This is a genomic window from Amycolatopsis sp. NPDC003731, from assembly GCF_053586895.1.
In genome coordinates this window covers 1-55,139 of record NZ_JBSFNC010000006.1, presented here as the reverse complement: position 1 = coordinate 55,139, position 55,139 = coordinate 1, and the positions used below count along the sequence as shown (strand labels likewise).

Below are 55,139 nucleotides of genomic sequence, written 5' to 3'. Positions count from 1 at the left end.
TCCAGGTCCCGTTCCCGCACATCCCGGGCCTCGAGGTCGCCGGCGTCGTCGACGCCGTCGGGGAGGGCGCGGACTTCGCCGTGGGCGACGAGGTGTTCGGCTGGTCGGAGACCGGCGCCTACGCCGAGTACGCCCTCGCGCAGACGATCGCGCCGAAGCCTGCGAGCCTTTCCTGGGCGGACGCCGCCGCGTTGCCCGTCGCCGGTGAGACCGCGCTTCGCGTCCTCGGGCTGCTCGGGGTCCGTGAGGGCGAGACGCTGCTGCTCCACGGCGCCAGCGGCACGGTCGGGCGGTTCGCCGCTCAGGTCGCCGTCGCGCAGGGGGTGATCGTCGTCGGGACCGGGGGAAGCCGAAGCCTCGACGACCTCAAGTCGCTGGGCGTCGTGCCCGTCCTCTACGGCGACGGCTGGGTGGAGCGGGTCCGTGAGGCGGTGTCCGGGCCGATCGACGCCGTTTTCGACGCGGCCGGGCACGGGGTGCTGCCGGGGTCCGTCGAGCTGCGGGGTGGCAAGGACCGGGTCGTCACCATCGCCGATGCCGCCGCGTTCGAGCTGGGGATCCCGTTCTCCAGCGGGGGCGAGCAGACCCGTGAGGTCCTCACCGGGATCGCCGGCTGGGTGACCGATCGCGGGGTCGGCATCGCGCAGGGCAGGAGCTATCCGCTGGCCGAGGCGGCCGCGGCGCAGGTCGAGAGCGAGGGCGGGCACCCTGGCGGAAAATTGACCATCGCCGTCGGCTGACCGGAGGGACCAATCCGGGCCTGTCGCCGGATCGCGGCGACAGGGCCCGGATCACTTCGCGGGAGGCGAAGCCAGTGGGGCCGCCTGGCGGCGCGGCGTCCGGCGGCGCTGCTGGACCGGGATCTGCACCGTGCCCAGCGCGGAATGGACCGCCGACTCGGCGAGGGCGGCCAGTTCGCGGCGGGTTTCCGCGCGGCCCGGGGCGATCTCCGGGCAGACGTGGATCTCGAGCACCAGACCCCGCAGGGCCGCGACCCGGCGCAGGGAAGCGATCAGCGACTCCGGTCCGATGAACGCCGGGCGGCTGGTCTCGCGGCCGTCGGCGAGGCGGTAGCGCAGCGCGATCGGGCGCACCGGGACACCGCCGTCGATGGCCGCCTGGAACGTCGCCGTCGTGAAGCGGCCCGAGGCCAGGCCGCACCACGTCGTGCCTTCCGGGGTGACGCTGACCAGGGAACCCGTCCGGAGGGCGTCGGCCAGTGCTGCCATCGTGGCGGGCAGCGTCGTCAGCCGTTCGCGGTCGAGGAAGATGCTGCCGCCTCGGCGGACGAGGCCGCCGAGCACCGGCCAGCTCGCGATCTCCTTCTTGGCCAGCGCGCGCATCGGCCGCAGGGCGTTGATCGCGACGATGTCCAGCCACGAGATGTGGTTGTTGACCACCAGCGCACCACGGCCGGCAGGCGCGGTCAGGAAGTCGGCGCTCCCTCGGATGTCCAGCCGGACGCCGAACGCTCGCAGCATGCCGCGGAAGATCAGCCGGAGCAGGCGCTGACGGCCCGGGGCGACCAGCAGCAGGGGCGCGGACACCAGCGCCGCGACGACGACCGAGATCGCCGCCGCAAAGCGCAGGATCCGTCGGGGGAGGCCGACCGCCGGGTCGTCGGTGGTCAGGCAGCCGTCGCCGCACGGCGAGGCCGGCATCCAGGCGTGGCTCATCCCTGGGTCCCGAGGAAGAATTTGAGGTACCGCTCGTCGACGTTGTGCAGGTCCAGGAGGACGAAGAAGTCGGCGACGCCGAAGTCGGTGTCGAGCGCGGGCGGGCCGCAGACCTTGGCGCCCAGGCGGACGTAGCCCTTGATCAGCGGCGGCAGCGTCGGACGCGCCGGGCGTTCGATGCCCGAGGCGTCCCACGGGATCAGCGGCGTGACGCGCGTGCCCTCGTCCGAGTAGTGCTTGGCGCGCAGGACGTCCCACACGCCGGCCGCGAAGGAGCCGTCGTCCACCAGCGGGACGGACGCACAGCCGGCGAGGTAGCGGTGGCCGGACAGGAGCATGTAGCGGGCGATCCCGGCCCAGACCAGGCTGACGACGGCGCCGCTGCGGTGGTCCGGGTGCACGCACGACCGGCCGGTTTCGACCAGCGACAGGCGGAGGCCCTCGATCGCCGTCAGGTCGAATTCGCTGTCGGCGTAGAGCTTCCCGGCCTGGGCGGCGCGCTCCGGCGGCAGCATGCGGTAGCAGCCGACGATGTCGCCCGTGTTGTCGTCGCGGACGACGAGGTGGTCGCAGAATTCGTCGAACTCGTCGACGTCGAGACCGGGCCGCGGGGAGTTGAGGCGCGCACCCATTTCCTCGGCGAAAACCCGGTGCCGCAGTTTCTGGGCCGCGACCACTTCGTCGTTCGCGTGCGCGACGAGAAGCGAGTACCGGGGGGCGTCGGCGGGGAGCTCGGCACCCGCCTGATCAGTGCTGACGAGGAGCTGTGACGTCGTCATGGTCAAGGTGTACCTGCGCGTTGGAAGCCGCGGAGAGTGCCATCCGATGACCGATTAGTGCATGTTCGGTGAATGGCGGGTTCTCAGGCTTCTCTCAGGTCCCGAAAACGCGCGAGGGGCCTCCCGGGATGTCCCGGAAGGCCCCTGCGAGCTGGGGAATCAGCCCTTGCGCTTCTCGACCGCCTCGGTCAGCTGCGGCGCGACGTTGAACAGGTCGCCGACGATGCCGAAGTCGGCGATCTCGAAGATCGGCGCCTCCGGGTCCTTGTTGACGGCGATGATCGTCTTCGACGTCTGCATGCCGGCGCGGTGCTGGATCGCGCCGGAGATGCCGAGCGCGATGTACAGCTGCGGCGACACGGTCTTGCCGGTCTGGCCGACCTGGAACTGCGCCGGGTAGTAGCCCGAGTCGACAGCGGCACGCGAAGCGCCGACAGCCGCGCCGAGCGAGTCGGCCAGCTTCTCGACGACGTCGAACTTCTCCGCCGAGCCGACGCCGCGGCCACCGGAGACCACGATCGAGGCCTCGGTCAGCTCCGGGCGGTCGCCGCCGGTGACCGGCTCGACGCCCGTGATGCGAGTCGCCTTGGCCGCGTCGACCGCGGGGAGCTCGACGGTCTCCTCGGCCGCCGCACCCTCGGCCGGCTCGGCTTCGACCGCGCCCGGGCGGATCGACACGACCGGCGCGCCCTTGGCGGACTTGGACTTGACCGAGAACGCACCACCGAAGATGGACTGGTCGATGACGCCGTCGCCGTTGACGCCCACGGCGTCGTAGATCAGGCCGGAGCCCAGGCGCACGGCCAGGCGGGCGGCGACCTCCTTGCCCTCACCGCTGGCGGTGACGAGCACGGCGGCCGGGGACGCCTGCTGCGCGAGCGCGGCGAGCACGTCGACCTTGGGCGTGACCAGGTAGTTCGCGGCGTCGTCGCCTTCCGCGACATAGACCTTGGCGGCGCCGTGCGACGCCAGCGCCTGCTTCGCCTTGGCGGCGGTCCCGGTCGGGCCGACGACGACGGCCGACGGCTCACCGAGCGCGCGGGCGGCGGTCAGCAGCTCGAGCGTGACCTTCTTGACCTCACCGTCGACGTGGTCGACGAGGACGAGTACTTCAGCCATGTTCTTGTTCCTCCTCGAAGAGCCGTTGTCAGATGAGCTTCTGGCCGACCAGGTACTCGGCGACCTTGGTGCCGCCGTCACCCTCGTCCTCGACCTTTTCGCCGGCGGTGCGCGGCGGCTTCGGCGACGACTCGGTCACCGTGGACCACGCGTTGGCGAGACCGACCTCGCCCGCGTCGACGCCCAGGTCGGCGATGGTGAACGTCTCGACCGGCTTCTTCTTCGCGGCCATGATGCCCTTGAAGGACGGGTAGCGCGGCTCGTTGATCTTCTCGCCGACGCTCACGATCGCGGGCAGGCTCGCCTCGAGGTGGGTCAGGCCGTCCTCGGTCTCGCGGGTGGCCTTGAGCGTCGAGCCGTCGACGGTCAGCTCACGCACGTAGGTGACCTGCGGCAGGCCCAGCAGTTCGGCGAGGATCGCCGGGATGGCGCCACCGCGGCCGTCGGACGACTCGTTGCCGGCGATGACCAGGTCGAAGCCCTCGACCTTGCCGATCGCGGCGGCGAGCACCTTGGCGGTGGCGATCGCGTCGGAGCCGTGCAGCGCCGCGTCGGAGACGTGGATGGCCTTGTCGGCGCCCATGGACAGCGCCTTGCGGATGGCGTCGGTCGCGCGGTCGGGGCCCACCGAGATCACGGTGACCTCGCCCTCGCCGACTTCCTTGATCTTCAGCGCCTCTTCGACGGCCTTCTCGTTGATCTCGTCGAGCACGGCGTCGGCGGATTCGCGGTCAAGGGTGTGGTCGGACCCGTTGAGCTTCCGCTCCGAGTAGGTGTCCGGTACCTGCTTGACCAGGACGACGATGTTGGTCATGGGTCTGCTTCGACCTCCCGGTTCGTGGCCCGCGGTCGACCACGGGACAGTGCTCTACTGGCCGGTAGATTAGGGCCAATCGGCGCGCAGGACCCGTCGAGGTGACGCCATTCACCTGGATGCGCAATCTATTGGGACCATCGTCCCGGTAGTCGACCGGTTACCCCACCCGAACTGCCGTTCGTCCGATCGGACCAACCACGGCCTACTGGCGGTGGGTGTCAGGCATTAACCTCCCCCACCATGCCCGCGCGCATCGCCGTCATCACCGACTCGAGCTCCTGCCTGCCCGACCTCGTCGCTTCCCGCTGGGCCATCGGCGTCGTCCAGATCCAGCTGAGCCTGGGTAGTCACTACGACGACGAAAACCGCTTCGACCGCGGCGAAGTGATCGACGCCATGAGAGCCGGGCAGGTGATCACCACGGCGCCCCCGGACCCGGGGGCGTTCTTCTGGACCTACCAGGAAGCGGCCGCCGCCGGCGCGACCGCGATCGTCAGCGTCCACATCTCCGGCAGCATGTCCGACACCGTCCGCGCGGCCCGGGAGGCCGCCCAGCAGGTCCGCATCCCGGTGCACGTCCTGGACAGCCGGACCACCGGCATGAGCCTCGGCTTCGCCGCCGTGTCCGCCGCGCGGGCGGCCGCGGCCGGCGGGGACGCCGGCCGGGTCATCGAGGCCGCCGAACGCCGGTGCGCGACGAGCACCGAGTTCATCTACGTCGACACCCTCGAGTACCTCCGCCGCGGCGGCCGGATCGGCGCCGCGCAGGCCATGCTCGGCAGTGCGTTTTCGATCAAACCGCTGCTCACGGTCAAGGACGGCGAGGTCGCGCCGCTCGCCCGCGTCCCCGGCACTCGGCGCGCTCTGGCCAAGATGGTCGATCTCGCCGTGAAGAAGTCCGGCGGGTTCCGCGCCGACATCGCCGTGACCCGGTTCGGCGCCAGCGACCACGAACTGGAGATCGGCCGGCAGATCGAACGCCGAGTGCCCGCGATGGCCGAGAGCATGGTCGTCGAAGCGAGCACGGTCATCGGCGCGCACCTCGGCCCCGGCGCGCTCGGCATCACGGTGTCGCCGGTGGGCTGACCCGGCGTCCCGGAACCGCCAGCACCGCGAGCGGGACCACGACGCCCAGAGCGGTCGTCGTGATGATCAGCACCTGATCGATTTGCTCGAAATGCGACACGTGGCCGAGGTGGTAGAGGAAGTGCGGCAGGCCGAAAAGCAGCCCCGCCACGCCGACGAGCCGCGCGACCGCTGTGGTGCCGATCACGGCGGCCCCGATCAGCAGGGCCGCGAGGGCCAGGTTGAGGCCGCCGAAGTCGCGCAGGAGGTGCTCGTTGAACGGCCCGTCCATCGCCACCCAGCCAGCTCGGAAGCCGGGAAAGGCCTGGTAGAAGCCGGTGGGCGAGACCAGTGGCCAAATTCCGACCACGGCCTCGACCAGGCCGAAGAACACGAGCAGTACGCGGGTGATGGTCCGTTGCATGGCCACGGAACGAGAGAGCCGAGCCGGATGTGACACCCGCTAGGGTCGCGGAGGTGACCACCCCAGCCACCCGGGCCGAGGCGCTGCACCTGACCGGCGAACGGACCGTCCCCGGCATCGCCGAGGAGAATTACTGGTTCAGGCGCCACGAAGCCGCGTACGCCGCCCTGCTCCCCCACTGCGCGGACTCGACGGTGCTCGAAGCCGGCTGCGGTGAGGGCTACGGTGCGAGCCTCCTCGCGACCACGGCCCGCCGGGTGCTCGCGCTGGACTACGACGTCCCGACCACCGAACACGTCGCCCGCCGCTACCCCGAGGTCGCCGTCGCGCGGGCGAACCTGGCCTTCCTCCCGGTCCGGGACGGCGCGGTCGACGTCGTGGCGAACTTCCAGGTCATCGAGCACCTGTGGGACCAGGCCGGGTTCCTCGCCGAGTGCCGGCGGGTGTTGCCGGAAAGCGGCAAACTGCTGGTCACCACGCCGAACCGGTTGACCTTCACCCCGGACAGCGACACGCCGCTGAACCCGTTCCACACCCGCGAGCTCGCGCCGGCCGAGCTGGCCGGGCTGCTCACCGACGCCGGCTTCGACGTCGAGACCATGCACGGGCTGCACCACGGCGAGGCCGTGCGCGCGCTCGACGAGCGGTACGGCGGCTCGATCATCGACGCCCAGCTCGACGTGGTCATGGGCAAGCTCCCGGGGCAGGCCGAGTGGCCGGACGCGCTGCTCGCCGACGTCGCCGCGATTGAGGCCACCGGCTTCGACATCCACGGCGACGACCTCGACGCGAGCCTCGACCTGATCGCCGTGGCGGTGCGCCGATGAGCGAGGGCACCTTCTGCCTGGTCGTGCACAGCCACCTGCCGTGGCTGCCGCACCACGGGAGCTGGCCGGTCGGCGAGGAGTGGCTCTATCAGGCGTGGGCGCATTCCTACCTGCCGATGGTCGAGCTCCTGGAGCGCTTCGCCGAGGAAGGCCGCCGCGACGTGCTGACGCTCGGCGTGACGCCGGTGCTTGCCGCGCAGCTCGACGACCCCTACAGCATCCGCGCGTTCCACGACTGGCTCGGCCACTGGCAGCTGCGCGCCCAGCACGCGGCGACGCTGTGGCGCGGCGACCCGCTGTTGCGCGAGCTCGCCGCGGCCGAGCACCGGACCGCCGTCCGCGCGGCCGAAGAGCTCGGGACGCGGTGGCGGCACGGTTTCTCCCCGGTCCTGCGGTCCCTGGTCGACAATTCGACCATCGAGCTGCTCGGCGGGCCCCTCGCGCATCCGTTCCAGCCGCTGCTGGACCCGCGGGTGCGGGAGTTCGCGCTGAACGCCGGTCTCGCCGACACGGCCCTGCGACTGGGGACGCGGCCCGAGGGAATCTGGGCGCCCGAGTGTGGCTACGCGCCTGGTATGGAAAACGACTACGCCGCCGCCGGCGTGCGGCGGTTCCTGGTCGACGGCCCGTCGCTGCGCGGTGACACCTGGACCGCGCGGCCGGTCGGCGGCACCGACGTCCTCGCGTTCGGCCGGGACCTCGAGGTCACCTACCGCGTCTGGTCGCCGAAAGCCGGCTACCCCGGCCACGCCGCCTACCGCGACTTCCACACCTGGCAGCACGAGGTCGGCCTCAAGGCGGCGCGGGTCACCGGCAAGACGGTCGAGCCTCAGGACAAGGCGCCGTACGACCCGGCGCTCGCCGCGGACGTGCTGGGGACGCACGTCAAGGACTTCGTCGAGACGGTGGTGACGCGGCTGCGGTCGTTGAAGCGGCAACACGGGCGTGAGGCGCTCGTGGTCGCCGCGTACGACACGGAGCTGTTCGGGCACTGGTGGCACGAAGGCCCGGCCTGGCTGGAGGGCGTACTGCGCGCGCTCCCCGAGGCCGGGGTGCGGGTGACGACGCTGAAGGGCGCGATGGAAGCCGGCCACGTCGGCGAGCCGATCGACCTGCCCGCCTCGTCGTGGGGTTCCGGCAAGGACTGGCGTGTCTGGGACGGCGAGCAGGTCAAGGACATGGTCGCCGCCAACAGCGCGTTGCAGGAACGGCTGCTCGACCTCGTTGCCGGTTTGACGACCACGGCTCGCGACACCGTCGCCGACCAGGCCGTCGCCGAGGCGATGCTGGCGCTGGAAAGCGACTGGGCGTTCATGGTCACCAAGGACTCGGCCGCGGACTACGCCCGTCGCCGCGCGGCGGTCCACACCGAGCGGTTCGACGCACTGGCCGGGCTGCTGCGCCGCGGCGATCGCGCGCGGGCCGAGGAACTCGCCGCGGCCTACCGCGCCGACGACGGACCGTTCGGGCACCTCGACGCCCGGGCGCTGAAGCACGACTGAAAGGGACCTTCATGGGGATCCACGACATTCCGCTCAAGACCCTCGACGGGCGGGACAGCTCGCTGGGCGAGTTTGCCGGCAAGGCGCTGCTCGTGGTCAACGTCGCGTCGAAGTGCGGCCTGACCCCGCAGTACTCCGGTCTCGAGCGGCTGCAGGAACGCTTCGGCGAGCAGGGCTTCTCGGTCGTCGGGTTCCCGTGCAACCAGTTCGCCGGCCAGGAGCCGGGCAGCGCGGACGAGATCCAGACGTTCTGCTCGACGACCTACGGCGTCACGTTCCCGCTGTTCGAGAAGATCGACGTCAACGGCGAGGGCCGGCACCCGCTCTACGCCGAGCTGACCGAGACCGCGGACGCCGAGGGCACCGCGGGCGACGTCCAGTGGAACTTCGAAAAGTTCCTCGTCGGCGCCGACGGCGAAGTCCTGGCGCGGTTCCGGCCGCGCACCGAGCCCGAGGACGAGACGGTCGTCAAGGCCATCGAGGCCGCGCTGCCGGCCTGATACCACGGCGGGGGACGCCGTTCCCCCGCCGTCGCCGGAATTCACCGAATCGGCGGGCGGGCGGCCGCCGCCTCGGCACCGTCACGCATTTGCCGAAATCAGGACGAACCCGTTTCGATCACCGCCCGCACGCACTTCGCGACCACCACCGGATCCACCTTGACCACGCGACGGTCGTAGGTGAGCAGCCCGTTGACCTCGTTTTCGACATCCGTCGTCTGGGTGTAGACAGCGCCGGACAAGCCGCGCTCCGCGACCACCCGCTCGAGGGCGGCGCTCACCTCGGCGTAGCGCTCGGTGAGCCGCTCGCGGGTCGGCGTCATTTCGTACGCGTTCGGCGGGCCGGGCCAGCGGTGGTCGTCCAAAATCAGACCAAGGCCGCCGTACTCGCCGTCGACGATCGCGCGGCCGTCGCGCACCGACGGCGTACCCGGGCCCACGTACGTGTGGTCGTCGTAGACGTCGCCCGCGCCGCTGTCCGGCCGCGAGAAGCAGCAGTTGACGCCGCTGTTCGCGATCACCAGCCGGGTCGGGTCGAGGGTTTTGACCAATTCCGCGACACGCGCGGTGTCGAACTCGCCCCAGCCCTCGTTGAACGGGACCCAGCCCACGATCGACGGGACCGGGCGCAACTGCATCACCATTTCGGCGAGCTCCGCCTCGAATCGCTCGCGCGCCCGCGGGACCGGGTCCGGCGCGATCCCGGGCGGGCCGTCGAACGACACGGTCAGCGCGGGCATGTCCTGCCAGACGACCAAGCCCAGCGTGTCGGCCCAGAAGTACCAGCGGGCCGGCTCGACCTTGACGTGTTTGCGGACGAAGTTGAAGCCCAGCTCCTTCGTCTTCTCGAGGTCGAACCGCAGGGCGTCGTCGGTGGGCGCGGTCGAGATGCCGTCCGGCCAGTAGCCCTGGTCGAGCGGACCGTGCAGGAAAGTGACCCGGCCGTTGAGCGCAATCCGCGGGCGGCCCTGCGCGTCCGGGACCAGGCCGATTGTCCGCAGACCGGCGTAGCTGCCGACTTCGTCCGAAATCGAACCACGATCGTCGAGCAGCCGGACGCGCAGCGAATAAAGGTGCGGGTCGTCGGGGGTCCAGAGGCGTGGCGAAGGAACATCCACGCGCACTGGCGTCCCGGCCGGGCCCGAGGCCCGCGCGACCTCGACGTCGTTTGCCGAAATGACGACAACGACCTCGACACCGCCGGTGACCTGCGGGAACACCGTCACGCCGGTCAGGTCCGGGGTCAGGTCCAGCCGCTCGATCCGAACCTCGGGGACCGGCTCCAGCCACACCGTTTGCCAGATTCCGGACGACGGCGTGTAGCAAATTCCGCCAGGCGCGTTGCGCTGCTTGCCTACCGGGAAGGGCTCGATGTCGGTGCGGTCGTCGGCGCGGACGTTCAGCTCCTGCGGCCCCGAAGCGCGCAAGACGTCGGTGACGTCCGCGCTGAACGCCGTGTAGCCGCCCTCGTGGGTCGCGACGAGCTGGTTGTTGACCCAGACCTTCGCCGTCTGGTCGACCGCGCCGAAGTGCAGGAGGACGCGCGAGCCGTGCCAGCCGGCCGGGACTTCGAAGAGACGGCGGTACCAGAGGACTTCGTCGCGTCGTCGAATTCCGGACAACGCCGATTCCGGTGGGAACGGGACCAGGATCCGCTCGGCGTAACCGGATGGCCGTGGTTCGTCCGGCGACGACGGCCAGCCCGCGTACTCCCAGACGCCGTTCAGGTTGAGCCAGCGAGGCCGCGTCAGCTGGGGCCGCGGGTACTCGGGCAGGGCGTTGTCCGGAGCGACGTCGCCGCTCCACGGAGTCGGCAGGGGCGGGTCGAGCCGGCGCCAGCCAGCGTCCTCGGGAGGAGTCATCCCGGTCGATGATGACAGAGAACCTCACCCCGGCCAGTGATCGAGATCACATGTGAACACTTCGCGAGCACGGGCGCGCCGACGCCTTCTGACTCGCGAGTAACCTCTGCCCATGCGAGTGCTGATGCTGTCCTGGGAGTACCCGCCCGTGGCCATCGGGGGCCTGGCCCGGCACGTCCACGCGCTCGCCACCCACCTCGCCCGCCAGGGCCACGACGTCGTGGTGCTCTGCCGGCACGCCGCGGGCACCGACGCCGGGACGCACCCGCGCACCGACCGCGTCGTCGAGGGCGTGCGGATCATCCGGGTCGCCGAGGACCCGATGCACGTGACCTTCGAACGGGACCTCGTCGCCTGGACGCTGGCCATGGGACACGCCATGATCCGCGCGGCGCAGGACCTGCTGCGCACCTGGCAGCCCGACGTCGTCCACGCGCACGACTGGCTCGTCGCCCATCCGGCCATCGCGATCGCCGAGGCCGCGCGCGTACCGCTCGTCGGCACGATCCACGCGACCGAGGCCGGGCGGCACTCCGGCTGGCTGTCGCACCCGCTGAACCAGCAGGTTCACTCGGTCGAGTGGTGGCTGGCGAACCGGGCCGACGCGCTGATCACCTGCTCCCAGGCGATGCGCCGCGAGGTCGCGCACCTCTTCGAGGTCGAGGCGGACGACGTCACGGTGATCCACAACGGCATCGAGGAGCGCGGCTGGCAGGTGCCCGCGGACGAGATCGCGCGCGCCCGCGAGGTCTACAGCCCGGCCGGTGCGCCGCTGTTGCTCTATTTCGGACGACTCGAGTGGGAGAAGGGTGTGCAGGACCTGCTGGCCGCCCTCCCCCGCATCCGGCGCCGCCACCCGGGCACCCGCGTGGTCGTTGCCGGAAAAGGACGACACTTCGACGAGCTGGTCGAACAGTCGCGGAAGCTGCGGGTGCGGCGCGCGGTCGACTTCGTCGGGCACCTCTCCGACCGCGACCTCCGCGCGGCGCTCGCCGCCGCCGACGCCGTGGTGCTACCGAGCCGGTACGAGCCGTTCGGGATCGTCGCCTTGGAGGCCGCGGCCGCGAAGGCGCCGCTGGTGGCGTCGACGGCCGGCGGGCTCGGCGAGGTCGTCGTGCACGGCGAGACCGGGCTGGCGTTCAGTCCCGGCGATGTCGCGGAATTGGCCAACGCGGTGACGACGGTGCTTTCCGACGCCGAGGCCGCGGCCGAGCGGGCTCGGGCCGCGCAGTCCCGGCTGGCCGCCGACTTCGACTGGGGCCGGATCGCCGAAGCGACCGCCGAGGTCTACCGGCGGACGAAGCCGGGCGAACCGGTCGAGCTGCCCCGGCCCAAGATCGCCACCGGCAACGCCTTCGAGCCGGTTCCGGCCAAGATCCCGGAGGTCTAGGTCTTCACCGGGTTCCGGTCAGGAGCCGGACCCGGACGCGTTCCCGCAGTGGGCCGTGCGAGGCGACCGCCGCCCGGATGCGCTCGGTGAACTCCGGCCTCGCGTCGAGGCCGGGCAGCTGGTCAGGGCTCATTGCCGAAAAAACGCCACCGGCGATTTCCTCGACGCTCAGCGGCGCGGAGTACTCGACGACCGCCGAGCTCACGGCGTACCCGGCGGCCGTGAGGGCGTTCGCGTACCGCTCCTGGCTCGCGTCGTCCGTGCCACAGGTCCGGTGCAGCGAGGTGCGAGGTAGGCGGAGAGGACGTCCCGGAGCGCGGCCGACCACGCCGTGTCCTGCAGCCACAGCGGCTCGCCGTTGGTCACCACCGCGAGCCCGCCGCCGGAACGCAGTAGCGGACAGACCGCCGCGAACAGCCGCTCGTGGTCCATCCAGTGCAACGCCTGCGCCACCGTCACCGCGGCCAGGCGCCCCGGCCCGAGGGCGGGGGGCAGCGCGGCGACGTCGGAGTCCGCGCCGAGCAGCCAGGCGACGTTCGGCTCCGCCGTCGCCCGCCGGGCCTAAGCCAGCATCGCCGGCTCCGGGTCCATGCCCAGCACCGCCCCGACGCGGGGCGCCAGGGCCCGGGTCAGCTGGCCGGTGCCGCAGCCGAGGTCGAGGACGATGTCGTCGCGAGTCAGCGCGAACGCCGTGGCCAGCTCGTCCGCGACCTCGGGCGGGTAGCCGCGGCGGAACCGCTGGTAGAACTCGCTCACTTCGCCGCCGAACGCCGATGTCGTCACTTTTCCGACCATGCCCGTCGACCTGCCCGGCCGCGGCCGCTTCCGCTCAGGGCGGACCTAGAAGACCGGCAGCAGGACGCCGTGCTCCGACTCCGGCCGCGGGCCGAAGATGCGGCGGTCGGCTTCGGCGATCGGGACGTCGTTGATGCTCGCTTCGCGGCGGCGCATCAGGCCTTCGTCGCTGAACTCCCAGAGCTCGTTGCCGTAGCTGCGGAACCACTGCCCCTCGGCGGTCCGGGACTCGTATTGGAACCGGACGCCGATGCGGTTGCCGCGGAAGCCCCACAGCTCCTTGCGCAGGGCGTAGTCCAGCTCGCGTGCCCATTTCGCGGTCAGGAACTCGACGATCCGGGCGCGCCCGACGACGTATTGGTCGCGATTGCGCCAGACCGAATCCTCGGTGTACGCGAGCGAGACGCGCTCCGGGTCGCGGGTGTTCCACGCGTCTTCGGCGGCCTGGACCTTCTGGCGGGCGGTGTCCTCGTCGAACGGCGGGAACGGCGGGCGCGGGGTCATGGGAGCTCCTTCCGGACACGGAGAACGTGCGTTCTCCACTGCTCCCGCTAGACTAGAGAACGATCATTCTCAGCGCCAGGGGCAGGTGACATGGATTCCACGGAGGCGACCGACCGGCTGCTGGAAGCCGCCGAGGACCTCTTCTACGCCCACGGCGTTCAGGCAGTCGGAATGGACGCGGTCCGCGAACGCTCCGGCGTCTCCCTCAAGCGGCTCTACCAGTGCTTCCCGGCGAAGAACGACCTGGTCGAGGCGTACCTGCTGCGCCGCGACGAACGCTGGCGCGGCTCGTTGCGCAATTTCGTCCACGCCCGCGGCGACGACCCCCTGGCCGTGTTCGCCTGGCTGAAGAACTGGTTCGCCGAGCCGGGCTTCCGCGGCTGCGCGTTCATCAACTCGTTCGGCGAGTTCGGCGAGCCGACCCCCGGGATCGCCGCCGCGATCCGCAAGCACAAGGACGAGGTCCGGGCCTACTTGCGCGATCTGGTGCCGGACCGGAGCGTCGCGGACCAGCTGTTCGCACTCATGGAGGGCGCGACCGTGCTCGCCGCGATCACCGGAGACCCGTGCGAGGCGGACACAGCGGGCGAGGCCGCGAAAGTCCTACTGGAAGCACACCTGTGAGTGACGACTCCTGCCGCGAACCGCCTGCGGCCTTCGTGACGCGGCGGATCTTCGTGCTGCGACGGACATGAACCGGTCCGGTGACGGGGAGCCGCCGTCACCGGACCGGTCCGGACCCACACCATCCCAACAGTGTGGAATCCGGCCTCCCCTCGTCAGGTAGGGGAGGCCGGGGCCCCTGCTACCGGGCGTCCGTGAGGTACCGCGCGTAGGCACCCGTGGTGAGGAAGCTCGGCAGCTTCTCCCCCAGCGCGGTTTCGGTGAAGATCTCGCGGGCGTCGTCGAGGCGGTTGCCCGCGCCGAGGTCGGCCCGCACCGAGGCGAGTTCGTCGTCCAGGAATTCGACCGCCAGCTCGCGGGTCAACGCCGTGCCGTCCTCGAGCTTCGTGCCATTGCGGATCCACTGCCACACCTGGCAGCGCGCGATCTCCGCGGTGGCCGCGTCCTCCATGAGGTTGTGGATCGCCGCCGCGCCGGTGCCGCGCAGCCACGCGTCGACGTACCGCAGCGCGACGTTGATGTTCGCGCGCACGCCCGCCTCGGTGACCTCGCCGCCGGCGCTGGCCACGTCCAGCAGGTCCTCGGCGGTGACGTGGACGTCTTCGCGCAGCTTGCCGAGCTGGTTGGGCCAGCCGCCGAGCACGCCGTCGAAGACCTCGCGGCAGACCGGGACCAGGCCGGGGTGCGCGACCCACGAGCCGTCGAAACCGTCGCCGGCCTCGCGTTCCTTGTCCGCGCGGACCTTCTCGATCGCCGTCGCGTTGATCTCGGGATCGCGACTCGGGATGAAGGCCGCCATACCGCCTATGGCGTGGGCCCGGCGCTTGTGGCAGGTGCTCACCAGCAGCTCGGTGTAGGCCCGCATGAACGGCACGGTCATGGTGACCTGCGCGCGGTCCGGCAGCACGAAGTCGGCGCCGTGCGCGGCGAAGTTCTTGATGAGGCTGAAGATGTAGTCCCAGCGGCCGGCGTTGAGGCCCGCCGCGTGCTCGCGCAGCTCGTAGAGGATTTCTTCCATCTCGAACGCGGCGGTGATCGTCTCGATCAGCACGGTCGCGCGGATCGTGCCGCGCGGGATGCCGAGTTCGCGCTGGGCCAGCAGGAAGACGTCGTTCCACAGGCGCGCTTCGAGGTGGTTTTCCAGCTTCGGCAGGTAGAAGTACGGGCCGACGCCGCGGGCGAGCAGCTGGCGCGCGTTGTGGAAGAAGTACAGGCCGAAGTCGACCAGGCTGGCCGACACGGGACGGCCGTCGATGCGGATGTGCTTCTCCACCAGGTGCCAGCCGCGGGGCCGCGCGACGATCGTCGCCGGGTCGTCGCCGATGGTGTAGCGCTTGCCGGCTTCGGTGGTGAAGTCGATGTTGCGGCGGATGGCGTCGAACAGGTTGAGCTGGCCGTCGATGACGTTGTGCCACGTCGGCGACGTCGCGTCCTCGAAGTCCGCCAGCCAGACCTTGGCGCCGGAGTTCAGCGCGTTGACCGTCATCTTGCGGTCGGTCGGGCCGGTGATCTCGACGCGGCGGTCCTCCAGACCCGGCGCGGTCGGGGCGACGTGCCACGACTCGTCGTCGCGGATCCGGCGGGTCTCGGGCAGGAAGCCGAGCGGCTTCTCGCCCGACTGCAGTTCCTCACGCCGCACGCGGCGGGCGTCGAGCAGCTCGCGCCGGCGACCGGCGAACGTGTTGTCCAGCTTGGCCAGGAAGTCGAGTGCCGCCGGGGTCAGGATTTCCGCGAACCGGCCCTCGACCGGGCCGGTGACCTCGATGCGGTAATTCAGCCGATCAACCATGGGGTGCCTCCGCGAGCTGTGGGCAGGGAAGGAAAGAAGGGGGAAGGTCGCGGCCTGACGACGGTGGGGGTTGCCGTCGTCAGGCCGCGGCCGGGATCAGTGGAACTGGGCTTCTTCGGTGGAGCCCTTGAGCGCGGTGGTCGAGCTCTCCGGGTTCAGCGCGGTGGCGACCTGGTCGAAGTAGCCGGTGCCGACCTCGCGCTGGTGCTTGGTCGCGGTGTAGCCGCGGCTCTCCGAAGCGAACTCGCGCTCCTGCAGGTCGACGTAGGCGGTCATGCCTTCGCGGGCGTAGCCGTGCGCCAGGTCGAACATCGAGTAGTTCAGCGCGTGGAAGCCGGCCAGCGTGATGAACTGGAACTTGTAGCCCATGTGGCCGAGCTCGCGCTGGAACTTCGCGATCGTCGCGTCGTCCAGGTGCTTCTTCCAGTTGAACGACGGCGAGCAGTTGTAGGCCAGCATCTGGTCCGGGAACTTCGCCTTGATGGCCTCGGCGTACTTGCGCGCCACCTCGAGGTCCGGCTCGGAGGTCTCCATCCAGAGCAGGTCGGCGTACTGGGCGTAGGCCAGGCCGCGCTCGATGCAGGGCTCGATGCCGTTGCGGACCTCGTAGAAGCCCTCGGCGGTACGGCCGCCGGTGAGGAACTGCTGGTCGCGCTCGTCGACGTCGCTGGTCAGCAGGGTCGCGGCCTGGGCGTCGGTGCGGGCGACGATCAGCGACGGCACGTTGAGCACGTCCGCGGCGAGGCGGGCGGCGTTCAGCGTGCGCTCGTGCTGCTTGGTCGGGATGAGGACCTTGCCGCCGAGGTGACCGCACTTCTTCTCGGACGCGAGCTGGTCCTCCCAGTGCACGCCCGCGGCGCCGGCCGCGATCATGCCCTTCATCAGCTCGAACGCGTTGAGCGGGCCACCGAAGCCGGCCTCGGCGTCGGCGACGATCGGGGCGTACCAGTCGATGTCGGTGTTGCCCTCGGCCCAGCTGATCTGGTCGGCGCGGCCCAGCGCGTTGTTGATCCGGCGGACCACGGCCGGCACCGAGTTGGCCGGGTACAGGCTCTGGTCGGGGTAGGTCTGGCTCGCCAGGTTGGCGTCGGCCGCGACCTGCCAGCCGGACAGGTAGATGGCCTGCAGGCCCGCGCGGACCTGCTGGACGGCCTGGTTGCCGGTGAGCGCGCCCAGTGCGTGGATGTAGTCCTCGGTGTGCAGCAGGTCCCAAAGCTTCTCCGCGCCGCGGCGGGCCAGGGTGTGCTCCTCGACGACGCTGCCACGCAGCTTGACGACGTCCTCAGCCGAGTAGGAGCGCTGCACGCCCGCCCAGCGGGGGTCGTTCGCCCACTGCGCGGCCAGCTCCGCGGCCGCCTGCTTGGCCTGTTCCGTCATCGGACTCTCCCGGTGTTGCGAAGTTTGCGATTGCTCGCCTTGCTTGGCCTGACCCTGACACGCCAGCGAAAACTCGGTCCAGTCGTCCAATTTGCCAATTTGTGCGAAGGGTACGTACGCTCTTTGCAAAGGTTGCGAATCGGCCGGTTCGCAAGTGATCGAAAATCCGCGTTCTTGACCGTTCACGTAACCGTTCAGGGCCGGAAACCTTCCGGAAAGGAGGCCTCGGATGGAGAAGACTTTCGCCGGCGCCCGGTTGCGGCACCTCCGCGAAAGCCGCTCGATGAGCCAGGCCGACCTCGCCCGTGTGCTGGAGATCTCACCCAGCTACCTCAACCAGATCGAGCACAACTCGCGCCCCCTGACCGTGCCGGTGCTGCTGCGGATCACGCAGGCGTTCGGCGTCGACACCGAGTTCTTCGCCAACAACGACACGTCCCGGCTGGTCGCCGACGTCAAGGAAGCCCTGCTCGACGAGGTCCTCGGCATCGACGTCACGACCAGCGAGCTCAACGACCTGGCCACGAACCTCCCGGCGATCGCCCAGGCGCTGGTCAAGCTGCACCGCAGCTACCGCAACGCCGTCGAGAGCACCGCCGCGCTGACCACGGAAAACGGCCTGGGCCTGCACGGCAGCGCGGCCGCGCCGCTGCCGCACGAGGAGGTCCGCGACTTCTTCTACGAGCGCGAGAACTATGTCGCGGAATTGGACGAACGCGCCGAGAAGATGGCCGCGGACATCCCGCTGCTGCGCGGGCAGGTGGTGGGCGCGCTGAAGGAACGGCTTTCCCAGCGCTACGGCGTCGAGGTGACCAGCGAGGGCATCGACGAAGCCGCCGGCCAGCAGCACCGCTACGAGCCGGTGACGCGGGTGCTGCGGCTGGCACCGAGCCTGCGGGTCGGGCAGCAGGCGTTCCGGATGGCTTCGCAGATCGCCCTGCTCGAGTACGACGACCTCATCACCGAGCTGGCCGATTCGTGGGCGTTCTCCGGTCCGGCGGCCCGTTCGCTCGCCCGCGTCGGCCTGGCGAACTACTTCGCCGGGGCGCTGATCCTGCCTTACGGGCCGTTCCTGGCCGCGGCCGAACGGTTCCGCTACGACATCGAGCGGCTCTGCGACCACTACGGCGTCGGCTTCGAGACGGTCTGCCACCGGCTGTCCACGCTGCAACGGCCCAAGCAGCGCGGGGTGCCGTTCTCGTTCGTGCGGGTGGACCGGGCCGGGAACATGTCGAAGCGGCAGTCGGCGGCCGGGTTCCACTTCTCCCGGGTCGGCGGGGCGTGCCCGCTGTGGAACATCTACGAGGCCTTCACCCAGCCGGGCAAGATCCTCACCCAGATCGCCACCCTGCCCGACGGCAAGAGTTACTTCTGGATCGCGCGCACGGTGTCGCGCAACATCGGCGGCTACGGCAGCCCGGGCAAGACGTTCACGGTCGGGCTGGGCTGCGAACTGCGCCACGCCGGGCGGCTGATCTATTCGACCGGTCTCGACCTGGACGAACCCGCCGCCGCGACGCCGATCGGGATGGGGTGCAAAGTCTGCGAACGCCCGGCGTGCTCGCAGCGCGCGTTCCCGACGATCGGCAAGCAGCTCACCGTGGACGAGAACACCAGCACCTTCGTCCCGTACCCGGCGGTGCCCAAGGGTTGAGCACCCGGTAACGAGCCACCGGGCAGCGGCGACGTCCCCGGCAGGGGGTCGCCATGGCCGAACGGGTCCGGACGGGCTGCACCAACTGCAAGCGCTGCACCAACTCGGCCGTCGCCGAATTCGGCCGCCGGCAGGGCAAGCTCTGGGCGAACGTCGCGACGGCGGGCGGGGTCGCGGTCGTGCAGGCCTTCACCCCGAACTGCCGGGCGTGCGGGCACAAGCTGAGCCTCCACGACCGCGGCGGCGAGAGCCGTGGCAACGCCTACCCAGCGCCGGTGACCGCCCAGCCGTCCGCGCGCCAGGGGCCGCCGCCCGGCTGGTACGCCCACCCGGGCGCCCCCGGCGTCCTGCGCTGGTGGGACGGGACCCGCTGGACCGAGCACACGCAGGCGCCGCCGCGCTGATCACCCGATCACGTGCGTGGTCCACTTCGCCTCGTCCGGGCCGAGCACGGTGATCCGGTTCAGGAGTTCCTTCGCGGTGATGCCGCTAATCTTCGGCTGGTCGAACGAAACGCAGGCCTTCAACCCGCTCTTCGTCACGCACTGCGGTTCGCCGAGGCCGTCGGTGGGGCCGCCGGGCGGCGAGACGTTGATGGTGACCAGTGCGCCGTCCGATGTGTACTGCAGCACCAGCCGCCACGGGACGCCGTCCTGGTCGGCGCGGCGCCGCAGGTAACCATCGCTGAGGTGGAACGTGCCCGGCAGGCCGGTGATGTGCAGCGGCAGGGGCACCGCCCGGGTGCCGAACCTGACATCACCGGCGACCCGCGTCAGCACCTGCTGCAGGTCCGGGACCGCGAGGTAGTACGCGTTCAGCCGGGCCCACCGGCCGTCCGGGGCCTGCCACTGCAGGTAGGCGCTCCCGTGGTTCAGCGGGTCGGCCGGGTCGGTGGTGAGCCAGTAGCCGTCGCGGTCGCCGACCCGGACCGGGATCCGGGTCGGCTGCCCGCCGAGGTTGTGCGGGAGGGGTGGGTCCTGGTCGTAAACCGACAACCAGATCATCGGCGCCAGCTCGCCCTGGCCGACAGCCAGCACGGTGTCACCGTGCTCGCCCACGGCGTACTCGATGCCCTTGATCTGCTCGGGCACCCAGCCGAAGCTCGCCTTCGCCACCATCGGGTTGTCGGTGGGCACCGGCGTGACGGACGTGGGCGAGGGTGCGGTGGCCACCGGCGTGGTCGCCGGCGGCGGGACCGGCCGGAACAGCGACACCGCCGTCACGCCGCCGGCCGTCACGACCGCGGCACAGCCGAGGACCAGCGCGGTGGTCCGCAGGCGACGACGGCGTCCGCCGACCCGGCGCGCGCGGTCGAGGTCGATCCGCGGCGGCGGAGCGGGCGTCTCGGCCAGTTCCTTCAGCTTGGTGGCCAGCTCGTGGTCGGTCATGCTCGTCCCTCCCGGATCGGTTCGCCCAGCAGCTCGCGCAGCGCGTTCACGGCCTTCGCGGTCTGGCTCTTGACGGTGCCTTCGGAGCAGCCCAGCGCCCGCGCGGTCTCCGCGACCGGAAGGTCGCAGAAGTAGCGCAGGACGACGGTGGCCCGCTGGCGGGCCGGCAGCCGTTCCAGGGCCGCCCGCAGGTCGAGGGCCAGTTCGACGTCCGCGCCGGGCGCGGGCGGGTCCTGGTCGTTTTCGCGCAAATCCACCCGCCGCCACCACGACGTGCGCTGTTCGGCGAGGAACGTGTTGACCAGCGTGCGGCGCACGTAGCCGTCGACGTTGTCGGCGCGGGCGGCCCGCGGCCAGTTCGCGTAGAGCCGGGTGACCGCCGACTGGACCAGGTCGTCGGCCCGGTGCCAGTCACCGCAGAGCAAGTACGCGACCTTGCGCAGCCATCCCGCCCGCGCGGTCACGTACTCGGTGAATCCGGCGTCCATCGGCGACCCCCATCTCGTTCGACACCCCTTTGATGCGCCCGGAGGCCCGGCCGGTTGCCCGGGACGCCCGAGTCGTAGATTCACCGGGGTGCACGACATCGACACGGTGACCGCGGCGACCATCGAAAAGGCCGCCGAGCGGCTGGCCGGGGTGGTGACCCGGACGCCCCTGGAGCCGAGCGCCCGGCTGTCGTCCCGGGTGAACGCGCAGGTCTGGGTGAAGCGCGAGGACCTGCAGACCGTCCGGTCGTACAAGATCCGCGGCGCGTACAACTTCATCGTCCAGCTCGACGAGGACGTCCGTGCGAGAGGCGTCGTCTGCGCCAGCGCCGGCAACCACGCCCAGGGCGTCGCGTACGCGTGCCGCCGGCTCGGCGCCACCGGCCGCGTGTACGTCCCCGGGACCACGCCGCGGCAGAAGCGAGAGCGCATCGCGACGCTCGGCGGCGCGCACATCGAGGTCATCGTTGTCGGAGAAACGTACGAAGACGCCTTCGCCGCGGCCAACGAGGACGCGCAGCGCACGGGCGCGACCCTGGTGCCCGCGTTCGACGACGTCCGCACGGTCGCCGGTCAGGGCACGGTCGCGCTCGAGGTCGTGGAGCAGCTCGGTTTTGTCCCCGACGTCGTGGTCGTGCCGGTGGGCGGCGGTGGGCTGCTCGCCGGGGTCGGCAGCTGGCTGCGCGAGCGGCACCCCGACGTCCGGATCGTCGGCGTCGAACCCGCGGGCGCGGCCTGCATGGCCGCGGCCCTCGAAGCCGGGCAGCCGGTGCGGCTGCCGGAGCTCGACTCGTTCGTCGACGGCGCCGCCGTCCGCGAGGCCGGCTCGGTCACCTACCCCCTGATCCGCGAGACCGGCGCCGAGCTGGCCGCGGTCGCCGAGGGCGCGGTGTGCACCGAGATGCTCGCGATGTACCAGTCGGACGGGATCATCGCCGAACCCGCGGGCGCACTCGCCGCGGCGTCGCTCGGCACAGTGGTCGAGGTCGAGCCCGGTCAGACCGTCGTCTGCCTGGTCTCCGGCGGCAACAACGACGTCAGCCGCTACAGCGAGATCCTCGAACGCTCGCTGATGCACGAGGGGCTGAAGCACTACTTCCTCGTCGGGTTCCCGCAGGAGCCGGGCGCGCTGCGGCGGTTCCTCGAGCAGGTCCTCGGGCCCGAAGACGACATCACTCGTTTCGAGTACGTCAAGCGGACCAACCGCGAGATGGGTCCGGCGCTGGTCGGCATCGAGATCGCCCGGGCGGCCGACCTGCCCGGGCTGCTGGCCCGGATGGACGCGAGCCCGCTGCAGGTGGAGCGGATCGAGCCGGGCAGCCCCCTGTTCCACTTCCTGCTCTGAGGACGTGGTCCACTAGGCGGATGGTGAAGGTCGACGGTGTCCGCAGTGTCGAGGCGTTGCGCGAAAAAGTCCACGAGGGTGCGGAGCCCGAGTACCTGCTGTTCTACGGGCACACGCCCTCGAAGTCCGGGCGGGTCACGGCGAGCTGCCTGAGCCAGTGGTGGGCCGACCCATTCGAGGCCGACGGCGTCGTCTACCCGACCGCCGAGCACTACATGATGGCGGGCAAGGCGCTGTTGTTCGGCGATGTCGAGAAGGCCGAGCTGATCCGGTCGACGCCCGACCCGAAGACGGCCAAGGTGCTCGGCCGCGAAGTCGCCGGGTTCGACGCCGCCACCTGGGAGCGGCACCGGTTCGACATCGTCGTCGACGGCAACCTGGCCAAATTCCGGCAACACCGCGACCTGCGCCGGTTCCTGCTGGGGACCAGGGACGCGGTGCTCGTCGAGGCGTCCAAGAAGGACCTCGTCTGGGGCACCGGCCTCGCGCGCGAGGAGAAGAACGCGACCAAGCCGGACTACTGGCGCGGGCTGAACCTGCTCGGCTTCGCGCTGATGGAGGTCCGCGACCAGCTGCGGGCCCGCGTCTGACTCACGGCGCCGGGATCGGCGCCCCCGGGCACGACGCCGAGGTCGTCGTGCCCGTGTCGAAGAAAGTGACCACGGCGTCGGCGCACGTCAGCGACGACAGCGAGCCGTGGATGTCGTCCTCGACGGTCATGAGCGCGCCCCCGATCCGCTGCTGCATCGCGAGCGCCCAGCCGATCGGGGTGATCGGCTCGTAGACGTGGCCGGCCAGCTGCAGCGGGCTTGTCCCTTTTTCGAACATCCACGGCCGGGCGGCCAGGGGCCAGCCGATGCAGAACTGTTCGTAGAAGCCGTAGCCACCGGCGACCGGGAAGCGTTTCATCCGGTCGAGGCGGTGCTGCCAGACGGTCTCGAAGTCGCGGGGGCTCGGTGACTCGTTGCAGAGCAGCGCCGTCTGCTGGAAGTGGTTGAACGCGTACGGCTCGCCGTCCCAGGCCAGGCCGCCGGTTGTCGTTTTTTCGACGACGGGCCGGCCGCCGTCGCGGATGGCGGCGAGCTGCTTCGCCGAGCGGGCCCAGTCACGCCGGGGGCCGGCGAGCAGGTCGTTGACGGTCGCGCCGTGCCGGTCCCGCAGGCCGAGCAGCGCTTTCGCGACGGCGGGCTCCGTGGTCCCGAATCGGTAAATGGCGTCGTACCTGGCGATCCACGCCGAGAAGTCGTGGAAGGTGTTCTCGCCCGCGGCCGCCTGGCCGTCGTCCATCGCAGTGACGTCCAGGTCCGGCGGCATGACGGAGTCGAGCAACATCCGGTCGACGTGGTCGTCGAAGAGCGACCGGTACTGCGCGCCGAGCGCGGTCCCCCACGAGACGCCGTAGTAGCCGATCTTGTCCTCGCCGAGTGCGACGCGGATGCGGTCCAGGTCGCGGGCGATCGTCGGCGTGGTCAGATTCCGGACGAAGGCCGGGTGAGCGTCGACGCACTGGCGCTTGACGGCAGCGGCGCGTTCTGCGGCTTCGCGGGCCTTCTCCTTGTCGACGGCGCCCGGGTCCGGCTCGGGGAACTCGACCGGGCAGGGCAGGTCGGCGCTGTAGCCGACGCCGCGCGGGTCGAACCCGACGAGGTCGTGGTGAACGCCGAGACCGCCGGCGCGGCTGTCGGCGATGCTGCGGGGCATGGTGAGGCCGGACTGGCCGGGACCGCCGGGGTTGAGGAGCACCGCGCCGGTCCGGGTCCCGGTCGCCCGGATCCGGCTGACGGCGATGTCGATTTTCTGACCACCGGGGTCGGCGTAGTCCACCGGGACCGGGACCAGCGTGCATTCGGTGCGGTGGTCGTCGGGGTCCCAGCCGTTCGCGACCTCGACGCAGAGCCGCCAGGAGAGCTGGTCCGCGGTGGCGACCGCGGGGACGGCGGGCAGCAGCGCCGCGGCGGCGAGCAACGGGACGGCGAACCGGATGATCGACATGAGCCCAGGCTTCCGGGGTCCGGGGTGGCGGAGATCGGCCGATCAGCCGAGGATGGCCGCCGAACGGCCGGGAACGCGCGTGGCCGATTTTCGAACACTCGGAAAACCGCAGGTCAGCCACGCGGACAGGCGTCGCCGCCCTCGACGCACTGGCACGGCCCGGCGGAAGTGGCGAGGCCGGCGCGAGGCAGCTCCCGAAGAACGAGGTCCACCCGCGGCGCCGCGTTGTCGCCGAAACGACCACGCGGCGCGAGAGGTCCTACTGCTCGCCGAGGGTCTTCTGCAGGGCCTTGTTCGCCTTCCGGGCCATGTCCGCGACGGCCTCGCGACGGGCGGCGTCGGCCGCGTAGTCGTCTTCGCGGTTACGGACCACGCGGGCCGGCGCGCCGACCGCGATCGAGTAGTCCGGAATGTCACCACGGACGACCGCGTGCGCGCCGAGCACGCTGCCGCGGCCGATGCGGGTGCCCTTCAGGACGCTGACCTTGGTGCCGAGCCAGGTGTCCGGGCCGATCCGGACCGGGGACTTCACGATGCCCTGGTCCTTGATCGGCACGTGGATGTCCGAAATGACGTGATCGAAATCACAGATGTACACCCAGTCGGCGACCAGCGTGGCCGCGCCGAGCTCGATGTCGAGGTAGCAGTTGATCACGTTCTGGCGGCCGAACACCGACTTGTCGCCGATCCGCAGCGAGCCCTCGTGGCAGCGGATGGCGTTGCCGTCGCCGATGTGGACCCAGCGGCCGATCTCCAGGCGCCCGTAGCCCGGGCGGCAGTGGATCTCGACGTCCTTCCCGAGGAAGAGCATCCCCCGCAGGATGATGTGCGGGTTGGCGAGCCGGAACTTGAGCAGCCGGTAGTACCGGACCAGGTACCACGGCGTGTAGGCGCGGTTGCGCAGCACCCAGCGCAGCGAGTCGGCGGTCAGGAACTTCGCCTGCCGCGGGTCCTGCCGGGCACGGCGCCAGGCCCGCACCCGCGACAGCGCGGGCGCACCCCACATCGACGTCATGCCCGTGACCGTAACCTGTGTGCGGGACGGGTTCGCAGGCAAGGGGAGCTGGATGGGCACGAAGCTGATCATCGACACCGACCCCGGCGTCGACGACGCGCTGGCGATCGCGCTGGCGGCGCTGTCCCCGGACGTCGACCTCCTCGGTGTGACGTCGGTTTTCGGCAACGTCCCCCTCGACCGCACGACGTCGAACGCGCGCCGGCTGCTGGCGCTGTTCGGCCGCGACGACGTGCCCGTCGCCGCCGGGGCGGCACGGCCGCTCGTCCACTCCAAGCCGCGTGACGCGAAAGAGGTCCACGGCGGCGACGGCCTGTCGGGCCACTCCTACACGCTGCCCGAGGCGAGCCGTCCGCTGGAGGAGCGCGACGCCGTCCGGCTGATGCTCGACCTGCTCGAAGCCGCCGACGGGCCGGTGACCATCGCCCCGATCGGGCCGCTGACGAACATCGCCGCGCTGCTCGCGGCCCACCCGGGCGCGGCGGCGAAGATCGCGCGGCTGGTGATCATGGGTGGTGGCGTGACGTTCGGCAACAGCACGACCGCGGCCGAGTTCAACATCTGGAGCGACCCGGAGGCGGCCCGGCGGGTGCTGGTCGAGGAGGACGTCCCGGTCGTGCTGGTCCCGTTGGACCTCACGCACCGCTGCGCCGTCGACGGCGAATGGCTGGCGAAGCTCGCGTCGTCGGGGTCCGTCGGCGCCACCCTCGAAGGGCTGACGTCGACCTACCGGCAGCACTACACGCGCGTGTTCGGCGAGGACCGGATGGTCATGCACGACGCGGTCGCGGTCGCCGAGGCGATTTCGCCGGGCATCCTGCACACCGAGACCTACCGGGTCGACGTCGACTGCGGCCTCGGGCCGGCACGCGGCCAGACCCTGGTCGATCGGCGACGGCTCGGCGAAGACGATCCGCAGTTCTCCCCCGGCCGCCCGATCGAGGTCGCGATGGACACCGACCTCGACGGCCTGCGCGGGTTCGTCCTCGACCGGCTCACGGGAGCGGCCCGGTGAGCGACGAGGAGCCCGAGGTCGTCCCGGCCGGCACCGAGACCGAGGAAGACGCGCCCCGGCCTCGCCGGCGGAAGCCCGTGGTCGTGATCGCGGCGGTGGTCGTCGTCGCGGGCGCCCTGGTGGCCGGCATCCTGCTCGCGCCCCAGCAGCAGGAGACCACGAACGCCGCCGCGACGGCGTCGACGACGTCCGCCAAGCCGACGACGTCCAAGCCGCCGGCGACCACGCCACCGCAGACCTCGACGCCGCCGAAGGTGCCCGAAGCGAGCGAGTTCGATGCCTGGGCGTCCAAGACCAGCCAGTGGCTCGACGTCCCGCTGCGCGCGATGGTCGGCTACGCGAAGGCGACGACGAAGCTGAGCAAAGACCTCCCCGGGTGTCACCTTTCCTGGGTCACGCTGGCCGCGGTCGGAAAAGTGACCACGGATCACGGCCGGGTCCAAGGTGGGCAGTTCGGCACAACCGGGGTCCTGGACAAGCCGCTGGGCACGATCGAGGTGCGCGACTTCTACAACAAGGTCGTCTCGACGGCGAACGCCGCCGGGCCGATGCAGCTCGCCCCGGCGGTCTGGGGCAAGTACCAGGCGAGCGCGTCCGGCGGGAAACCCGATGTCCAAAATATCGACGACGCGGCGCTGACCACGGGCCGCGCGCTGTGCGCCGACGGCCACGACCTGTCCCAGGGCCAGACGTGGTGGAACTCGGTCAGCACGCTGCAGGCGGCGCCGCTGTTCCTGCACCGGACACTGGCCACGGTCAACGTCTACGGCACGGTCGGCCAGGGCACGACGCCGCCGAACCCGGCGGTGCTGAGCGCGGTCAACTTCGCGATCGACAAGATCGGCCTCCCGTACATCTGGGGCGGCAACGGCACCGGCGGCAGCGACCCCGGCTTCGACTGCTCGGGCCTGACGACCGCGGCGTACGGGAGCGCGGGCATCAAGCTGATGCGCACGGCCGACACGCAGTTCCGCAGCGTGCCGCACGTGACCGACCCGCAGCTGGGCGACCTCATCTTCTACGGCGAGCCGGCGACGAAGATCCACCACGTCGGTCTCTACATCGGCAACCAGCAGATGATCGACGCGCCGCAGACCGGCCAGGCGGTCCAGGTCCACTCCTACCGCCGGGACGGCGACGACTACGCGGGGGCGGGCCGGCCGACGGCCTGACCAGGGCGTGGTCGCGCAGGCGACAAAAGGATTGGACGGGGTGACGGCCGGGCTTGTAGCTTGCCGGGGACCGTGACACCGCCCGAGGAGGTGAGACCCATGAACGCTGGATCGATGTGGGTGCTCCCCCTCCAGTCACGGCCGGGCGATTGACGTAGGTGTCGCCGGGAGCGCCGGACCGAGGCACTCCCGAAAGGCACCACCATGGACTCTTCGCCCCCTCCGTTCGACGTGATCATCGCCGGCTGCGGGCCGACCGGCGCGACGCTGGCCGCCGAACTGCGGCTGCACGACGTGCGCGTCCTCGTCCTGGAACAAGACACCGAACCCGCGTCGTTCGTCCGCATCGTCGGGCTGCACGTCCGCAGTCTCGAACTGATGGCCATGCGCGGCCTGCTGGACCGCCTCCTCGAACACGGGCGGCAGCGGCCGGCCGGCGGGTTCTTCGCCGCCATCCCGAAGCCCGCGCCGCAGGACCTCGACTCGGCGCACGCCTATCTGCTGGGCATCCCGCAGCCGGTGATCGTTCGGATCCTCGAAGAACACGCGATCGACCTCGGCGCCGAGGTCCGGCACGGCGCGGCCGTGGTCGATTTCCGGCAAGACGACGACGGCGTGACCGTCGAGCTCGCCGACGGCGAACGGCTCCGGGCGCGCTACCTCGTCGGCTGTGACGGCGGGCGCAGCACGGTGCGCAAGCTGAGCGGCATCGGCTTCCCCGGCGAGCCTTCGCGGACCGAGACGCTGATGGGCGAAATGGCGGTGAGCGCGCCGCCGGCGGAGATCGCCGCCAAGGTGGCCGAGGTCGGCGAGATCCACAAGCGGTTCTGGCTCCGGCCCTTCGGCGAAGGCGTCTACAGCGTCGTCGTCCCCGCCGCGGGCGTGGCCGATCGGGCGGCCAAACCCACCCTGGACGATTTCCGGCAACAGCTCCGGGCCGTCGCCGGCACCGACTTCGGCGTGCACTCCCCGCGCTGGTTGTCGCGATTCGGCGACGCCACCCGGCTCGCCGAGCGGTACCGGGCCGGGCGGGTGCTGCTGGCCGGCGACGCCGCGCACATCCACCCGCCCACCGGCGGGCAGGGCCTGAACCTCGGCATCCAGGACGCTTTCAACCTCGGCTGGAAACTGGCCGCGCGGGTCCGCGGCTGGGCGCCGGAGCCGCTGCTGGACACCTACCAGACCGAACGGCAGCCGGTCGCCGAGGCGGTCCTCGACAACACGCGGGCCCAGATGGAACTGACCTCCCCCGGAGCGGGGCCGCAGGCCGTGCGCCGGCTGCTCGCCGAGCTGATGGACTTCGACGTGGTCAACCGCCACCTGATCGGGAAGATCGCCGCGATCGACATCCGCTACGACTTCGGCGAGGGCCCCGACCTGCTCGGCCGGCGGCTGCGCGACATCGACGTCAAGCAGGGCCGCCTCTACGACCGGCTGCGCGGCGGCCGCGGGCTGTTGCTGGACCGCACCGAACGTCTCACCGCCGGCGGCTGGGCGGACCGGGTCGACCACCTCGCGGACCCCACCGCGGCCCTCGACGTTCCGGGCGTCCTGCTGCGTCCCGACGGTCACATCGCCTGGATCGGCGACGACCAACGGGACCTCGACGACCACCTCGCCCGCTGGTTCGGCTCACCGCTGCGGTGAGGCCTCGTGGACGGCGTCGAGACGGGCCGGATCGGCCGGTGTGAGCCGACGGCGACGTTGTCCTCAAAACGACCAAGGGTGCCGACAGTGGGATGACCAGCACGTTTACCCCTCGGCGCGCGGGCGGTGGCGAGTACTTCTTCGTGCTCGTCGCCGCCCGTCAACAAGCCCAACGCCCGGACGGTGATCCGATCGTCCGTGGCGGGCGGCCCCCGTACCCGGTCGATCGAGAGGGCCTTTCCACCTCGCGAGCCTAGGCCGGACCGGCCCGCGTGAACGTCGGTTCCCGCAGCGAAGGCGCCAGGAAGACGATCCCCAAGGTGACCGCGACCGCCGACGACAGGGCCCAGTGCAGGCCGACACTCGTCGCAAGTGCGCCCACCAGGGCCGGCTCCACAAGGAAGCCCACGTACCCGCAGGCCGCGACGGCGGCGACCGCCCGGGCCGGCGCGTCCGCCTGCTTGCGGCTCGCCACGCTCCACGCGATCGGCACGATTCCGGCCACGCCGAGCCCGACGACCGCGAAGCCGGACACCACCGCGATCGGCCACGGCGCCGCGAGGACCACGGCGAAGCCCAGCACCGCGATCGCGGCCGCTACCCGGACGAAGCGGACCGGGCCCGTGCGTGCCACCACGCGGTCGGCGATCAGCCGGACCGCGATCATCGTTCCCGAGAACGCGAAATAACCGAGGGAGGCGAGCGCGGGCGTTGCGCCGGTGACATCGGCCAGGTACACCGCGCTCCAGCTGTTGACCGCCCCTTCGGCGACGAACCCGCAGAACGCGATCACGCCCAGCGGCACCAGTGCCCGGCTCGGCCACGCGAAGGCCGCGTCGCCCTGGCCGCGGTCGGCGCCGGCGAGGAACCGGGTGCGGGCCGCCCACAGCGCGAGCGCGAGCAACACCGCGCCGGCGACCGGGAAGTGCACCGTCACCGGGACGTGCAGGGCCTCCATCAGCGCGTCGACGCCCGAACCCGCCAGGCCGCCGATGTTCCAGAAAGCGTGGAAGCCCGCGAAGATCGGGCGGCCGTAACCCTCCTCGACGCGGGCCGCGTGAGCGTTCATCGCGACGTCGAGCAGGCTGTTGCCCACGCCGAGCACGACCAGCGCGGCGAAGAACACCGGCGCCGACCACGCGAGCGCGACCAGCGGCAGCCCCGCGCACAGCACCACCGCGCCGAGCACGACGGCCGCGCGGCTGCCGATCCGGGTGAGCAGTGCGCCCGCGCCCAGCAGCGCGAGTACCGATCCGGCGGCGAGGCCGAACAGGCCGGTCGCCAGCTCGCCGGTGCTCAGCCCGAGCCGTCCCTGCACCGCGGGCACCCGGGCCAGCCAGGTCGCGAACGCGGCGCCGCACACCGCGAACACGACGGAAACCCCGAGCCGGGCGCGTTTCAATTCCCCAGTCACCCCGCCACCCTACGGATCTTGACCCGCACCGAGACCGCTGTCCAGGTCCGGGGAGGTCGTCTTCGGGGCAGCCGATCATGACCCCACGGCCGCCGTCGCCCGGTCTACCGTGGCGGGGTGCAAACCTTGAGCCACGACCGGCTGGCCGGCGCCCTCGTCGCCGAAGCGGACCGGTTCGGGACGGCGATCGCGGGCGCCGCACCCGACACGCGGGTCCCGACGTGTCCGGAGTGGACACTGCGGGACCTGGCCTGCCACGTCGGGGTCGCCTACCACAAGTCCGCCGCCATCATCGCGACCCGGCCCACGGGTTACGTGCCGTTCGAGGCCGTCACGATCGACGACCCGCCGACGTTCGAGGCCCTCGGCGGCTGGCTGCACGACGGCGCGGAACGGCTCGTCGCCGCCGTGGCCGAGGTCGGTGCCGAGACCCCGACGTCGACGTGGACCCCCGATCGGCGCGCCGGGTTCTGGACGCGGCGGCTGACCCACGAGACGGTCGTCCACCGCGCGGACGCCGCCTTGGCGACAGGCAGGCCGTACGACGTCGACGCCGACCTCGCCGCGGACGGCATCTCCGAGGGCCTCGGACTCGTGGCCGTCTTCGCGCGTCAGCCGCACCCGGCGCTGGACCGGACGTCGCTGCAGGGCGCCGGCGAGACGCTGCTGTTCCGCTCCACCGAGCCCCACCTCGGCTGGCTCGTCCGGCGGACGCCGGCGGGGGTGGAAGTGGCCGAGGGAACCGAGGCCGACGTCGTCGTCGAGGGCCGCGCGGCCGACCTGCTGCTCGCGCTGACCCGGCGCATCGCCGCGGACGACCCGCGGCTCACCGTGTCGGGTGACGCGACACTGTTCCATCACTGGCTGGACCACACGCGCTTCTAGCCACCGTGTCAGGGTCCTTACAGACGCGTAAGGTTCCTGTCATGAGCGAACCCTCGACCGGCGACCGGCCCGGCTACCTGCTCAAACGCGCCCAGCAGGCCCTGCACCAGGCCTGCACCGACCGGCTGCGCCCGCTGGGCCTGTCGATGTCGCAGTACGCCGTGCTGCGCGCGCTCGACGACCACCCCGGCGCGTCGTCGGCGGAGCTCGCCCGGATCACCTTCGTCACCCGGCAGTCGCTGCGGGACGTCCTGGGTGGCCTGCGGTCGGCCGGTCTGGTCACCGTCGCCGAGCAGGCGAGCACCGGCCGGGCCCGCCCGGTGACGCTGACCCCGCAAGGGCGCACCCAGCTCGCGGCCGCCGAAGACCTCATCACGCAGGTCGAACTCCAGATGCTCGGCGACCTGTCGGCCGACCAGCGGCGCTACCTGGCCGACCTCCTGCGCACCTGCGTCGGCAACCTGACTTGACGACAGCCGTATAGTCGGTTCCGACTAATAGGGAGCGACTAGTGCCACGCAAGATCCGCAACACCCTCGCGCTGGCCCTGCTCGGCCTGCTGCTGGAACGCCCGATGCACCCGTACGAAATGGCGTCCACGCTGCGCGAGCGCTCCAAGGGCTCGACGTTCAAGATCAACCCGGGTTCGCTCTACGACACCGTGGAGTCGCTGGCGAAGCACCGCTGGATCGAGCCCGTCGAGACGGTCCGGGAGGGCAACCGGCCGGAGCGGACCGTCTACGCGCACACGGAACTCGGGCGCCAGGAGTTCATCGCCTGGCTCGACGAGCTGGTCCGCGAGCCGGTCGCGGAGTACCCGAAGTTCGTCGCGGCGGTGAGCTACCTCGGCGCGCTGGGCCCGGAGCGCGCCGCCGACGCACTGGAGGAACGCGCCCGCCACCTCGCCGAACGCATCGAGGGCGCGGAGACCGCGCTGGCCGAAACGGTCGGCAAGGGCGCACCGCGGCTGTTCATGATCGAGGTCGAGTTCGTCCGGCACGCCTGGCAGGCCGAGCTCGACTGGGCCCGCCGCACGGCGGCCGAAATCCGGTCCGGCTCGCTGCCGTGGCCCGAACACTTCTGAGGGGAAAACCGTGTCCGATCCCGATGTCCTCATCGCCGGCGCCGGTCCGGCCGGACTGCTGCTCGCCGCGGAACTGGCGCTGGCCGGCGTCCGCACCACGATCGTCGAACGCCGGCCGGAGCGGCCGCCGTACTGCCGCGGCTTCAACCTGAACGCGCGGGCGCTGGACCTGCTGCACCGCCGCGGCCTCGCCGAAAGCCTGGTGGCCGAGGGACACCGGGTGCCGCACGCGCCGGCCACCGGTCTGCCCGGGCCGCTGCTGCTCGACGGCACGGCGACCGACCACCCGTTCTCGCTGGGCATCCCGCAGACGCGCGTCGAAGAGGTCCTGGAGGCCCGGGCCCTCGAACTGGGCGCCGAAATCCTGCGCGGCCACGACGTGCGCTCGTTCACCCAGTCCGCGGACGGCGTCGCCACGGTGGTCCACAATGGACGCTTCGGCCGGACGATCCACGCGCGCTTCCTCGTCGGCTGCGACGGCGGCCGCAGCACGGTGCGCAAGCAAGCCGGCATCGGCTTCCCCGGCGTGGACGCCCGCTGGTACGCGCTGCTCGGCGACGTCGAATGCGACCTGCCGTACGGTCCTTCGGTGGGCCCGGACGGGCGGAGCGTGTTCGTGATCCCGCGGCCGGGGTACGTCCGGATCGTGGTCCGGGAGGACGACCCGCCGTCGGACAAGGACACGCCGGTGACGCTGGAGCGGTTGCAGGCGCAGGTGGACGCGGTCCTCGGCCGGCACGTCGAGCTGAGCGCACCCCGCTGGCTGAGCCGGTTCGGCGACGCGGCCCGCCTGGCGTCGCAGTACCGCGAAGGCCGGGTGCTCCTGGCGGGCGACGCGGCCCACATCCACCCGCCGGCCGGGGCGATCGGCGTGAACGTCGCGCTCGACGACGCCTTCAACCTCGGCTGGAAGCTGGCCGCGACGGTGCACGGGACCGCACCGGAGGACCTGCTCGACACCTACCACGCCGAGCGGCACGCGGCGGGCGAGCGGATCCTCGCGAACACACGGGCACAGGTGGCCCTGGAGGAAGCCGGCGAGGAGCCGTGGGCGGACTTGTTGCGGCGCGTGGCCGTGCACCCGGCGGGGAACCGCGCGCTGGCGGAGATCATCACGGGGCTGGACGCGTGCTACGAGCCGGGCGGGCACCCGTGGCTGGGGCGGCTGGCTCCGGACGTGCCGCTGCGGGTTTCGGGAGTGGACACGCAGTTGTCGGCGTTGCTGCACGCCGGGCGGCCGGTGCTGCTGGACCTGACGGGGTCGTTCGCGGCCTGGTCCGCCGCGGTGGAGGTGGTCGCTGCGGCAAGTCCGTCCACTTCGGACATCGAGGCGCTGTTGCTGCGGCCGGACGGGCACGTCGCCTGGGTGGGTACCTCCGGCGAGGGCGATGCCGGGCTGGCGGAAGCGGTGCACCGGTGGGTGGGACCAGTGCCGGCGGCCGTCTGACCGGGGCTCAGCGCGGGCGGTCCAGGACCGCCCGCTGCTCCACCCGTCCGTCGAGCACGAACTTGCTGTGCACCGAAAACCCCAGCTTTTCGACCACCCGGGCCGAGGGCTTGTTCACCGGCTCGTACACCGCCAGCAGCCGATCCGCCCAGCCCGCCTCGAACGCCTTGTCCCGCACCGCCGCAGTCGCTTCCGTCGCATACCCGCGGCCCCAGCCCGACGGCGCTATCCACCAGCCCATCTCCACCGCCGGCAGGCCGAGCCCCGACTCCGTCGCGTCGCGGCACACCAGCGACACCACTCCGTCGAACGATCCGGGGGACGCCGAGACCGCGAACCAGCCGAAGCCGTGCGAGGCCCAGTGCGCCAACGTCGCGCGGTGTTTGGCCAGCGTGTACTCGTGGCTCCACGGCTCGCCCGTCCCCACGTAGCGGACCGTCTCGGGCAGCTGGGCCAGCGCGAACAAGTCGTCGAAGAACTCTTCGGACCACGCGTGCAGCGTGAGCCTCTCCGTCGTGATCAGCACCGCCGCCAGTCTAGTGTTCGCCCAGCAGCACGGCGATCCCGTCGAGCTGGCGCCGCAAGCCGAACTCGAACGCCTCGTCGAGGCCGACGTCCTCGACGCCGGTCATCACCTCGGTCAGCGTCGGGAACCGGCCCGAGTCGAGGAACCGCGTCAGGAGCGCCATGTCCGCTTCCAGGCGCTGGTCGCCCGTGATGCCCGTGTCCTGCTCCGCCTGGATCTCGAACGCGTTGCTCACGGCCAGGCCGCCGACCCAGCCGTTGAGCGTCATGATCACCTGCAGCTTCACCCGCCGCTTCAAGCCGGTTCCGGCCAGCGCTCGCAGCGACCAGTCGACCAGGCGCAGGCCCGCCGCCAGGACCGGCGGGCGCACCAGGGAGTTGAGCAGGATCGGGGCCAGCCACGGGTGACGGCGGTACGCGCGCCACTGCGCGCGGGCGGCGAGTTCGAGACGCGGCCGCCACGACGCCGGGCCCGGCTCCGGCAGCTCCGCCTCCCCGAGTGCGACGTCGGCCATCAGCCGGAGCAGCTCCTCCTTGTCCGGCACGTGCCGGTACAACGCCATCGGGCCGACACCCAGCCCGGCCGCCAGCCGCCGCATCGACAGCGCCGCCAATCCTTCGGCGTCGGCCAGGTCGATGGCAGTACGCACCAGCGCGTCCCGGCCCAGCGGCGGCTTGACCGGCGTCCGGTCGGCGACGACCGTGCCGCTGCCCGGGACCGCGCGCACCCAGCCCTGCTCGCCCAGCGCGGACAACGCCTTCGCCGCCGTCGCCATCGCGACCCCCCACTCGCGGACCAGGGCCCGGGTCGACGGGACGCGCTCGCCCGGCCGCAGCTCGCCCGCGGTGATCCGGCGGCGCAGCTCCGCCGCGATCCGGAGGTAGGGCGCCTCGGTCACGGAACTCCGTACTAGAACAGTTGCCAACAGGACCTAGAACACTTTCAGGGTACTCCCCCAATGTCGGCGCCGAAGATTGCCCGTTTTGAAGACCGCTGAATACGGTGCGAAAACACCGTACAAAGGGGGAAGCATGACGACGACCGAAGTCCGCCGCCCGAAGCCGTGGGTGCGCCGCCCGTGGGTGTTCCCGCTGGGCCTGCTGGTCACCGCGTTCCTGGTCTTTTCGCTGCCGCCCTACCTCGGGCTCAACCCCGCGCGGTCGCGGATCCCGGCCCCGACCGCCTGGTACTACCCGGTGCTGGTCACGCACATCGGGTTCGCGACCGTCGCCATGGTGACCTGCGCGCTGCAGATCTGGCCGTGGGTGCGGCAGAAGCACCCGGCGGTGCACCGCCGCACCGGGCGCGTCTACGTCTTCGCCGGCGCGATCCCGGCGTCGATCGCCGGGTTCGTGATCGCGCTCGCGGCGCCGTTCGGGCCGGTCGGAGCCGTGTCGAACGTGCTGCTCGCGGCGCTCTGGTTCGGCTGCACCGTGCAGGGTTACCGGATGGCGCGGGCGCGCCGGTTCGGCGAGCACCGCCGCTGGATGATCCGCAGCTTCGCGCTCTGCATGTCGATCATCAGCAACCGGATCTGGGGCGTGGTCTGGGCCATCGTGCTCACGCCGCAGCTGGACACGACCTTCGGCGGCAGCGAAGTCGCCCTGGGCCAGGCGATCGCCGGGATCACGACGTGGACCGGCTGGGTGCTCCCGCTGCTGGCCGCCGAATGGTGGCTCGGCCGGGGACGGCGTCGCGCAGCGTGACCGGGGTAGCCCGATCAGCCGATGGTCCACACCACGGTAAATGGTCTATACCAATGGGGACAGCTTTCCGCCGCCGCGCTTCCAGCCGTGGAGGTTTCCCATGCGCCTGAAGTCCCTGCTGACCGCCCTGGCCGGTGCCGCCCTGCTGAGTTCCGCGGTCGCCACCCCGGCCGGCGCCGCGGCCGGCTCGCCGATCCCGGTCGGTCCCTATGTCGACATGGGTGCGTGGCCGACACCCAGCCTGTCGGCGATGTCGGCCGCGAGCGGCGTCAAGGGCTTCACGCTCGCGTTCGTCAACTCCTACGGCTGCAAGGCCAGCTGGTTCGGCGCCTACGACCCGCGCACGGCGTGGCAGAAGGAGGAGATCGCCAAGATCCGCACCGCGGGCGGCGACGTCAAGATCTCCTTCGGCGGCGCGTCCGGCATCGAACTGGCCCAGGCCTGCAGCACGGCCGCGCAGGTTGCGGCCGAGTACGACGCCGTCGTCAAGGCCTACGGCCTCAAGTACGCCGACTTCGACATCGAAGGCGCGGCCGTCGCGGATCCGACGTCGATCGCCCGCCGCTCCCAGGCCCTGAAGACCCTCCAGGACAACAACCCCGGGCTGAAGATTTCGCTGACCCTGCCGGTGCTGCCCAACGGCCTCACCGCGGACGGCCTCAACGTCGTCAAGGCCGCCAAGAACGCCGGGGTGAACCTGGATCTGGTCAACATCATGGCGATGGACTACTACCAGGGCGCCGGCGACCAGGGCGCGAAGGCCATCTCGGCGGCCAAGGCGACCCAGGCCCAGCTCAAATCGCTGTACGGGCTGAGTGACGCGGCAGCGTGGAAGAAGGTCGGCGTCACCCCGATGATCGGCGTCAACGACTCGCAGAACGAGATCTTCTACCAGAAGGACGCGAAGGCGCTGGTGGCCTTCGCGAAGACGGTCCACCTGGGCATGCTGTCGTTCTGGGAGCAGGGCCGGGACGCCAACGCGTGCACCGGCGCGCTGTACAAGTGCACCAACGTGCCGCAGTCGAAGTACGAGTTCGCGAAGATCTTCGCCGGCTACACCGGCTGAGTCACCACCGGGCGGCGTCCGCGCGCAGTGCGTCCCGCACCGCCGCGGGCCCCGCCCGGCAGGGCTCGGTCCGGGTGACCGCGAAGAGCGTGTTGATCGGCGGCTCCTCCGGCTCCAGCAGCGCGACCAGGTCCCCCGACGCCAGCTCGGCCGCGCAGAGGTACCGCGGCAGCACGCTGACGCCGAAGCCCGCCCGCACGCAGGCCAGGACGCCGCGCAGGTCCGGGACGACGACCGCCGGGGCCGCCGCCGGACGCGCGCCCAGCACCGAACGCCAGTAGCGGCGGATGATCGGCAGGTCCTCGGCGTAGGCCACCAGCGGCGCCGTCCGGGGGTCGCCGGTGAAGCCGCGGGGGCCGACCAGGACGAACTCCTCGTCGGTCAGCGGAGTGGCCGTGAAGGCGCGGCCGCGCGGGCGGATCGTCGAGACCACCAGGTCGAAGCGCCGCTGCGCGAGCCCGGCCAGGAGGTCGTCGGCCAAGCCGAAGGTGACCCGCAGCCGGAGGCCGCGGGCGACCAGGTCCGCCAGTGCGGGCAGGACCCGCTCGGTCGTCAGCTCGGCGGGTCCGGCCAGGTGCACCGGCGTGGCGAAGGGGTCGGCCTCCCCGACGGTCACCGAAGCCAGGGCGTCGACGTGCGGGGCGATCCGGGCGGCCAGTTCGTCGGCCGCCGACGTCGGGGTGACACCGCGCGCGCGGCGGACGAACAGTTGCCGGCCGAGCTGCTCCTCCAGGGCTCTGACCTGCGCGGTCACCGTCGGCTGGGACAGGCCCAGTGACGGTGCCGCGCCGGTCAGCGAGCCGGCCCGGTGGACGGCCAGGAACGTGCGCAGCAGGTCGAGGTCCAGCTCAGTCCTCGACCAGCTCGATCGAATCCACGACGTTCGGGTAGAACGCGACGTGGTCCTTGATCGGCGCGACCGCGTCGTAGGGCTTCTCGTACGTCCAGACCGCGTTCTCGGCCTGCACGTCGCCCGCCTTGAGCGAGTAGTAGCTCGCCTCGCCCTTGTACGGGCAGTACGTCTCGTGGGTGGTCCGCTCCAGCACGCCCGCGTCGACGTCCGCCAGCGGGATGTACTGGACCGCCGGGTAGGTGGATTCCTGCAGGGTGAACGCGTTGCGGCTGTCCGCGACGACGCGCCCGCCCGCCTTGACCACCACGCGGGCCTTGGTCGGCTCGACGGTGATCGGGTGGTCCGGGCCCGGCTGCAGAACCTTCTTCGCCATGTCAGCTCCCTGGGATGTTCCGTGTACTGGGAGCAGCACACCGGGCCCGGCGGTTATTCCGCGATCAGGGCAGGTAGTACATCGGGTTCGGCAGCTTGACCGGGCGCAGCGCGTGGCCGCCTTCGAGATCGCTGAACTGGTCGCCGAGGTTGAGGACGATCTTCGCGCCGGTCGCCTCGATGTGCGCCCGCGTCCCCGACTTGTACTGGACGGTGGTGCAGGTCAGCCCGCACGGCAGGTAGTCCGGCGCGGTCGTCTTCGGCTTGAAGAACGCACCCGCCGGGGCCGGGAAACCCTCGTTGGCCAGGTTCTTCAGCGACTGCGGGCCCTGGAACTCGTTGCGGCCGGTCAGGAAGTAGACCTCGACGCCGCGCTGCGCCGCCCAGTTGGCCAGCTCCAGCACCGGCTTGTTGGCGACGAACGTGCCGTTGTCGATGGCCTGCTGCTGCTTGACCGGGTCGAAGCCGAAGTCGTTGTCGGCCTCCCAGCCGTAGGTGACCTCGGAGGTGTCGTCGACGTCGAGCACGATCGCCGGGTTCTTCACCCGGCCCAGCGACTGCTGCAGGAAGCGCTTCGCGTCCGAGACGACCCGGTCGGTGTCCTTCACGAACCGGCTGGTGTCGGAGTAGTGGTGCTTGCCGGCGGCATCGACGTAGTCGCCGTAGTACGCCTTGACGTCCAGCTTGACCTGGCCGATGTTGGCCGGCTCCTTCGAGCGCGCGGCGGTCGATTCGTCCGAGCCGGCCAGCGCGGTGGCTCCCGAGGCGACGGTGGCGCCGATGGCCGCGGCGGCGGCGAGCTTGACGAGGTTTGACCATTTTCCGGACACGGCGAATCCTCCAGTGGAACTTGACGACCGGGGGAACCTACGTCACTCGCTCGGCCCGGCACACAAAAGCCACCGGCGCGCGGCCGATCCGCGTCAAAACCACCGAAGCTTCCGCTTCCCCGCGCGGCTTCAGTCGGCGCCGCAACGCGTCCGGGTCGACGTCGAGTCCGCGGACCAGGATTTCCAGCCGCCCGACGTCGTGCCGCTTGAGCACCGCCTTCAGCGTCTTCTCGCTGTACGCCCCCTGCTCCAGGACGCGAAAAGCCCGCACGCCCGGCGGCGGCGTGTCACCGGTCAGGTAAGCGATGCGTTCGTCCAGCTGCCACAACCCGTGCCGCGCCGCGTAGTGGCGGACCAGCCCGGCACGGACGACGGCGCCGTCGGGGTCGACGATCCACTCCCCCGGCTCGCGCGCGGGCAGTTCGTCCGGTTCGGCATCGGTGACCGTCCATTGTGTCCCGTCCGAGCGCAGCACGGTCGCCCGGCGGGTGACACCCGTACTCAGGCCGCGCCAGAGGCAGGACTCGCGCACCTGGCCGTCCAGGGACACCAGTTCGACCTCCTCCGCCCACGGCGTGAGCGTGAAGTCGAGGCCGGGCGCGCACTTGATCGCCAGCGGACGTCCCGGGTAGGCCTCGACCAGGCCGTCCAGCGGCGGGGCGAAGTCGGCGGGTTTCCACGCCCGGCGCCCGGCGGAGTCGCGCCGCGCCGGATCGGCGACGACGACCCCGGAGCGGCTCACCGGGCGCAGCGCGTCGGCACGGACGAGGCCGAACGCGACCCCCGCGGCGGATCCGTTGTGGCGGGCCATCTCCAGCCGCACCGAGTCCACATCGGACCCGAGCGCGCGCCGCGCCACCCGGGCGATTTCGACGAGGTCCGCTCCCACCGAGCACGTGACGTCGTGGACGTCGAGACCGGCCAGCCGCAGAGCCCGGTGCCGCGCCACGACCGACGCGCTCGCCTGCTGGAGCGCGTCGGAGGTGAACATCCAGTCCACACCGGACAGTTTGCCGACGGCTTTCCGCCGCAGCAGCACGGTTTCCAGGACGGCGGCCGCGCGCTCCTCGCCGACGAGACGGCGGACGGCCGCCACCGACGCGATCGGGTCGGTCAGCGGCAGCGCCGAAACCTCGGCGAGCGCCGCCACCCCCGCGCCGGAACGCAGGTAGGCGACGTCACCGAGGCTGAACGAATAACCCAACTCAGGACGGCCGCTTGGTCCCGGTGATCATCACGTTGTAGAACAGCTCCCGCGGCAGGATCTTCGACAGCACCTTCTTGTCCACGGCGGACAGCCGCAGCCACAGGTGGTAGGCGAACAGCCGCCAGCGCACGGTGAGCTTCTCCGACGGCACCGCGGCCTCGAACGTCCGGATCGGCCAGCCGGCGAGGGCGGCGGCGAACTCCTCGGTGACCGCGCGGACGTCCTGGGCGCCGGCGCCGCGCGCCCACGACTCCAGCTCCGACGGGTCGAAGGTGTGGATGTCGACCACGGCCTCCAGCGCGGCGGCGCGCGACGACTCGTCCAGTTCGGACTGCGGACGGCGCCAGCCGCGCAGCGCGGGCAGCTTCGTCACCCGCGTCGTCAGGAACCAGGTGAACTGGCCGAGCTTGCGGGCGTAGAAGTCGCCGACCTTGGTCGGCTCGCCGGCGAAGACGAACCGGCCGCCCGGCTTGAGCACGCGCAGCACCTCGCGGAACGCCGCCTGGACGTCCGGGATGTGGTGCAGCACCGCGTGCCCGACCACCAGGTCGAACGTGTTGTCGTCGTAGGGGATGCGCTCGGCGTCGGCGACCCGGCCGTCGACGTCGAGGCCGAGTTTCTCGGCGTTGCGCAGCGCGACCTGGACCATGCCGGGCGAGAGGTCGGTGACCGAGCCCTTCTTGGCGACGCCGCCCTGCATCAGGTTCAGCAGGAAGAAGCCGGTGCCGCTGCCCAGCTCCATCGCGTGCTGGTAGGGCTGGCCGTCCTCGCCCGCGACGGCGTTGAACACGTCGGTGGCGTAGGAGATGCAGCGCTCGTCGTACGAGATCGACCACTTCTCGTCGTAGGTGCCGGCTTCCCAGTCGTGGTAGAGGACGTTCGCCAGCTTCGGGTCGGCGTAGGCCGCCTGGACCTCTTCGGCGGTGGCGTGCGGGTTCGGCGCCGGGTCGTTCACGTCGGTCAAGGCGTCATTTCCCTTCGAAAGTGGCCTTGCCGGGCCCGTTTTCGATGAACGACTTCATGCCGTTCTGTTGGTCTTGGGTCGCCCAGAGGGCGGCGAACAGGTGCGATTCGAGCTTGAGCGCGTTCGGCAGGTCCATGTCGAGGCCGCCGTCGATGGCCGCCTTCGCCGCGCGCAGCGCCACGGCCGGGCCGTTCGCGAACTGCGCGGCCCACCTGTGCGCGGCCGCGTAGACGTCGTCCGGGGCGACGACCTGGTCGACGATCCCCAGCTGGAGGGCCTCTTCGGCCTTGACGAACCGTCCGGTGTAGACGATGTCCTTGGTCTTGCTCGGCCCGATCAGGCGGGCGAGACGCTGAGTGCCGCCCGCGCCGGGGATGACGCCGAGCTGGATCTCGGGCTGGCCGACCTTGACGTTGTCGCCGGCGACGCGCCAGTCCGCGGTCAGGGCCAGCTCGAGGCCGCCGCCGAGGGCGTACCCGGTGATCGCGGCGACGACCGGCTTCGGGATGTTCGCGATGGCCGCGAGGGTGCCGGTCAGGTTCGCGCCGAACTTGGCGATCTCCGGGTAGGTGCGAGTGGCCATCTCCTTGATGTCCGCGCCGCCCGCGAAGGTCTTCTCGCCGCCGTAGAGGATGACCGCGCGGACGTCGTCGCGCTCGGTGGCCTCCTTCGCCAGCTCGGCGAGCTCGGCGGTGACCTGGGCGTTCAGGGCGTTGACCGGCGGCCGGTCGAGCCGGATCGTGCCGACCCCGTCCTTCACCTCGAGGGTTACGAACTCTCCCACGCCACTCCTCCTCGTTGACGGACTGCCAGCAGGCTACCGGCCGGTAAGCGTCAGCTTAGCGACGGCGGGCGAAGAAGCGATCCCCGGAGCGTTCGAGCACGAGGTCCTGGTCGAACGTCTTCGACAGGTTCTCGCTGGTGATGACGTCGTCGACCAGGCCGGACACGACCGCGTGGCCGTCACGCAGCAGCAGCGCGTGGGTGAAGCCCGGCGGGATCTCCTCGACGTGGTGGGTGACCAGCACGAGCGCGGGCGCGTCCGGGTCGAGGGCCAGGTCGGACAGCCGCGCGACCAGGTCCTCCCGGCCGCCCAGGTCGAGACCGGCGGCGGGCTCGTCGAGCAGCAGCATCTCCGGGTCGGTCATCAGCGACCGGGCGATCAGGGCCCGCTTGCGCTCGCCCTCGGACAGCGTCCCGAAGGTGCGCTCGGCCAGGTGCCCGATGCCCATCGCGTCGAGGAGCTCGGTCGCGCGCGCGGTGTCGAGGGTGTCGTACTCCTCACGCCAGCGGCCGAGCACCGCGTAACCGGCGCTGACCACGACGTCCTTGACCAGCTCGTCGCCCGGCACGCGCTGGGCGATGGCGGCCGAGGTGAAGCCGATGCGGGGGCGCAGGTCGAAGATGTTGACCCGGCCGATCCGCTCGCCGAGCAGGTCGACCTCGCCGGTGGTCGGGTGCAGCTCGGCCGCGGCCAGGCGCAGCAGGGTGGTCTTGCCCGCGCCGTTCGGGCCGAGCACCACCCAGCGCTCGTCCAGTTCGACGGTCCAGTCGAGGCCGGCGAGGAGGTCGTTGGTCCCCCGGCGGACGCCGACACCGGCCATCCGGACCACGAGGTCGTCAAGTTCGCTGGGCTGGATCGGCTCGCTCACGAGGCCCATTCTGTCTGCCGTCGCGCGCGCGTGCGCACCCGCCCGGGTGAGACGGTGAACACGCAGGTCGGCGTCCGTTCCACGACCTGGAACACGGCCGCCCGGACGGCCGCGGTGTGGCACCATCACCGCATGTCCGCCGACGCGCCCGTGACCCCGGTGACCCGGGGCTCGTTCTGGCGCCGTCGCACCATCGACCTGCTCCTCGTCGCTTCGGCCGGGTGTACGCGGGCGCGGCTTCGCTGATCCCTCGCGTCCTCGTGCGGCGCGTGCGGTGCCGCGCTGTCCCCGCGTTCGATTCCCTTCACCTTGCGAGGAGCACCCGCGTTGACCACGTCCCTGGTTCGCCCGCCCGTCGAGATCCACCCGCAGCTGACCGACCCGCTGCTGCCCGAGCTGCTGCACCCCGCGCGGCTGCTGTGGACGCCGCGGGAGCTGGCCGAGCTGACCGCCACCGTCACCACCGAGCTGACCGCGGGCCTGCGCGGCATCCTGCGCTTCGACGAGGACCGCCGCTGGTGGGCGCGGCTGGCGCTGACCGACGGCGTCGAGCTGTGGCTGCTGTCGTGGCTGCCCGGCCAGCACACGAAGCCGCACGACCACGGCGGCGCGTCCGGCTCGTTCACCGTCCTGCAGGGTGAACTCGGCGAGGAGTACCGCTACCCCGGCGGCCCGATCCGGCGCCGGACGCACGTGGCCGGCGAGGGCCTGGGCTTCGGCGCGGGCCGCGCCCACCAGGTCACCGGGCTCGGCGACCGGCCCGCGGCGAGCGTCCACGCGTACTCGCCGCCGCTGGTGGCGACGCGGGAGTACGACTCGCTCGCCGACGTTCCGGCGGAAATCCCGCCGCTGCCCGCTATCGTCCGGTCATGAGCGCTGTCGATTCGCTGCTGGCTTCCGCGCGGTCCGGGTTGGACCGGGTGACGCCCGCCCGGGCCCGCGAGCTGCAGGAGGCGGGGGCGCTGGTCGTCGACATCCGGCCGCTGGCGAACCGCGCGGCCGAAGGCGAGATCCCGGGCGCGGTGATCGTCGAGCGGATCCACCTGGAGTGGCGGCTGGCGCCGGACAGCGAGTGGCGGCTGCCGGCGGTCGGCCCGGAGTCGACGGTGATCGTGGTGTGCAACGAGGGGTACTCGTCGAGCCTGGCGGCGGCCGACCTGCAGCGGCTCGGGCTGCCCGGGGCGACCGACCTCGAGGGCGGGTTCCGGGCGTGGGCGGCCGCCGGGCTGCCCGTGCAGGACGGCGGCAGCCCGGCGGTGCCTTAGCAGCCCCGTTTTCCACGCTACCGAAGGGGACCGACAGTTTTCAGCCCGCGAGCGCCGGGGCGACGTGCTTGGTGAACAAGTCGATGCCCGAGCGGTCGTACGCGGCTTCCGGGAAGTTCAGGATCGCGTACGACATGCCCCGCTTGCCCAGGGCGGCGAGGTGCTCGGCGACCTGCTCCGGGGTGCCCGCCGTCGGGCCGCTCGCGAAGGTCGCGACCGCCCGCGCGGCGTCCTCGGCCGGGACGTACTTCTCGTAGTGCGCCTTCAGCCAGGCCTGCTTCTCCTGGACGTCGTTCTCGGTTTCGCCGAGGACGACGCTGAGGTTGCCCGAGCGGACGATCGCGTCGAAGTCGGTGCCGACGTCCTTGCAGTGCGCCGCCAGGACCTCGGACTTGTGGGTGAACGCCTCCGGCTCGGGGAAGAAGTTCGTGTACTTCGCGTACTTCGCCGCGATCCGGAGCGTCTTCTTCTCGCCGCCGCCGGCGATCCACAGCGGGATGCCGCCGTCCTGCAGCGGCCGCGGGCTCAGGATCGCGCCGTCGGTCCGGTAGTGCTTCCCGTCCAATGTGGACTTGCCGGTCGTCCAGAGGTCGCGCATGATCTGCACGCCCTCGTCGAGCTGGCCGAGCCGCTCGCCGGCGGTCGGGAAGCCGTAGCCGTAGGCCCGCCACTCGTGCTCGTACCAGCCGGCGCCGATGCCCATTTCGACCCGGCCGCCCGAGATGAGGTCGGCCGTCGCGGCGACCTTCGCCAGGTAGGCGGGGTTGCGGTAGCCCATGCAGGTGCACATCTGCCCGAGCCGGACGGTCTCCGTCGCGGCGGCGAACGCCGAGATCAGCGACCACGCCTCGTGCGTGGCCTCGTCGGTCGGGACCGGCACGGTGTGGAAGTGGTCGTAGACCCAGATCGATTCGAAGGGGCCCGCCTCCGCGTGTTTCGCGAGGCCGAGCATGGTCTTCCAGTGGTCCGCGGGGTCGATGCCGGCCAGGTCCAGCCGCCAGCCCTGCGGGACGAACATTCCGAAGCGCATGCGTACAACTTAGCTTCGCTCAGGGATGTGCGCGGCGTGATTTTGCCCGGCTGGAGCAGCTCCAGCCCGGCGGCGCAGGGGCGGCTCGGGGCGACGACCAGCGAACACGGGCGGCTGCGGTGGTCGCGACCGCGACCGCGGCGGCGGCTCGGGTGGCACGGCCTCGGCGGCTCGGGCAGCACGGCCGCGGCGGCTCGGCGTGGCGCGGCCTCGGCGGAGCCCGGCGCGGTGACCTCCGCGCCGCCCCGCCGGGCGGGTCAGGCCAGCACCACGCGCGCCAGCTCCGCCGGGGCCGCCAGCAGGCCGTGCCTCGGCAGCACCCGGACCGTGTACCCGATCGCCCCCGGCCTCGGCAGCTTCACGCGGGCCGCGAACGCGCCGATGCCGTCCTCGGTCATCGGGACCGTCACCGGGTCGCGGAGTTCGTCGTCGTCGGCCACCCGGCCGACCACCGCCTGGATGTCCACTTCGGACGGGTCGAGGCCGGCCAGGTCGATGCGGGCCCGGATGGTCACCTCGGTGCCCACCACCAGCGGCTCGGTCGCCTCCACCAGCAGCTCCGAGTCGAAGATGCGCAGCCGCGGCCAGGACACCTCGAGCTTGGTGCGGTAGTCCGCCAGCGACAGCGCGCCGCGGTAGCCGTCGCCCGTCGCCGCCGCCACCGTGCGGGACGCCGGGAGGTAGCCGTTGTCGACGTACTCGCGGACCATCCGGGACGCCTGGACCCGCGGGCCGAGCGTCTCCAGCGTGTGCCACACCATCGACAGCCAGCCCGTGGGCACCCCGTCGTCCGAGCGGTCGTAGAACAGCGGCGCGATCTGCTGGCCGAGCAGCTCGTACAGCGCCGCGGCCTCGAGGTCGTCGCGGCGCAGCGGGTCGGCGACGCCGTCCGCCGTCGGGATCGCCCAGCCGTTGCTGCCGTCGTAGCACTCGTCCCACCAGCCGTCGCGGATCGACAGGTTGAGCCCGCCGTTCAGCGCCGACTTCATCCCCGACGTCCCGCACGCCTCCAGGGGCCGCACCGGGTTGTTCAGCCAGACGTCGCAGCCGCGGTAGAGGTACCGCGCCATCGACATGTCGTAGTCGGGCAGGAAGACGATCCGGTGCCGGACGTCCGCGCCGTCGACGAACCGGACGATCTGCTGGATCAGCTGCTTGCCGTTTTCGTCCGCCGGGTGCGACTTGCCGGCCACGACGACCTGGATCGGCCGCTGTTCGTGCAGCAGCAGCGTCCGCAGCCGCTCGGGGTCGCGCAGCATCAGCGTCAGCCGCTTGTACGTCGGGACGCGGCGGGCGAAGCCGACGGTCAGCACGTCCGGGTCGAACACCGAGTCGACCCAGCCCAGCTCCAGCGGCGACGCGCCGCGCTGCAGCCACGCCGCGCGCACCCGGCGCCGCACCTCGTGCACCAGCTTCTCGCGCAGCTCGCGCCGCAGTTCCCACAGCTGGGCGTCCGAGACGCCGTCGCGCAGCGGCCCCTCGCCGACGTCGAGGCCCCATTCGCGGCCGAGCAGCGTGCTCAGCTCGCGGGCCACCCAGGTCGGGCCGTGGACGCCGTTGGTCACCGACGAGATCGGCACCTCGTCGTGGTCGAACCCGGGCCACAGCCGGGAGAACATCTTGCGCGTGACCCGGCCGTGCAGCTGGGAGACGCCGTTCGCGCGCTGCGCCAGCCGCAGGCCCATGTGCGCCATGTTGAACAGACCGGGGTTGTCCTCGGCGCCGAGCGCGAGCACGCGGCGCGGGTCGATGTCCGGCACCAGGCGGCCGTCGGCGAAGTAGCGCTGCACCAGGTCGACCGGGAACCGGTCGATGCCCGCGCTGACCGGGGTGTGTGTGGTGAACAGCGTCCCGGCGCGAACCGCGGGCATGGCCTCGTCGAACGCGAGGCCGTCGGCCTGGACGATCTCGCGGGCGCGTTCGAGGCCGAGGAAGCCCGCGTGTCCCTCGTTCGTGTGAAACACCATGGGCTGCGGGTGCCCGGTCAGCTCGCAGTACTTCCGGACCGCCCGGAAGCCGCCGATGCCGGCCAGGATCTCCTGCCGCAGCCGGTGGTCGGCGTCGCCGCCGTAAAGCCGGTCGGTGACGCCGCGCAGGTCTTCGTCGTTGGCCTCGGTGTCGGTATCGAGCAGCAGCAGCGGCACCCGCCCGACGCGGGCCTGCCAGATCTGCGCGCACAGCTCGCGCCCGCCCGGCATGGCGACGCCGATCAGCACCGGCCGCCCGCCCGCGGTCAGCAGCTCCAGGGGGAACGCGTTCGGGTCGATCACCGGGTAGTGCTCGACCTGCCAGCCGTCCAGCGACAGCGACTGACGGAAGTAGCCGTTGCGGTAGAGCAGCCCGACGCCGACCATCGGCACGCCCAGGTCGGACGCGGCCTTGAGGTGGTCGCCGGCCAGCACGCCGAGGCCGCCGGAGTAGTTCGGGAGGGCCTCGGTGACGCCGAACTCCATCGAGAAGTAGGCCACCGCCGGCGGCAGGCCGTCGTCGTCGCGCTGCTGGTACCAGCGCGGCTCCGAGAGGTACTTCTCCAGGTCCTCGGCGGCGGTTCTCGCGCGCTCCAGGAAGTCGTCGTCGACGGCGAGCTCGTCGAGGCGGGCCGGCGGCAGCGCGGTGAGCATCCGCAACGGGTCGCGCACGGCGTTGAAGAGCTCGGCGTCCATCGACGCGAACAGGTCGCGCGTCGGCGGGTGCCACGTCCAGCGCAGGTTGGTGGCCAGCGCGCCCAGGCCGGACAGCGAATCCGGGAGGCTGGCGCGGACGGTGAACCGGCGGACTGCACGCATGGGAAGCGACGATATCGGGCCACGGGCGCCGGTGCGCAGGGAGGAGTTCGGGGATTACGTGCACGCTGCGCGTATGCCCTGGGTATGGTCCTGCCCGTCGGGTACGGGTGGGCACGAGAGCGAGTGGAACTGATGATCCCAGGGGGAGGACGGCGGGCGCTGGTCGCGCTGCTGGCCGTCGCGGCGGTCGCCGTGAGCGGGTGCAACAGCAAGGGCGGGGCGAGCGGGGACCCGGCCAAGGACACCGGCGCGGGTTCGGTCTCCGGGCTGCCGGTGACGCACTTCGAAAGCGGTCTCAAGCCGGACGCGCCGACGCCGAGCCTCAACGTCCGCAACGCCGACGGCGGCGAGGACGACAAGCTCGCCACCGCCGCGATCGACGACGTCCAGACCTACTGGGGCGAGATGCTGCCGGCGAACTTCGGCCAGCAGTTCGAGCCGGTGAAGTCGCTGCTGTCCTACGACGCGCAGACCGACACCGAGAAGACCGGCTGCGGCAGCGTGAAGAAGCTCGTGAACGCGTTCTACTGCCCGGTCGACGACTCGGTGGCGTGGGACCGCGGCGTGCTGCTGCCGATGCTGCGCCAGCGGTTCGGCCCGATGTCGGTGGTCGTGGTGCTCGCGCACGAGTTCGGCCACGCCGTCCAGTACCGGCTCGGCGACAAGGCGGGGATCGCGAAGAACACCCCGACCGTGGTCAAGGAGCAGCAGGCCGACTGCTTCGCCGGCGGCTACTTCCGCTGGGTCGCCGAGGACAAGAGCAAGTACTACCGCGTGTCGACGTCCGAGGGCCTGAACCAGGTGATGGCCTCGATGTTCCTGATCCGCGACCAGGCCGGCACCAGCGCCGCCGACAAGGGCGCGCACGGCACGGCGTTCGACCGCACGTACGCGTTCCAGGCCGGGTTCGAGAAGGGCCCGAAGGAGTGCGCGGGGATGACGGAACAGAACGTCAAGCCCCGGCTGACCGAGCGCCCGTTCGACAAGGGCGACAAGGGCAAGGGCGACGCGAAGTTCAACGAACAGACGGTCGCGCTGCTGAAGAAGAGCCTCGACGAGGCGTTCAAGGGCGCCGGGGTGGCCGCGCCGGAGATCACCGACGGCGGCAGCTGCCAGACCACGCCGCCGGCGTCGTACTGCCCGGGCGACAACACCGTGAGCATCGACATGGCCAAGCTGGCCCAGCTCGCCCAGCCGATCGACCGCGAGGCCGAGATGAAGGGCGAGGACCCGGGCGGCATGGGTGACTTCGCGGCGTTCTCGGAGGTCGCGGCGCGTTACGCGCTGGGCATCCAGAAGGGCGTCGGGGCGTCGATCGACAACGCGAACGCGGGCCTGCGCACGGCCTGCCTGGTGGGGGCGTGGGCGGCGTTCACGAACCGGCCGGGCGACCTGCGGCTGTCGGCGGGCGACCTCGACGAGGCCATCGCGGACCTGCTGCAGCCGGAGAGCCTCGTGTCGGCGGACGTCAACGGGAAGCGCCCGGACAGCGGTTTCGACCGGGTCGAGGCGCTGCGCAAGGGCTACCTCGAGGGCTCGTCGGTCTGCTCGAAGTCCTACGCCTAGCGCTTTGCCGGGCCCCACTGCGGTGGGGCCCGGCAAAGTTCTGCGGGTGCCGGCGCGCCTCGAAGGTCGCGAATGACCCATTCGGTACCTCGGACGTCCCGAATGAGTCATTCGCGACACCGCGGGCCCCGCACCGCCCGACTCCGCGACGGTGGGGGCCCCTTCCGTCTCAGAAGAGGGCGCTCGCGAGGTCGCGGCGGGCCTTCATGACGCGGTCGTCGGCCGGGTCGAACAGGTCGAACAGGGCCACCAGGTGCTCGCGGACCTTGTTGCGGTCCTCGCCCGCGGTGCGGCGGACGGTGTCGATCAGGCGCTTGAAGCCCGCCTCCACCTCGTTGGCCGCGATCTCCAGGTCGGCCGCGTCGAGCTGGGCCGCCAGGTCCGACGGGTCGGCGTCCGCCTTGGCGCGGGCCTCCGGGTCGGCGCTCTCGGCGCGGGCGGTGAACTTGACCTGGGCCAGGGCGTTCTTGGCCAGCTCGTTCGCCGGTTCGACGTCGAGGATGCGCTCGTAGGCGGCCTGCGCGGCGGCGAAGTCGCCCCGCTCGAAGGCCTCTTCCGCCTCGGTGAAACGCGGGTCTTCCGGCTCCTCGACCGGGCCGCCGGCCGCCTCGGCGTCGCGGATGCCCGGCAGCTTGTCGCGCAGGGCGTCCAGCAGCGCGGTGATCCACTTGCGGATCTCGGGCTCGGGCAGCGCGCCGGAGAAGGCGTCGACCGGCTGGCCGCCGGCGATGGCGACGATCGTCGGGATGGACTGCGCGCCGAACAGCTGCGCGATCCGCGGGTTCGCGTCGACGTCGACCTTCGCGACGACCCACGCGCCACCGGACTCGGCGGCCATCCGCTCGAGGACCGGGGACAGCTGCTTGCACGGGCCGCACCACTCGGCCCACAGGTCGACGACCACGAGCTGGTGCAGGGACCGCTCCACGACCTCGGCCTGGAAGGTGGCCTCGGTGACATCGATCACGGCCGCGCCCGAGGCGGGCCGCGGCGGCCCGTCGCCCCCACCGGCCGGGCCGGCGGGCGGGGCCGGCTGCCGTTGCGCCGCTTCGGCACGGGCCTTGAGCGCGGACAGGTCGACCGCGCCGGACAGGGCGGCGGACAGGGCCGCTGACTTCGCTGCAGATCCGCGTGGTTGTGTCACGGTTCCATCCTGGCACGGGCGCCGGAGGAGTTTCACCGGGTGCCCGGGGTGTCCAGCGTCTGACACGTTCCGGCGGTGGGTGCGGCAGCCGGGTTCCTCTCGACGGCTGCGTGGGTTCCGAGCCGCGGGCGGCTGGCGGCACGGGGGCGGCCTCCGTCCCCCGGTATCCAGCCTATCGACCGGCACCGACGATTTCGGACCGCGCGCCGTGGGTTTGCGCACCTCCCGGCCCGTCCGCTTGGCAGGACGGCAGCGCTGGGGCAGGCTCGGCCGGGTGCACATCCGGCGTGACGTGAAGGTGGGCCTGTCGATCGCGGCCGCCGTCGTGTGGGTCGGCGCGGTGACGCTGCTCATCGTGCACGAACCGGACCCCGGGGCGGCCTCGCCCGCCGAACTGCGGGACAAGCTCGCCGCCGCCCTTTCCGGGCACGATGCCGATGCCTTCGCCGATCTGCTCGACTACCCCGGCTCCGGCGGGGACGACTTCGCGAAGGACTACGTCTCCGTGCTCGCCGGCCGGGGGGTGCACGATGTGCGCGTCGAGCTGGGGCCGGACGCGCGCGAGCCGACCCGGGCCACCGTCTCCGGCGCGCTCGGCGACGGGCAGCCGTTCAGCTACCCCCTGACCGTGACGAGCGAAGACGGCCGGTGGACGGTCGCCTTCACCCCGCCCCTCCCCTAGTCAGGATTCGCGCAGACGCGCTTCCACGCGGTCCACCTTGGCCTCGAGCTGACCGGAGAAGCCCGGCCGGATGTCCGCCTTCAGCACCAGGCTCACCCGTGACGCCCCCTCGCCCGCGGCCTCGACCGCGCGCTTCACGACGTCCATGACCTCGTCCCAGGACTCGCCTTCGATGTTCGTGAACATCGCGTTGGTCGAGTTGGGCAGCCCGGAGTCGCGGACCACCTTCACCGCGCGGGCCACGGCTTCGCTCACCCCGCCGTCGGCATCCCCGCCGGACGGGCTCACGCTGAACGCGACGATCATGCTCGGAAGTCCCTTCTTCGGTGGTCATTTCCGCCAGTCGTGCGACACCCGCCGGTACCCGCTGGTAACTTCGCGTGTCATGAACCGTCCGCTGCCGTTCGACCCGATCGCCCGCGCGGCCCGGATCTGGGAGGACCGGATCGGGCCCTCCGGGACCATGGCCGCGGTGACCGGGGTGATGCGGGTCCAGCAGATCATCCAGTCCGCGGTGGACGGCGCGCTCAAGCCGCACGGCTTGACCTTCGCCCGGTACGAAGCGCTGGTGCTGCTCACCTTCGCCCGCAGCGCCAGCCTGCCGATGCGGGTGATGGGCGAGCGGCTCCAGCTGCACCCCACCAGTGTCACCAACATAGTGGACCGGCTCGAGCGCGACGGGCTCGTCAAGCGCGTCCCGCACCCGACCGACCGCCGCACGACGCTGGTGGAGATCACCGACGAGGGCCGCAAGCGCCGCGAGGCCGCGACCGAAGCCGTCACCGCCATCGACTTCGGGCTCAGCGGCCTCACCGAACGGCAGACCGAGCAGCTGACCGACCTCCTGACCAAGGTCCGCCGCTCCGCCGGGGACTTCAGCGAGTAAGCGCTCGGCAACGGAAAGGGCCCGCACTCGCCGAGTGCGGGCCCTTTCTCACATTCCGGGATCAGGCAGCGACCGGTTCCTTGGCCTGGAACAGGCCGACACCGCCGTGGGACAGCCGCTGCGGGCCGTCGAGCTTGCCGTTGCGCAGCGCCCACTTCTCGAACAGCCAGGTGAACAGCGGCGGGATGCTCGCGAGCAGGGCCAGGACCAGCGTCTTCGGGCGCCAGCCGAGCGGCTTCGCCACGGACAGGGAGATCACCACGTAGAGGACGAAGATCACGCCGTGCACCATGCCGAGGACGGGCACGCCGCCCTCGGCGGAGGAGTGGACGACGTACTTGAGGAACATCCCGACCAGCAGCCCGGCCCAGGAGAGGGCTTCGGCTACCGCGGCCACGCGGAACACTAGAGCGGCCTTGCTGGACACTTCTTCCTCCTGTGGGGTCTCACCACGTTGGTATACAGACACGAAAACGCCCGACGCACCGTCCAAGGCGGACTTGCCTTGGACGTCAACGGCGCTGTCGGACGTGCTGATACCAGTGTGAGGCGTGACGGCCCTCACGGGAACACCGGGGCCCGTGACGATGCTCACGACCGTGGTCCACTGTGGTCTGAACCACGGTCGTGAGCGGTCGCCGGGCTACCCGGCGCAGGGCGAAGCCGGGGCGGACGACGGTGCCGTCCCCCACTTCGCCGTCGCGTCGGAGGTGAGGCCGAAGTCCAGCGTCGTCCCGCGCTTCAGCTGGTCCACGGTGACATACACGCGGTCGGTGGCGCGCGAATCCACCCGGAGACCCGACACGTACTGCAGCGCCGAACCGGAAGCGCCCGGCGCCTTGATCGTGATGTCCCGGCCGTTCTCCAGGTGCAGAACGGATTTCGCGAAACGCGGAGCGTTGAGCACGAAATTCCCAGTCCCCGGGACGGCCGGGTACAGCCCGAGGGCGCTGAAGACGTACCAGGCCGACATGGTGCCGAGGTCGTCGTTCCCGGTGACGCCGTTGGGCGCATTGGTGAACAGCGTGTGCGCGGCCCGCACGACCGTCGACGTCTTCGACGGCTGCCCGGTGAGCGCGTACATCCACGGCGAGTGCAGGTCCGGCTCGTTGTTCGGGTTGTAGCGGAACTGGTCGTAGTAGTCGTACGGGCCGACGACCCAGTTCTCGCGGACCGCCGTCGCCGGGTTCTTCACCAGTTCGTCGTAGGCGAAGAAGTCGTCGAGGCGCTTCCCGGTGGCCGCCGGGCCGCCCATCCGCTGCACCAGGCCGGGCACGTCCTGCTGGACGAGCCACTGGTACTGCCAGGCCGTGCCCTCGTGGAAGCCGTCCTGGCTCTGCGGGCTGTACGGCTTGTCGGCCGGCGAGAACCACGCCCCGCCGAGGACCTTCGGCCGGAAGAAGCCGGTGAAGCCGCGGTCGGCCTGGGTGGCGTCCCACAGCGTCCGGTAGGTCCGGCCCTTCGCCGACAGCGCCGCCGCGTCGTCCTTCTTGCCGAGCGCGGCGGCCATCAGCGACAGCGAACAGTCACCGAGCGCGTACTCCAAGGTGGCCGACGCCCCGTGGTTCGGGTCGGTGTCCTGCCCCTTCTTCGGGAAATCCGGGTCGTACTGGACGAATCCGTCTTTCTGGTAGCTCGCGTTGCCCGAACGCCCCTGGAACGGCGAGGACGCCGGCGGGATCTCCCGCGAGTTCTGCAGGAGCGCCTGGTAGGCGTGCATCTCCTCGCCCGACAACGCGCCGAAGCGCCACAGGTCGACCAGGAACGGCGTGACCGGGTCGCCGGTCATCGTGTTCGTCTCCTGGCTCGCGTACGCCCACCGCGGCAGCCAGCCGCCCTGGTCGTGGATGGCCAGGATGCTCTTCGCGATGTCCTTGGCGCGGCTGGGCCGCAACAGGGCGAGGAGCTGGTTCTGCGTGCGGTAGGTGTCCCACAGCGAGAAGAAGTCGTAGTACGTCCAGCCGACCGCGCGGTGGATCTTCTTGTCGAAGCCGTAGTAGCGGCCGTCGGCGTCGTTGGCCGTCAGCGGCTGCAACAGCGCGTGGTAGAGCGAGGTGAAGAAGACCGTCCGGTCGTCGGTCGTGCCGCCCTTGATGTCCACAGAGGACAGCTCACGGCGCCAGGTGCGCTGCGCCGCGTCCTTGGCCGCGTCGAACGACCGGATGCGCTCCGAGGCCAGGTTGCCCCGGGCACCGGTCGCGTCGACCTGGGAGATGGCCGTCGTCGCGGTCACCTGCCCGCCACCGAACGTCAGCCACGCGCCGCGCAGGCCCGCGCCGCCTTCCGACGTTCGTGAGCCGGGTGTGCCGCCGGACGGCGACCACGTGCCGAACGCCTTGAACGGCTTGTCGAACTTCGTCGTGAAGTACGTCGTGTAGGCCTTGCCGCCGCAGAACGCCTGCGACTCCACGGTGCCCTCGACGGTCCGGTCGTCGACGACCCGGATGCTGCTGCCGGTCACCGGCTCCTTGTCGTTCGCCTGCCCGACGTTGACGAAGACGTTGGCGTCACCGGACTTCACGAACGTGTACCGCTCGACCCCGGCCCGCGTCGCCGCGGTCGTCTCGACGTCGACGCCGCCGTAGCCGGTCAGGTGCACCTTGTAGTAGCCGGGCTTGCCGACTTCGCCGTCGTGGGTGAACGGCGCCGCGTACTGCTTCTGGTCGAAAGTCGACGGCTCGGTCGTGTCGAACGCCTTGCCGGGGCCCACTTCCCCGGTCGTCGGCAGGGTCGAGACCAGGCCGCCCTGCTCCCAGCAGCCCGCGCCGGACAGGAAGAAGTGCCCGAACCCGCGGATCGCGGTGTCGGTGTAGCGGTAACCGGCGTAGTGCGAGGTGATCGGGCTGACCTGCGTCATCCCGAAAGGGGCCGAAGCGCCCGGGAACGTGTTGCCCTCGTCCTGCGTGCCGATGAACGTGTTGACGGCGTCCAGGGCGTCCCCGCCGGCCGCGGCTGTCCGGCACGGCGAGCCCGGTGCGGACCGAGCCGGCGATGGACCGCTCTTCGAC

At 71.4% G+C, this 55,139-nt stretch carries 57 protein-coding genes (1 of these 57 running past the window's edge); 26 read left to right on the top strand and 31 right to left on the bottom strand.

Features of this window, described 5'->3' with window-relative positions:
- Positions 1-740, top strand: partial view of an NADP-dependent oxidoreductase gene (locus ACWDN5_RS04315; RefSeq protein ID WP_449674391.1) — the 3' portion only. Its footprint begins 163 nt before the window's first position; only the last 740 of its 903 coding nucleotides appear in the window; its start codon lies beyond the left edge, outside the window; the stop codon is at positions 738-740.
- A 51-nt stretch (positions 741-791) separates the two neighbouring features.
- Here the strand turns inward: ACWDN5_RS04315 and ACWDN5_RS04310 are convergent, their stop codons facing one another.
- The 4 genes from ACWDN5_RS04310 to ACWDN5_RS04295 form a co-directional block, all read right to left on the bottom strand.
- Complete coding sequence (locus tag ACWDN5_RS04310; protein ID WP_449674390.1) at positions 792-1,676, bottom strand: lysophospholipid acyltransferase family protein; 885 nt, start codon at positions 1,674-1,676, stop codon at positions 792-794.
- A complete protein-coding gene (locus ACWDN5_RS04305) occupies positions 1,673-2,455 on the bottom strand; it encodes a GNAT family N-acetyltransferase (protein ID WP_449674388.1) in 783 nt (260 codons plus the stop codon). The genes ACWDN5_RS04310 and ACWDN5_RS04305 overlap by 4 nt, the downstream gene beginning before the upstream one ends.
- 159 nt (positions 2,456-2,614) lie before the next feature.
- Positions 2,615-3,574 carry an electron transfer flavoprotein subunit alpha/FixB family protein gene (locus tag ACWDN5_RS04300; protein WP_086846599.1) on the bottom strand — a complete coding sequence of 320 codons (960 nt, stop codon included), beginning with the start codon at positions 3,572-3,574 and terminating at the stop codon, positions 2,615-2,617.
- 28 nt (positions 3,575-3,602) lie between these two features.
- Positions 3,603-4,388: an electron transfer flavoprotein subunit beta/FixA family protein gene (locus tag ACWDN5_RS04295; RefSeq protein WP_449674386.1), complete on the bottom strand. Its 786-nt coding sequence runs from the start codon at positions 4,386-4,388 to the stop codon at positions 3,603-3,605.
- A 243-nt stretch (positions 4,389-4,631) separates the two neighbouring features.
- On the opposite strand from ACWDN5_RS04295, the gene ACWDN5_RS04290 reads away from it, so the two are divergent.
- Entirely contained in the window at positions 4,632-5,477 is an 846-nt protein-coding gene (locus tag ACWDN5_RS04290) for a DegV family protein (RefSeq protein ID WP_310974709.1), read from the top strand.
- On the opposite strand, the gene ACWDN5_RS04285 is transcribed toward ACWDN5_RS04290, so the two are convergent.
- On the bottom strand, positions 5,455-5,880 hold the full coding sequence (locus ACWDN5_RS04285; RefSeq protein ID WP_449674384.1) for a hypothetical protein: 426 nt from the start codon (positions 5,878-5,880) through the stop codon (positions 5,455-5,457). The genes ACWDN5_RS04290 and ACWDN5_RS04285 overlap by 23 nt on opposite strands.
- A gap of 53 nt (positions 5,881-5,933) precedes the next feature.
- Between ACWDN5_RS04285 and ACWDN5_RS04280 the strand changes: the two genes are divergently transcribed.
- The 3 genes from ACWDN5_RS04280 to ACWDN5_RS04270 are packed head-to-tail and all read left to right on the top strand — an operon-like array spanning position 5,934 to position 8,709.
- The gene (locus ACWDN5_RS04280) at positions 5,934-6,707 is read left to right on the top strand and encodes a methyltransferase domain-containing protein (RefSeq protein WP_449674383.1); all 774 of its coding nucleotides are present in this window, start codon (positions 5,934-5,936) and stop codon (positions 6,705-6,707) included.
- Positions 6,704-8,209, top strand: coding sequence for a 1,4-alpha-glucan branching protein domain-containing protein (locus tag ACWDN5_RS04275; RefSeq protein WP_449674381.1), 1,506 nt, complete (start codon positions 6,704-6,706; stop codon positions 8,207-8,209). The genes ACWDN5_RS04280 and ACWDN5_RS04275 overlap by 4 nt, the downstream gene beginning before the upstream one ends.
- Before the next feature lie 11 nt (positions 8,210-8,220).
- Complete coding sequence (locus tag ACWDN5_RS04270; protein ID WP_310974713.1) at positions 8,221-8,709, top strand: glutathione peroxidase; 489 nt, start codon at positions 8,221-8,223, stop codon at positions 8,707-8,709.
- A gap of 98 nt (positions 8,710-8,807) precedes the next feature.
- Here ACWDN5_RS04270 and ACWDN5_RS04265 read toward each other — a convergent pair whose 3' ends face one another.
- Entirely contained in the window at positions 8,808-10,571 is a 1,764-nt protein-coding gene (locus tag ACWDN5_RS04265; RefSeq protein ID WP_449674379.1) for a glycoside hydrolase family 2 protein, read from the bottom strand.
- A gap of 112 nt (positions 10,572-10,683) precedes the next feature.
- Here ACWDN5_RS04265 and ACWDN5_RS04260 point away from each other — a divergent pair, with 112 nt between their 5' ends.
- Positions 10,684-11,961, top strand: coding sequence for a glycosyltransferase family 4 protein (locus tag ACWDN5_RS04260; protein ID WP_449674377.1), 1,278 nt, complete (start codon positions 10,684-10,686; stop codon positions 11,959-11,961).
- A 4-nt stretch (positions 11,962-11,965) separates the two neighbouring features.
- Here ACWDN5_RS04260 and ACWDN5_RS04255 read toward each other — a convergent pair whose 3' ends face one another.
- The 3 genes from ACWDN5_RS04255 to ACWDN5_RS04245 all read right to left on the bottom strand — a co-directional run bounded on the left by ACWDN5_RS04255 (position 11,966) and on the right by ACWDN5_RS04245 (position 13,260).
- On the bottom strand, positions 11,966-12,307 hold the full coding sequence (locus ACWDN5_RS04255; RefSeq protein WP_449674375.1) for a hypothetical protein: 342 nt from the start codon (positions 12,305-12,307) through the stop codon (positions 11,966-11,968).
- A 215-nt stretch (positions 12,308-12,522) separates the two neighbouring features.
- A complete protein-coding gene (locus ACWDN5_RS04250; RefSeq protein WP_449674373.1) occupies positions 12,523-12,744 on the bottom strand; it encodes a class I SAM-dependent methyltransferase in 222 nt (73 codons plus the stop codon).
- A 57-nt stretch (positions 12,745-12,801) separates the two neighbouring features.
- Positions 12,802-13,260: a nuclear transport factor 2 family protein gene (locus tag ACWDN5_RS04245; RefSeq protein WP_310974717.1), complete on the bottom strand. Its 459-nt coding sequence runs from the start codon at positions 13,258-13,260 to the stop codon at positions 12,802-12,804.
- A 90-nt stretch (positions 13,261-13,350) separates the two neighbouring features.
- Between ACWDN5_RS04245 and ACWDN5_RS04240 the strand changes: the two genes are divergently transcribed.
- On the top strand, positions 13,351-13,884 hold the full coding sequence (locus ACWDN5_RS04240; RefSeq protein WP_449674371.1) for a TetR/AcrR family transcriptional regulator: 534 nt from the start codon (positions 13,351-13,353) through the stop codon (positions 13,882-13,884).
- A 181-nt stretch (positions 13,885-14,065) separates the two neighbouring features.
- Here the strand turns inward: ACWDN5_RS04240 and aceB are convergent, their stop codons facing one another.
- Positions 14,066-15,673 (bottom strand): malate synthase A, encoded by a 1,608-nt coding sequence (gene aceB, locus ACWDN5_RS04235; RefSeq protein WP_449674369.1) that lies wholly within the window; start codon positions 15,671-15,673, stop codon positions 14,066-14,068.
- Between the two features lie 96 nt (positions 15,674-15,769).
- On the bottom strand, positions 15,770-17,050 hold the full coding sequence (gene aceA / locus ACWDN5_RS04230) for an isocitrate lyase (RefSeq protein ID WP_310974720.1): 1,281 nt from the start codon (positions 17,048-17,050) through the stop codon (positions 15,770-15,772).
- A 229-nt stretch (positions 17,051-17,279) separates the two neighbouring features.
- Here aceA and ACWDN5_RS04225 point away from each other — a divergent pair, with 229 nt between their 5' ends.
- Both ACWDN5_RS04225 and ACWDN5_RS04220 read left to right on the top strand, forming a co-directional pair.
- Complete coding sequence (locus ACWDN5_RS04225) at positions 17,280-18,704, top strand: short-chain fatty acyl-CoA regulator family protein (RefSeq protein WP_449674367.1); 1,425 nt, start codon at positions 17,280-17,282, stop codon at positions 18,702-18,704.
- A 53-nt stretch (positions 18,705-18,757) separates the two neighbouring features.
- Positions 18,758-19,108 (top strand): DUF2510 domain-containing protein, encoded by a 351-nt coding sequence (locus ACWDN5_RS04220; protein WP_449674365.1) that lies wholly within the window; start codon positions 18,758-18,760, stop codon positions 19,106-19,108.
- On the opposite strand, the gene ACWDN5_RS04215 is transcribed toward ACWDN5_RS04220, so the two are convergent.
- The gene (locus tag ACWDN5_RS04215; protein ID WP_449674363.1) at positions 19,109-20,092 is read right to left on the bottom strand and encodes a hypothetical protein; all 984 of its coding nucleotides are present in this window, start codon (positions 20,090-20,092) and stop codon (positions 19,109-19,111) included.
- The gene (locus ACWDN5_RS04210; RefSeq protein ID WP_449674361.1) at positions 20,089-20,580 is read right to left on the bottom strand and encodes a SigE family RNA polymerase sigma factor; all 492 of its coding nucleotides are present in this window, start codon (positions 20,578-20,580) and stop codon (positions 20,089-20,091) included. Before ACWDN5_RS04210 ends, ACWDN5_RS04215 begins: the two co-directional genes overlap by 4 nt.
- Before the next feature lie 88 nt (positions 20,581-20,668).
- Here ACWDN5_RS04210 and ilvA point away from each other — a divergent pair, with 88 nt between their 5' ends.
- Both ilvA and ACWDN5_RS04200 read left to right on the top strand, forming a co-directional pair.
- Positions 20,669-21,925 (top strand): threonine ammonia-lyase IlvA, encoded by a 1,257-nt coding sequence (gene ilvA / locus ACWDN5_RS04205; RefSeq protein ID WP_449674359.1) that lies wholly within the window; start codon positions 20,669-20,671, stop codon positions 21,923-21,925.
- Positions 21,926-21,945: 20 nt separating this feature from the next.
- Positions 21,946-22,515, top strand: coding sequence for an NADAR family protein (locus ACWDN5_RS04200; RefSeq protein ID WP_449674357.1), 570 nt, complete (start codon positions 21,946-21,948; stop codon positions 22,513-22,515).
- A 1-nt stretch (position 22,516) separates the two neighbouring features.
- On the opposite strand, the gene ACWDN5_RS04195 is transcribed toward ACWDN5_RS04200, so the two are convergent.
- Both ACWDN5_RS04195 and ACWDN5_RS04190 read right to left on the bottom strand, forming a co-directional pair.
- Positions 22,517-23,917: an alpha/beta fold hydrolase gene (locus ACWDN5_RS04195; protein WP_449674355.1), complete on the bottom strand. Its 1,401-nt coding sequence runs from the start codon at positions 23,915-23,917 to the stop codon at positions 22,517-22,519.
- Positions 23,918-24,176: 259 nt separating this feature from the next.
- Positions 24,177-24,932 carry an acyltransferase gene (locus ACWDN5_RS04190; RefSeq protein WP_003058890.1) on the bottom strand — a complete coding sequence of 252 codons (756 nt, stop codon included), beginning with the start codon at positions 24,930-24,932 and terminating at the stop codon, positions 24,177-24,179.
- A gap of 52 nt (positions 24,933-24,984) precedes the next feature.
- On the opposite strand from ACWDN5_RS04190, the gene ACWDN5_RS04185 reads away from it, so the two are divergent.
- From ACWDN5_RS04185 to rox, 3 genes are all read left to right on the top strand, one after another.
- Positions 24,985-25,947 carry a nucleoside hydrolase gene (locus ACWDN5_RS04185; RefSeq protein ID WP_310974728.1) on the top strand — a complete coding sequence of 321 codons (963 nt, stop codon included), beginning with the start codon at positions 24,985-24,987 and terminating at the stop codon, positions 25,945-25,947.
- A 77-nt stretch (positions 25,948-26,024) separates the two neighbouring features.
- Positions 26,025-27,119 (top strand): C40 family peptidase, encoded by a 1,095-nt coding sequence (locus ACWDN5_RS04180; protein WP_449674467.1) that lies wholly within the window; start codon positions 26,025-26,027, stop codon positions 27,117-27,119.
- A 204-nt stretch (positions 27,120-27,323) separates the two neighbouring features.
- Entirely contained in the window at positions 27,324-28,766 is a 1,443-nt protein-coding gene (gene rox / locus ACWDN5_RS04175) for a rifampin monooxygenase (RefSeq protein WP_449674353.1), read from the top strand.
- A gap of 253 nt (positions 28,767-29,019) precedes the next feature.
- On the opposite strand, the gene ACWDN5_RS04170 is transcribed toward rox, so the two are convergent.
- Positions 29,020-30,180 carry an MFS transporter gene (locus ACWDN5_RS04170; RefSeq protein WP_310974730.1) on the bottom strand — a complete coding sequence of 387 codons (1,161 nt, stop codon included), beginning with the start codon at positions 30,178-30,180 and terminating at the stop codon, positions 29,020-29,022.
- A gap of 117 nt (positions 30,181-30,297) precedes the next feature.
- On the opposite strand from ACWDN5_RS04170, the gene ACWDN5_RS04165 reads away from it, so the two are divergent.
- From ACWDN5_RS04165 to ACWDN5_RS04150, 4 genes are read left to right on the top strand one after another with little or no spacing between them, the layout of a single operon-like run.
- Positions 30,298-31,065: a maleylpyruvate isomerase family mycothiol-dependent enzyme gene (locus ACWDN5_RS04165; protein ID WP_449674351.1), complete on the top strand. Its 768-nt coding sequence runs from the start codon at positions 30,298-30,300 to the stop codon at positions 31,063-31,065.
- 41 nt (positions 31,066-31,106) lie between these two features.
- Positions 31,107-31,535, top strand: coding sequence for a MarR family winged helix-turn-helix transcriptional regulator (locus tag ACWDN5_RS04160; RefSeq protein WP_310974732.1), 429 nt, complete (start codon positions 31,107-31,109; stop codon positions 31,533-31,535).
- A gap of 41 nt (positions 31,536-31,576) precedes the next feature.
- On the top strand, positions 31,577-32,149 hold the full coding sequence (locus ACWDN5_RS04155) for a PadR family transcriptional regulator (RefSeq protein ID WP_449674349.1): 573 nt from the start codon (positions 31,577-31,579) through the stop codon (positions 32,147-32,149).
- Positions 32,150-32,159: 10 nt separating this feature from the next.
- Positions 32,160-33,596: an FAD-dependent monooxygenase gene (locus ACWDN5_RS04150; RefSeq protein WP_449674347.1), complete on the top strand. Its 1,437-nt coding sequence runs from the start codon at positions 32,160-32,162 to the stop codon at positions 33,594-33,596.
- Positions 33,597-33,603: 7 nt separating this feature from the next.
- Here ACWDN5_RS04150 and ACWDN5_RS04145 read toward each other — a convergent pair whose 3' ends face one another.
- Positions 33,604-34,122: a GNAT family N-acetyltransferase gene (locus tag ACWDN5_RS04145; protein WP_449674345.1), complete on the bottom strand. Its 519-nt coding sequence runs from the start codon at positions 34,120-34,122 to the stop codon at positions 33,604-33,606.
- 10 nt (positions 34,123-34,132) lie between these two features.
- The gene (locus ACWDN5_RS04140; protein WP_449674344.1) at positions 34,133-35,020 is read right to left on the bottom strand and encodes a TetR/AcrR family transcriptional regulator C-terminal domain-containing protein; all 888 of its coding nucleotides are present in this window, start codon (positions 35,018-35,020) and stop codon (positions 34,133-34,135) included.
- A gap of 133 nt (positions 35,021-35,153) precedes the next feature.
- Between ACWDN5_RS04140 and ACWDN5_RS04135 the strand changes: the two genes are divergently transcribed.
- Together ACWDN5_RS04135 and ACWDN5_RS04130 are read left to right on the top strand one after the other, a co-directional pair.
- Complete coding sequence (locus ACWDN5_RS04135) at positions 35,154-35,828, top strand: DUF2306 domain-containing protein (protein ID WP_449674342.1); 675 nt, start codon at positions 35,154-35,156, stop codon at positions 35,826-35,828.
- 100 nt (positions 35,829-35,928) lie between these two features.
- Entirely contained in the window at positions 35,929-36,894 is a 966-nt protein-coding gene (locus ACWDN5_RS04130; RefSeq protein WP_310974738.1) for a chitinase, read from the top strand.
- Between the two features lies 1 nt (position 36,895).
- Here the strand turns inward: ACWDN5_RS04130 and ACWDN5_RS04125 are convergent, their stop codons facing one another.
- The 7 genes from ACWDN5_RS04125 to ACWDN5_RS04095 all read right to left on the bottom strand — a co-directional run bounded on the left by ACWDN5_RS04125 (position 36,896) and on the right by ACWDN5_RS04095 (position 42,781).
- Positions 36,896-37,726 (bottom strand): LysR family transcriptional regulator, encoded by an 831-nt coding sequence (locus tag ACWDN5_RS04125; protein WP_449674466.1) that lies wholly within the window; start codon positions 37,724-37,726, stop codon positions 36,896-36,898.
- A 16-nt stretch (positions 37,727-37,742) separates the two neighbouring features.
- Positions 37,743-38,120: a DUF427 domain-containing protein gene (locus tag ACWDN5_RS04120; RefSeq protein ID WP_449674340.1), complete on the bottom strand. Its 378-nt coding sequence runs from the start codon at positions 38,118-38,120 to the stop codon at positions 37,743-37,745.
- Between the two features lie 64 nt (positions 38,121-38,184).
- The gene (locus ACWDN5_RS04115; protein WP_449674338.1) at positions 38,185-38,949 is read right to left on the bottom strand and encodes an HAD family acid phosphatase; all 765 of its coding nucleotides are present in this window, start codon (positions 38,947-38,949) and stop codon (positions 38,185-38,187) included.
- A gap of 37 nt (positions 38,950-38,986) precedes the next feature.
- Positions 38,987-40,153 (bottom strand): THUMP-like domain-containing protein, encoded by a 1,167-nt coding sequence (locus tag ACWDN5_RS04110; RefSeq protein WP_449674336.1) that lies wholly within the window; start codon positions 40,151-40,153, stop codon positions 38,987-38,989.
- Position 40,154: 1 nt separating this feature from the next.
- Entirely contained in the window at positions 40,155-41,120 is a 966-nt protein-coding gene (locus ACWDN5_RS04105; RefSeq protein WP_091306148.1) for a class I SAM-dependent methyltransferase, read from the bottom strand.
- Positions 41,121-41,124: 4 nt separating this feature from the next.
- Positions 41,125-41,904, bottom strand: a complete 780-nt coding sequence (locus ACWDN5_RS04100) for an enoyl-CoA hydratase/isomerase family protein (RefSeq protein WP_449674334.1) — start codon at positions 41,902-41,904, stop codon at positions 41,125-41,127.
- Positions 41,905-41,959: 55 nt separating this feature from the next.
- Positions 41,960-42,781: an ABC transporter ATP-binding protein gene (locus ACWDN5_RS04095; RefSeq protein ID WP_310974744.1), complete on the bottom strand. Its 822-nt coding sequence runs from the start codon at positions 42,779-42,781 to the stop codon at positions 41,960-41,962.
- 45 nt (positions 42,782-42,826) lie between these two features.
- Here ACWDN5_RS04095 and ACWDN5_RS04090 point away from each other — a divergent pair, with 45 nt between their 5' ends.
- From ACWDN5_RS04090 to ACWDN5_RS04080, 3 genes are all read left to right on the top strand, one after another.
- A complete protein-coding gene (locus ACWDN5_RS04090) occupies positions 42,827-43,018 on the top strand; it encodes a hypothetical protein (protein WP_310974745.1) in 192 nt (63 codons plus the stop codon).
- Between the two features lie 81 nt (positions 43,019-43,099).
- Positions 43,100-43,645, top strand: coding sequence for a cysteine dioxygenase (locus ACWDN5_RS04085; protein WP_310974746.1), 546 nt, complete (start codon positions 43,100-43,102; stop codon positions 43,643-43,645).
- Positions 43,642-44,037: a rhodanese-like domain-containing protein gene (locus tag ACWDN5_RS04080; RefSeq protein ID WP_310974747.1), complete on the top strand. Its 396-nt coding sequence runs from the start codon at positions 43,642-43,644 to the stop codon at positions 44,035-44,037. Before ACWDN5_RS04085 ends, ACWDN5_RS04080 begins: the two co-directional genes overlap by 4 nt.
- A 40-nt stretch (positions 44,038-44,077) precedes the next feature.
- Here ACWDN5_RS04080 and ACWDN5_RS04075 read toward each other — a convergent pair whose 3' ends face one another.
- A complete protein-coding gene (locus ACWDN5_RS04075; RefSeq protein ID WP_310974748.1) occupies positions 44,078-45,067 on the bottom strand; it encodes an LLM class F420-dependent oxidoreductase in 990 nt (329 codons plus the stop codon).
- A 257-nt stretch (positions 45,068-45,324) separates the two neighbouring features.
- Complete coding sequence (gene glgP / locus ACWDN5_RS04070; RefSeq protein ID WP_449674330.1) at positions 45,325-47,853, bottom strand: alpha-glucan family phosphorylase; 2,529 nt, start codon at positions 47,851-47,853, stop codon at positions 45,325-45,327.
- Between the two features lie 132 nt (positions 47,854-47,985).
- On the opposite strand from glgP, the gene ACWDN5_RS04065 reads away from it, so the two are divergent.
- Positions 47,986-49,419, top strand: coding sequence for a neutral zinc metallopeptidase (locus ACWDN5_RS04065; protein ID WP_310974750.1), 1,434 nt, complete (start codon positions 47,986-47,988; stop codon positions 49,417-49,419).
- 169 nt (positions 49,420-49,588) lie between these two features.
- Here ACWDN5_RS04065 and ACWDN5_RS04060 read toward each other — a convergent pair whose 3' ends face one another.
- Positions 49,589-50,563, bottom strand: coding sequence for a tetratricopeptide repeat protein (locus tag ACWDN5_RS04060; RefSeq protein ID WP_449674328.1), 975 nt, complete (start codon positions 50,561-50,563; stop codon positions 49,589-49,591).
- A 274-nt stretch (positions 50,564-50,837) separates the two neighbouring features.
- Between ACWDN5_RS04060 and ACWDN5_RS04055 the strand changes: the two genes are divergently transcribed.
- Complete coding sequence (locus ACWDN5_RS04055) at positions 50,838-51,245, top strand: Cif family virulence factor (protein WP_310977528.1); 408 nt, start codon at positions 50,838-50,840, stop codon at positions 51,243-51,245.
- Here ACWDN5_RS04055 and ACWDN5_RS04050 read toward each other — a convergent pair whose 3' ends face one another.
- Positions 51,246-51,551 (bottom strand): thiamine-binding protein, encoded by a 306-nt coding sequence (locus tag ACWDN5_RS04050; protein WP_310977529.1) that lies wholly within the window; start codon positions 51,549-51,551, stop codon positions 51,246-51,248. It abuts the gene before it with no gap.
- Between the two features lie 79 nt (positions 51,552-51,630).
- Here ACWDN5_RS04050 and ACWDN5_RS04045 point away from each other — a divergent pair, with 79 nt between their 5' ends.
- On the top strand, positions 51,631-52,131 hold the full coding sequence (locus tag ACWDN5_RS04045) for a MarR family winged helix-turn-helix transcriptional regulator (RefSeq protein WP_310977530.1): 501 nt from the start codon (positions 51,631-51,633) through the stop codon (positions 52,129-52,131).
- A gap of 61 nt (positions 52,132-52,192) precedes the next feature.
- On the opposite strand, the gene ACWDN5_RS04040 is transcribed toward ACWDN5_RS04045, so the two are convergent.
- Together ACWDN5_RS04040 and ACWDN5_RS04035 are read right to left on the bottom strand one after the other, a co-directional pair.
- Positions 52,193-52,558: a DUF3817 domain-containing protein gene (locus tag ACWDN5_RS04040; protein WP_449674326.1), complete on the bottom strand. Its 366-nt coding sequence runs from the start codon at positions 52,556-52,558 to the stop codon at positions 52,193-52,195.
- 216 nt (positions 52,559-52,774) lie between these two features.
- A partial coding sequence (locus ACWDN5_RS04035; RefSeq protein WP_449674324.1) for a GH92 family glycosyl hydrolase occupies positions 52,775-55,139 on the bottom strand: 2,365 nt, incomplete at its 5' end.

Coding starts and splice junctions, on each gene's coding strand:
- ACWDN5_RS04065 (WP_310974750.1), top strand. CDS start 47,986: ATGATCCCAGGGGGAGGACGGCGGGCGCTGGTCGCGCTGCTGGCCGTC.
- ACWDN5_RS04050 (WP_310977529.1), bottom strand. CDS start 51,551: ATGATCGTCGCGTTCAGCGTGAGCCCGTCCGGCGGGGATGCCGACGGC.
- ACWDN5_RS04130 (WP_310974738.1), top strand. CDS start 35,929: ATGCGCCTGAAGTCCCTGCTGACCGCCCTGGCCGGTGCCGCCCTGCTG.
- ACWDN5_RS04190 (WP_003058890.1), bottom strand. CDS start 24,932: ATGACGTCGATGTGGGGTGCGCCCGCGCTGTCGCGGGTGCGGGCCTGG.
- ACWDN5_RS04080 (WP_310974747.1), top strand. CDS start 43,642: ATGAGCGCTGTCGATTCGCTGCTGGCTTCCGCGCGGTCCGGGTTGGAC.
- ACWDN5_RS04265 (WP_449674379.1), bottom strand. CDS start 10,571: ATGACTCCTCCCGAGGACGCTGGCTGGCGCCGGCTCGACCCGCCCCTG.
- ACWDN5_RS04305 (WP_449674388.1), bottom strand. CDS start 2,455: ATGACGACGTCACAGCTCCTCGTCAGCACTGATCAGGCGGGTGCCGAG.
- ACWDN5_RS04215 (WP_449674363.1), bottom strand. CDS start 20,092: ATGACCGACCACGAGCTGGCCACCAAGCTGAAGGAACTGGCCGAGACG.
- ACWDN5_RS04300 (WP_086846599.1), bottom strand. CDS start 3,574: ATGGCTGAAGTACTCGTCCTCGTCGACCACGTCGACGGTGAGGTCAAG.
- rox (WP_449674353.1), top strand. CDS start 27,324: ATGGACTCTTCGCCCCCTCCGTTCGACGTGATCATCGCCGGCTGCGGG.
- ACWDN5_RS04220 (WP_449674365.1), top strand. CDS start 18,758: ATGGCCGAACGGGTCCGGACGGGCTGCACCAACTGCAAGCGCTGCACC.
- ACWDN5_RS04275 (WP_449674381.1), top strand. CDS start 6,704: ATGAGCGAGGGCACCTTCTGCCTGGTCGTGCACAGCCACCTGCCGTGG.
- glgP (WP_449674330.1), bottom strand. CDS start 47,853: ATGCGTGCAGTCCGCCGGTTCACCGTCCGCGCCAGCCTCCCGGATTCG.
- ACWDN5_RS04290 (WP_310974709.1), top strand. CDS start 4,632: ATGCCCGCGCGCATCGCCGTCATCACCGACTCGAGCTCCTGCCTGCCC.
- ACWDN5_RS04095 (WP_310974744.1), bottom strand. CDS start 42,781: ATGGGCCTCGTGAGCGAGCCGATCCAGCCCAGCGAACTTGACGACCTC.
- aceA (WP_310974720.1), bottom strand. CDS start 17,050: ATGACGGAACAGGCCAAGCAGGCGGCCGCGGAGCTGGCCGCGCAGTGG.
- ACWDN5_RS04260 (WP_449674377.1), top strand. CDS start 10,684: ATGCGAGTGCTGATGCTGTCCTGGGAGTACCCGCCCGTGGCCATCGGG.
- ACWDN5_RS04135 (WP_449674342.1), top strand. CDS start 35,154: ATGACGACGACCGAAGTCCGCCGCCCGAAGCCGTGGGTGCGCCGCCCG.
- ACWDN5_RS04240 (WP_449674371.1), top strand. CDS start 13,351: ATGGATTCCACGGAGGCGACCGACCGGCTGCTGGAAGCCGCCGAGGAC.
- ACWDN5_RS04185 (WP_310974728.1), top strand. CDS start 24,985: ATGGGCACGAAGCTGATCATCGACACCGACCCCGGCGTCGACGACGCG.
- ACWDN5_RS04225 (WP_449674367.1), top strand. CDS start 17,280: ATGGAGAAGACTTTCGCCGGCGCCCGGTTGCGGCACCTCCGCGAAAGC.
- ACWDN5_RS04200 (WP_449674357.1), top strand. CDS start 21,946: ATGGTGAAGGTCGACGGTGTCCGCAGTGTCGAGGCGTTGCGCGAAAAA.
- aceB (WP_449674369.1), bottom strand. CDS start 15,673: ATGGTTGATCGGCTGAATTACCGCATCGAGGTCACCGGCCCGGTCGAG.
- ACWDN5_RS04310 (WP_449674390.1), bottom strand. CDS start 1,676: ATGAGCCACGCCTGGATGCCGGCCTCGCCGTGCGGCGACGGCTGCCTG.
- ACWDN5_RS04195 (WP_449674355.1), bottom strand. CDS start 23,917: ATGTCGATCATCCGGTTCGCCGTCCCGTTGCTCGCCGCCGCGGCGCTG.
- ACWDN5_RS04295 (WP_449674386.1), bottom strand. CDS start 4,388: ATGACCAACATCGTCGTCCTGGTCAAGCAGGTACCGGACACCTACTCG.
- ACWDN5_RS04210 (WP_449674361.1), bottom strand. CDS start 20,580: ATGGACGCCGGATTCACCGAGTACGTGACCGCGCGGGCGGGATGGCTG.
- ACWDN5_RS04045 (WP_310977530.1), top strand. CDS start 51,631: ATGAACCGTCCGCTGCCGTTCGACCCGATCGCCCGCGCGGCCCGGATC.
- ACWDN5_RS04120 (WP_449674340.1), bottom strand. CDS start 38,120: ATGGCGAAGAAGGTTCTGCAGCCGGGCCCGGACCACCCGATCACCGTC.
- ACWDN5_RS04160 (WP_310974732.1), top strand. CDS start 31,107: ATGAGCGAACCCTCGACCGGCGACCGGCCCGGCTACCTGCTCAAACGC.
- ACWDN5_RS04285 (WP_449674384.1), bottom strand. CDS start 5,880: ATGCAACGGACCATCACCCGCGTACTGCTCGTGTTCTTCGGCCTGGTC.
- ACWDN5_RS04270 (WP_310974713.1), top strand. CDS start 8,221: ATGGGGATCCACGACATTCCGCTCAAGACCCTCGACGGGCGGGACAGC.
- ACWDN5_RS04245 (WP_310974717.1), bottom strand. CDS start 13,260: ATGACCCCGCGCCCGCCGTTCCCGCCGTTCGACGAGGACACCGCCCGC.
- ACWDN5_RS04075 (WP_310974748.1), bottom strand. CDS start 45,067: ATGCGCTTCGGAATGTTCGTCCCGCAGGGCTGGCGGCTGGACCTGGCC.